The sequence below is a fragment of the Orenia marismortui DSM 5156 genome (assembly GCF_000379025.1).
GTDB lineage: Bacteria > Bacillota > Halanaerobiia > Halobacteroidales > Halobacteroidaceae > Orenia > Orenia marismortui.
Genome location: NZ_KB900622.1, coordinates 115,343 through 173,013, shown reverse-complemented (window position 1 = coordinate 173,013; position 57,671 = coordinate 115,343). Strand labels below are relative to the sequence as shown.

The 57,671-nt window shown below is 30.7% G+C and carries 59 protein-coding genes (1 of these 59 cut by a window edge); 48 read left to right on the top strand and 11 right to left on the bottom strand.

Annotated elements, in window-relative coordinates:
- Positions 1 to 682 precede the first annotated feature (682 nt).
- The 10 genes from OREMA_RS0113025 to OREMA_RS0112980 all read left to right on the top strand — a co-directional run bounded on the left by OREMA_RS0113025 (position 683) and on the right by OREMA_RS0112980 (position 9,164).
- Positions 683 to 1,999 carry a CCA tRNA nucleotidyltransferase gene (locus OREMA_RS0113025; RefSeq protein WP_018249707.1) on the top strand — a complete coding sequence of 439 codons (1,317 nt, stop codon included), beginning with the start codon at positions 683 to 685 and terminating at the stop codon, positions 1,997 to 1,999.
- A 100-nt stretch (positions 2,000 to 2,099) separates the two neighbouring features.
- Positions 2,100 to 2,432, top strand: coding sequence for a single-stranded DNA-binding protein (locus OREMA_RS0113020; RefSeq protein ID WP_018249706.1), 333 nt, complete (start codon positions 2,100 to 2,102; stop codon positions 2,430 to 2,432).
- A 224-nt stretch (positions 2,433 to 2,656) separates the two neighbouring features.
- Positions 2,657 to 3,307 carry a hypothetical protein gene (locus OREMA_RS0113015; protein ID WP_018249705.1) on the top strand — a complete coding sequence of 217 codons (651 nt, stop codon included), beginning with the start codon at positions 2,657 to 2,659 and terminating at the stop codon, positions 3,305 to 3,307.
- A gap of 163 nt (positions 3,308 to 3,470) precedes the next feature.
- Positions 3,471 to 4,763 carry an NfeD family protein gene (locus OREMA_RS0113010; RefSeq protein ID WP_018249704.1) on the top strand — a complete coding sequence of 431 codons (1,293 nt, stop codon included), beginning with the start codon at positions 3,471 to 3,473 and terminating at the stop codon, positions 4,761 to 4,763.
- 53 nt (positions 4,764 to 4,816) lie between these two features.
- Positions 4,817 to 5,824: a flotillin-like protein FloA gene (floA, locus tag OREMA_RS0113005; protein ID WP_026189009.1), complete on the top strand. Its 1,008-nt coding sequence runs from the start codon at positions 4,817 to 4,819 to the stop codon at positions 5,822 to 5,824.
- Between the two features lie 14 nt (positions 5,825 to 5,838).
- Positions 5,839 to 6,249 (top strand): hypothetical protein, encoded by a 411-nt coding sequence (locus tag OREMA_RS0113000; protein WP_018249702.1) that lies wholly within the window; start codon positions 5,839 to 5,841, stop codon positions 6,247 to 6,249.
- Between the two features lie 197 nt (positions 6,250 to 6,446).
- Positions 6,447 to 6,878 (top strand): MarR family winged helix-turn-helix transcriptional regulator, encoded by a 432-nt coding sequence (locus OREMA_RS0112995; protein WP_026189008.1) that lies wholly within the window; start codon positions 6,447 to 6,449, stop codon positions 6,876 to 6,878.
- A 26-nt stretch (positions 6,879 to 6,904) separates the two neighbouring features.
- Positions 6,905 to 7,450 carry a glutathione peroxidase gene (locus tag OREMA_RS0112990; RefSeq protein ID WP_018249700.1) on the top strand — a complete coding sequence of 182 codons (546 nt, stop codon included), beginning with the start codon at positions 6,905 to 6,907 and terminating at the stop codon, positions 7,448 to 7,450.
- A gap of 382 nt (positions 7,451 to 7,832) precedes the next feature.
- Complete coding sequence (locus OREMA_RS0112985) at positions 7,833 to 8,246, top strand: Rrf2 family transcriptional regulator (RefSeq protein WP_018249699.1); 414 nt, start codon at positions 7,833 to 7,835, stop codon at positions 8,244 to 8,246.
- Positions 8,247 to 8,561: 315 nt separating this feature from the next.
- Positions 8,562 to 9,164, top strand: coding sequence for a nitroreductase family protein (locus tag OREMA_RS0112980; RefSeq protein ID WP_018249698.1), 603 nt, complete (start codon positions 8,562 to 8,564; stop codon positions 9,162 to 9,164).
- Positions 9,165 to 9,227: 63 nt separating this feature from the next.
- On the opposite strand, the gene OREMA_RS0112975 is transcribed toward OREMA_RS0112980, so the two are convergent.
- The 3 genes from OREMA_RS0112975 to OREMA_RS0112965 form a co-directional block, all read right to left on the bottom strand.
- On the bottom strand, positions 9,228 to 9,767 hold the full coding sequence (locus tag OREMA_RS0112975) for a hypothetical protein (RefSeq protein ID WP_018249697.1): 540 nt from the start codon (positions 9,765 to 9,767) through the stop codon (positions 9,228 to 9,230).
- Between the two features lie 16 nt (positions 9,768 to 9,783).
- The gene (locus tag OREMA_RS0112970; protein ID WP_018249696.1) at positions 9,784 to 10,665 is read right to left on the bottom strand and encodes a prenyltransferase; all 882 of its coding nucleotides are present in this window, start codon (positions 10,663 to 10,665) and stop codon (positions 9,784 to 9,786) included.
- 69 nt (positions 10,666 to 10,734) lie between these two features.
- Positions 10,735 to 12,498 (bottom strand): NAD(P)/FAD-dependent oxidoreductase, encoded by a 1,764-nt coding sequence (locus tag OREMA_RS0112965; RefSeq protein WP_018249695.1) that lies wholly within the window; start codon positions 12,496 to 12,498, stop codon positions 10,735 to 10,737.
- A gap of 1,153 nt (positions 12,499 to 13,651) precedes the next feature.
- Here OREMA_RS0112965 and OREMA_RS0112960 point away from each other — a divergent pair.
- The 7 genes from OREMA_RS0112960 to OREMA_RS0112930 all read left to right on the top strand — a co-directional run bounded on the left by OREMA_RS0112960 (position 13,652) and on the right by OREMA_RS0112930 (position 22,094).
- Positions 13,652 to 14,710, top strand: coding sequence for an FAD:protein FMN transferase (locus OREMA_RS0112960; RefSeq protein ID WP_018249694.1), 1,059 nt, complete (start codon positions 13,652 to 13,654; stop codon positions 14,708 to 14,710).
- Between the two features lie 41 nt (positions 14,711 to 14,751).
- On the top strand, positions 14,752 to 15,708 hold the full coding sequence (locus OREMA_RS0112955) for a polyprenyl synthetase family protein (protein ID WP_018249693.1): 957 nt from the start codon (positions 14,752 to 14,754) through the stop codon (positions 15,706 to 15,708).
- A 505-nt stretch (positions 15,709 to 16,213) separates the two neighbouring features.
- A complete protein-coding gene (locus tag OREMA_RS0112950) occupies positions 16,214 to 17,254 on the top strand; it encodes a LacI family DNA-binding transcriptional regulator (protein WP_018249692.1) in 1,041 nt (346 codons plus the stop codon).
- Positions 17,255 to 17,292: 38 nt separating this feature from the next.
- Positions 17,293 to 19,692: a glycoside hydrolase family 31 protein gene (locus tag OREMA_RS0112945; RefSeq protein WP_018249691.1), complete on the top strand. Its 2,400-nt coding sequence runs from the start codon at positions 17,293 to 17,295 to the stop codon at positions 19,690 to 19,692.
- A gap of 218 nt (positions 19,693 to 19,910) precedes the next feature.
- Positions 19,911 to 20,078: a DUF362 domain-containing protein gene (locus OREMA_RS0112940; protein ID WP_018249690.1), complete on the top strand. Its 168-nt coding sequence runs from the start codon at positions 19,911 to 19,913 to the stop codon at positions 20,076 to 20,078.
- Between the two features lie 236 nt (positions 20,079 to 20,314).
- The gene (locus tag OREMA_RS0112935; RefSeq protein WP_018249689.1) at positions 20,315 to 21,109 is read left to right on the top strand and encodes a patatin-like phospholipase family protein; all 795 of its coding nucleotides are present in this window, start codon (positions 20,315 to 20,317) and stop codon (positions 21,107 to 21,109) included.
- The gene (locus tag OREMA_RS0112930; protein ID WP_018249688.1) at positions 21,093 to 22,094 is read left to right on the top strand and encodes a YlbL family protein; all 1,002 of its coding nucleotides are present in this window, start codon (positions 21,093 to 21,095) and stop codon (positions 22,092 to 22,094) included. Before OREMA_RS0112935 ends, OREMA_RS0112930 begins: the two co-directional genes overlap by 17 nt.
- Positions 22,095 to 22,130: 36 nt before the next feature.
- On the opposite strand, the gene OREMA_RS0112925 is transcribed toward OREMA_RS0112930, so the two are convergent.
- Positions 22,131 to 23,423 (bottom strand): nucleotidyltransferase, encoded by a 1,293-nt coding sequence (locus OREMA_RS0112925; protein WP_018249687.1) that lies wholly within the window; start codon positions 23,421 to 23,423, stop codon positions 22,131 to 22,133.
- A gap of 292 nt (positions 23,424 to 23,715) precedes the next feature.
- Here OREMA_RS0112925 and pta point away from each other — a divergent pair, with 292 nt between their 5' ends.
- The 17 genes from pta (at position 23,716) to OREMA_RS0112840 (ending at position 39,853) form a co-directional block, all read left to right on the top strand.
- Positions 23,716 to 24,714 (top strand): phosphate acetyltransferase, encoded by a 999-nt coding sequence (gene pta / locus OREMA_RS0112920; protein ID WP_018249686.1) that lies wholly within the window; start codon positions 23,716 to 23,718, stop codon positions 24,712 to 24,714.
- A 362-nt stretch (positions 24,715 to 25,076) separates the two neighbouring features.
- Positions 25,077 to 26,273 (top strand): acetate/propionate family kinase, encoded by a 1,197-nt coding sequence (locus OREMA_RS0112915; protein ID WP_018249685.1) that lies wholly within the window; start codon positions 25,077 to 25,079, stop codon positions 26,271 to 26,273.
- Positions 26,274 to 26,342: 69 nt separating this feature from the next.
- The gene (locus OREMA_RS0112910; protein WP_018249684.1) at positions 26,343 to 26,828 is read left to right on the top strand and encodes a YceD family protein; all 486 of its coding nucleotides are present in this window, start codon (positions 26,343 to 26,345) and stop codon (positions 26,826 to 26,828) included.
- 57 nt (positions 26,829 to 26,885) lie between these two features.
- A complete protein-coding gene (gene rpmF, locus OREMA_RS0112905) occupies positions 26,886 to 27,053 on the top strand; it encodes a 50S ribosomal protein L32 (RefSeq protein ID WP_018249683.1) in 168 nt (55 codons plus the stop codon).
- 489 nt (positions 27,054 to 27,542) lie between these two features.
- On the top strand, positions 27,543 to 28,121 hold the full coding sequence (gene fapR, locus OREMA_RS0112900; RefSeq protein ID WP_018249682.1) for a transcription factor FapR: 579 nt from the start codon (positions 27,543 to 27,545) through the stop codon (positions 28,119 to 28,121).
- Positions 28,122 to 28,126: 5 nt separating this feature from the next.
- Positions 28,127 to 29,128 carry a phosphate acyltransferase PlsX gene (plsX, locus tag OREMA_RS0112895; RefSeq protein ID WP_018249681.1) on the top strand — a complete coding sequence of 334 codons (1,002 nt, stop codon included), beginning with the start codon at positions 28,127 to 28,129 and terminating at the stop codon, positions 29,126 to 29,128.
- A gap of 2 nt (positions 29,129 to 29,130) precedes the next feature.
- Positions 29,131 to 30,126, top strand: a complete 996-nt coding sequence (locus tag OREMA_RS0112890) for a beta-ketoacyl-ACP synthase III (RefSeq protein WP_018249680.1) — start codon at positions 29,131 to 29,133, stop codon at positions 30,124 to 30,126.
- A 30-nt stretch (positions 30,127 to 30,156) separates the two neighbouring features.
- On the top strand, positions 30,157 to 31,107 hold the full coding sequence (gene fabK / locus OREMA_RS0112885) for an enoyl-[acyl-carrier-protein] reductase FabK (protein ID WP_018249679.1): 951 nt from the start codon (positions 30,157 to 30,159) through the stop codon (positions 31,105 to 31,107).
- 33 nt (positions 31,108 to 31,140) lie between these two features.
- A complete protein-coding gene (fabD, locus tag OREMA_RS0112880) occupies positions 31,141 to 32,070 on the top strand; it encodes an ACP S-malonyltransferase (RefSeq protein ID WP_018249678.1) in 930 nt (309 codons plus the stop codon).
- Between the two features lie 65 nt (positions 32,071 to 32,135).
- The gene (gene fabG, locus OREMA_RS0112875) at positions 32,136 to 32,885 is read left to right on the top strand and encodes a 3-oxoacyl-[acyl-carrier-protein] reductase (RefSeq protein ID WP_018249677.1); all 750 of its coding nucleotides are present in this window, start codon (positions 32,136 to 32,138) and stop codon (positions 32,883 to 32,885) included.
- A 174-nt stretch (positions 32,886 to 33,059) separates the two neighbouring features.
- The gene (locus tag OREMA_RS0112870; RefSeq protein WP_018249676.1) at positions 33,060 to 33,290 is read left to right on the top strand and encodes an acyl carrier protein; all 231 of its coding nucleotides are present in this window, start codon (positions 33,060 to 33,062) and stop codon (positions 33,288 to 33,290) included.
- Between the two features lie 147 nt (positions 33,291 to 33,437).
- Entirely contained in the window at positions 33,438 to 34,409 is a 972-nt protein-coding gene (locus OREMA_RS0112865; RefSeq protein WP_018249675.1) for an NAD(P)H-dependent flavin oxidoreductase, read from the top strand.
- On the top strand, positions 34,402 to 35,646 hold the full coding sequence (gene fabF, locus OREMA_RS0112860) for a beta-ketoacyl-ACP synthase II (RefSeq protein WP_018249674.1): 1,245 nt from the start codon (positions 34,402 to 34,404) through the stop codon (positions 35,644 to 35,646). The genes OREMA_RS0112865 and fabF overlap by 8 nt, the downstream gene beginning before the upstream one ends.
- 16 nt (positions 35,647 to 35,662) lie before the next feature.
- Positions 35,663 to 36,358 (top strand): ribonuclease III, encoded by a 696-nt coding sequence (gene rnc, locus OREMA_RS0112855; RefSeq protein ID WP_018249673.1) that lies wholly within the window; start codon positions 35,663 to 35,665, stop codon positions 36,356 to 36,358.
- 305 nt (positions 36,359 to 36,663) lie between these two features.
- Positions 36,664 to 37,902 (top strand): hypothetical protein, encoded by a 1,239-nt coding sequence (locus tag OREMA_RS0112850; RefSeq protein ID WP_018249672.1) that lies wholly within the window; start codon positions 36,664 to 36,666, stop codon positions 37,900 to 37,902.
- Between the two features lie 69 nt (positions 37,903 to 37,971).
- Positions 37,972 to 39,204, top strand: a complete 1,233-nt coding sequence (locus OREMA_RS0112845) for a BaiN/RdsA family NAD(P)/FAD-dependent oxidoreductase (protein WP_018249671.1) — start codon at positions 37,972 to 37,974, stop codon at positions 39,202 to 39,204.
- Positions 39,205 to 39,334: 130 nt separating this feature from the next.
- On the top strand, positions 39,335 to 39,853 hold the full coding sequence (locus OREMA_RS0112840) for a hypothetical protein (protein ID WP_018249670.1): 519 nt from the start codon (positions 39,335 to 39,337) through the stop codon (positions 39,851 to 39,853).
- A gap of 155 nt (positions 39,854 to 40,008) precedes the next feature.
- Here OREMA_RS0112840 and OREMA_RS0112835 read toward each other — a convergent pair whose 3' ends face one another.
- The 4 genes from OREMA_RS0112835 to iorA are packed head-to-tail and all read right to left on the bottom strand — an operon-like array spanning position 40,009 to position 44,117.
- The gene (locus OREMA_RS0112835) at positions 40,009 to 40,434 is read right to left on the bottom strand and encodes a hypothetical protein (protein ID WP_018249669.1); all 426 of its coding nucleotides are present in this window, start codon (positions 40,432 to 40,434) and stop codon (positions 40,009 to 40,011) included.
- Between the two features lie 33 nt (positions 40,435 to 40,467).
- Positions 40,468 to 41,766, bottom strand: a complete 1,299-nt coding sequence (locus OREMA_RS0112830; RefSeq protein ID WP_018249668.1) for a phenylacetate--CoA ligase family protein — start codon at positions 41,764 to 41,766, stop codon at positions 40,468 to 40,470.
- A gap of 40 nt (positions 41,767 to 41,806) precedes the next feature.
- Positions 41,807 to 42,373 (bottom strand): indolepyruvate oxidoreductase subunit beta, encoded by a 567-nt coding sequence (locus OREMA_RS0112825; protein WP_018249667.1) that lies wholly within the window; start codon positions 42,371 to 42,373, stop codon positions 41,807 to 41,809.
- A 1-nt stretch (position 42,374) separates the two neighbouring features.
- Positions 42,375 to 44,117, bottom strand: a complete 1,743-nt coding sequence (gene iorA, locus OREMA_RS0112820; protein WP_018249666.1) for an indolepyruvate ferredoxin oxidoreductase subunit alpha — start codon at positions 44,115 to 44,117, stop codon at positions 42,375 to 42,377.
- Between the two features lie 280 nt (positions 44,118 to 44,397).
- Between iorA and OREMA_RS0112815 the strand changes: the two genes are divergently transcribed.
- From OREMA_RS0112815 to OREMA_RS0112805, 3 genes are all read left to right on the top strand, one after another.
- Complete coding sequence (locus tag OREMA_RS0112815; RefSeq protein WP_018249665.1) at positions 44,398 to 44,586, top strand: hypothetical protein; 189 nt, start codon at positions 44,398 to 44,400, stop codon at positions 44,584 to 44,586.
- A gap of 141 nt (positions 44,587 to 44,727) precedes the next feature.
- Positions 44,728 to 45,669, top strand: a complete 942-nt coding sequence (locus tag OREMA_RS0112810) for an alpha/beta hydrolase (protein WP_018249664.1) — start codon at positions 44,728 to 44,730, stop codon at positions 45,667 to 45,669.
- Positions 45,662 to 45,949, top strand: a complete 288-nt coding sequence (locus OREMA_RS0112805) for a hypothetical protein (protein WP_018249663.1) — start codon at positions 45,662 to 45,664, stop codon at positions 45,947 to 45,949. The genes OREMA_RS0112810 and OREMA_RS0112805 overlap by 8 nt, the downstream gene beginning before the upstream one ends.
- A 43-nt stretch (positions 45,950 to 45,992) precedes the next feature.
- Here OREMA_RS0112805 and msrA read toward each other — a convergent pair whose 3' ends face one another.
- Positions 45,993 to 46,463 (bottom strand): peptide-methionine (S)-S-oxide reductase MsrA, encoded by a 471-nt coding sequence (gene msrA, locus OREMA_RS0112800; RefSeq protein WP_018249662.1) that lies wholly within the window; start codon positions 46,461 to 46,463, stop codon positions 45,993 to 45,995.
- 364 nt (positions 46,464 to 46,827) lie between these two features.
- On the opposite strand from msrA, the gene OREMA_RS18460 reads away from it, so the two are divergent.
- The 10 genes from OREMA_RS18460 to OREMA_RS0112750 all read left to right on the top strand — a co-directional run bounded on the left by OREMA_RS18460 (position 46,828) and on the right by OREMA_RS0112750 (position 55,020).
- Entirely contained in the window at positions 46,828 to 47,181 is a 354-nt protein-coding gene (locus OREMA_RS18460) for a putative signal transducing protein (RefSeq protein ID WP_018249661.1), read from the top strand.
- Between the two features lie 94 nt (positions 47,182 to 47,275).
- Positions 47,276 to 47,953, top strand: coding sequence for a hypothetical protein (locus OREMA_RS0112790; protein WP_018249660.1), 678 nt, complete (start codon positions 47,276 to 47,278; stop codon positions 47,951 to 47,953).
- A 294-nt stretch (positions 47,954 to 48,247) separates the two neighbouring features.
- Positions 48,248 to 49,027: a class I SAM-dependent methyltransferase gene (locus OREMA_RS0112785; protein ID WP_018249659.1), complete on the top strand. Its 780-nt coding sequence runs from the start codon at positions 48,248 to 48,250 to the stop codon at positions 49,025 to 49,027.
- A gap of 26 nt (positions 49,028 to 49,053) precedes the next feature.
- Positions 49,054 to 49,713, top strand: a complete 660-nt coding sequence (locus OREMA_RS0112780) for an HAD family hydrolase (protein ID WP_018249658.1) — start codon at positions 49,054 to 49,056, stop codon at positions 49,711 to 49,713.
- 103 nt (positions 49,714 to 49,816) lie between these two features.
- Positions 49,817 to 50,452: a PAQR family membrane homeostasis protein TrhA gene (gene trhA / locus OREMA_RS0112775; protein WP_018249657.1), complete on the top strand. Its 636-nt coding sequence runs from the start codon at positions 49,817 to 49,819 to the stop codon at positions 50,450 to 50,452.
- Between the two features lie 252 nt (positions 50,453 to 50,704).
- Positions 50,705 to 51,406, top strand: coding sequence for a YjjG family noncanonical pyrimidine nucleotidase (locus OREMA_RS0112770; RefSeq protein ID WP_018249656.1), 702 nt, complete (start codon positions 50,705 to 50,707; stop codon positions 51,404 to 51,406).
- Positions 51,407 to 51,584: 178 nt separating this feature from the next.
- Positions 51,585 to 52,631, top strand: coding sequence for a tRNA dihydrouridine(20/20a) synthase DusA (gene dusA / locus OREMA_RS0112765; protein WP_018249655.1), 1,047 nt, complete (start codon positions 51,585 to 51,587; stop codon positions 52,629 to 52,631).
- 31 nt (positions 52,632 to 52,662) lie between these two features.
- On the top strand, positions 52,663 to 53,403 hold the full coding sequence (locus tag OREMA_RS0112760) for an NADPH-dependent oxidoreductase (RefSeq protein WP_018249654.1): 741 nt from the start codon (positions 52,663 to 52,665) through the stop codon (positions 53,401 to 53,403).
- A 161-nt stretch (positions 53,404 to 53,564) separates the two neighbouring features.
- Positions 53,565 to 54,548 (top strand): polysaccharide deacetylase family protein, encoded by a 984-nt coding sequence (locus OREMA_RS0112755; protein ID WP_018249653.1) that lies wholly within the window; start codon positions 53,565 to 53,567, stop codon positions 54,546 to 54,548.
- Between the two features lie 58 nt (positions 54,549 to 54,606).
- Positions 54,607 to 55,020, top strand: coding sequence for a GNAT family N-acetyltransferase (locus OREMA_RS0112750; RefSeq protein ID WP_018249652.1), 414 nt, complete (start codon positions 54,607 to 54,609; stop codon positions 55,018 to 55,020).
- Positions 55,021 to 55,109: 89 nt separating this feature from the next.
- On the opposite strand, the gene OREMA_RS0112745 is transcribed toward OREMA_RS0112750, so the two are convergent.
- Positions 55,110 to 55,301, bottom strand: a complete 192-nt coding sequence (locus OREMA_RS0112745) for a DUF3006 domain-containing protein (RefSeq protein WP_018249651.1) — start codon at positions 55,299 to 55,301, stop codon at positions 55,110 to 55,112.
- 10 nt (positions 55,302 to 55,311) lie between these two features.
- Positions 55,312 to 56,523 carry an MBL fold metallo-hydrolase gene (locus tag OREMA_RS17805; RefSeq protein ID WP_018249650.1) on the bottom strand — a complete coding sequence of 404 codons (1,212 nt, stop codon included), beginning with the start codon at positions 56,521 to 56,523 and terminating at the stop codon, positions 55,312 to 55,314.
- Positions 56,524 to 57,099: 576 nt separating this feature from the next.
- Here OREMA_RS17805 and malQ point away from each other — a divergent pair.
- Positions 57,100 to 57,671, top strand: the 5' end (the start) of a protein-coding gene (gene malQ / locus OREMA_RS0112735; protein ID WP_018249649.1) for a 4-alpha-glucanotransferase. Its footprint extends 922 nt past the window's final position; 572 of the gene's 1,494 nt are visible here — the first part of the coding sequence; the start codon lies at positions 57,100 to 57,102; the stop codon falls past the right edge of the window.

Here is a 57,671-nt window from a genome sequence, read left to right as displayed (position 1 = left end):
CTTTTAAATTTAGGATAAATAAATAATTCTAAGCTTTGTATTGGATATTGATTATTTAATTGTTAAAAGTATAAAGGGATTAGTACTATTTTATCAGTAATTATTAGTATCTAATGTTCTTAATTAGCTGGATAATTACAGATATAAGTTGTTAATATATTAGTTAGTATGAAGAAGATTATTTGACAAAATATTTGAAAATAGCTACAATATACTCAATAATAGTTACTAATTGTAGTAAAAAAATTGTATATTTTCATAAAATGAGGTGGAAAAGTTGAAGTGGATATATTTATCAGGTGTAATCTTTAATCTTATAGTGTTTATATTTAATTTAGTTAAAAATTTTAGGAATATTAAAGTTAATATCGGTGGCACTATTACTTTTATTTTTTCAAGTTGGCTTATTTATCCGATATTATTCATACAATATAGATCTTATCATTGATGATTCTTTATTATTAGGGAGAAGGAAAGATTAGTTTAATCTTTAAATAGATATTGGCTTATATCTATTATATATAAATCTGTAGAATGATTTAAGATTATTATCAGTCTTTATAATTCTTATTTTAAAAATTATTAGTTTGGGTTTGATAATTATTATATATTGAATTTTGTATTTATAAGTTTTAGATTGTATGAGGATAATAAGTTTAAAATAAAAAGTGGTGGTTTTAAGATGTTAAAATCAATTTTTAAAGATATAAAAAGTAGTGGAGGGAAAGCTTACATTGTAGGAGGATATGTTAGGGATAAAATTTTGAATGTTGAGAGTAAGGATGTTGATATAGAGGTTTATGGTATTACTCCGCAAGAACTAAAAAATATTTTGCAAAACTATGGTAGATTCAGACTAGTTGGGAAATCTTATCCTATTTATCTGTTAGAAGATTATGAATTTTCTTTTCCTCATAAAACAGAAGTTGGTGTTAAAGGAGAGCATTATAAAGTAGATCCTAAGATGACTATAGAAGAAGCCTGTGCTAGAAGAGATTTAACAATTAACTCTATGCTATATGATCCGTTGAAGGATGAAATCATTGATATCTATGGTGGTCAAGAAGATATTAAGAAAGGTATATTAAGATATATCAGCCCAGAAAGTTTTCAAGCAGATCCCTTAAGGATATTGAGGGTTGCTCAATTTAAAGCTAGATTTGATTTTCAAGTTGATGAAGAGACTGAACAGTTATGTGAAAAATTGATTCCTACTTTAGAGAAGATAGCAAAAGAAAGAATCTTTATTGAGATAGAAAAAATAATGCTAAAGGCTAAATACCCCTCAATTGCTTTTAGGTGGATGAAAAAAATAGGAATATTATCTTCTTACTTTTCTGAAATAGATGATTTGTCTCAGATAGAACAAGGTGAAAAATATCATCCAGAAGGAGATGTATTTGAACATACAATGTTAAGTCTTAATGTCTTGTCTATATCAGAAAGAGATATTATTTTAATGTTAGCAATATTATATCATGATATTGGTAAAGCATATGTAAAAAGAATAAAAAAGGTTGATAGAGTTCATTTTTATGGTCATGAAAATGAAGGTGCTAAAAGAGTAGGGTTTTTTTTAACTAAAATTACCGATAATAAGGAGATTATTAGTCAGGTGAGAGCACTTATAAAGTATCATATGAGACCTTTAGATTTAAAAAATAATCTATCTAAAAAAGCTGTTAGAAAATTGGTTAATCAAGTGGATATTCCTCGGTTGTTAAAGTTACATAAAGCTGATACTTTAGGAAGAAAGGTAACAACTGATATAAGTTATATAGATGATATCTTAAAGGTATATAATCACGTTAAAGATGAAGTAGAGCCAATTATTAAAGGGAGGCATTTAATAGAGCTAGGAGTTAAACCAGGTAAGAAGATGGGGAAAATATTAAAAGAAATTTATGACGCTCAGTTGAATGGTGAGTTTAGTAATTTAGAAGAGGGTTTAGAATATAGTAATTATATTTTAAAAAAGATTATCTTTGATGATCTTTAGATATATAAGCTCACTCTTATAAATATTTCTTATCTTTATGTATAATCATGGGATAGATGGTTATTATAAGAAAAATATTTTATGAGAGGTGGAGGTTTAAATGTTAAATCAAGTAAGTTTAGTGGGAAGATTAGCACGAAATCCTGAAGTTAAAACGTTTTCTAGCGGGGTAAAAAAAGCTAATTTGGTAGTTGCAGTTGATCGCGAATATAAAGCTAAAGGCCAAAAGGCAGATTTTATCTATGTAGAAGCTTGGAGGAAGTTAGCAGAACATTGCGCTAAATTTCTAAAGAAAGGTAGATTAGTAGCAATTGAAGGTAGAATCCAAGTTGATAGTTGGGAGGATAAAGAAACTGGGGATATGTGTTATAAGACTGGAATCTTAGCTAAGAATGTAAAATTTTTAGATAAGAATAATGAAGCTACAGCATAATTAATTCTAATAAGTTAAGAAATAAAGGGCCGGAGATTATATCTTCGACCCTTTATTTTATGATTATTGTAAATTATAATGAAATAAATAAATATGATATTATTATAGAAGAAATATTTATTTTTTAATTAAAGATATATTGAGTTTTGCACTATAGTTATAAATTTTTAGAGATCTATCTTGATCTTGATTAAAGTAATCCAGTTGAAAGGAGGAGAAACTAGATGGAAAATCAAGAGCATAAATTATATAAGTTATTCGCCAATCTTTTTAGGTTGTTTTTATTAGGCGCTATAGTTGGTAATGTTCTCACTCAAAACTGGTTTAACCTTTTTGCTTCAGTTTTAATGTTACTTTTAACTTATCTTCCGTTATTATTAGAAGAGAAGGCATATATTTATATTCCACCAAGCTTTCAAATGATTATACTTGTTTTTATCTTTGCATCTTTATATTTAGGAGAATTAAATGAGTACTATCTTAAATTTTGGTGGTGGGATATAATGCTTCATACTTTATCAGGTATAATTCTTGGTTTTATAGGTTTTATTTTAATTTATATTTTGAATAGAGATTCTAAGGTTAATTTAGCATTAAGTGGCTTATTTATTGCGATTTTTTCTTTTGCTTTTGCAGTAACTGCAGGTGTTTTGTGGGAGATATTTGAATTTGCTATGGACTCTTTATTAGGGTCTAATATGCAAAAATCTGGTTTAGATGATACTATGGGAGATCTAATAGTGGATGCTTTAGGAGCATTATTTACATCTACTATAGGTTATATATATAGTAAAAAGAAAGGAACCTCTTATCTTAGAAATTTGATTAAGGATTTAATATCTAAAGAGGAAGAAGTAACTGAAAATGATTTATAGATGCTATTTATTCTATCCAATTTATTATATGATTTTATAAAAATAGAACTATAAAACTAGAATAAATTAGAGGATTTTTATTTTTTTCGATTAAATATGTAATAATAAGAAATAAGAGATTATATGCTATAGCTTAGAATAATTAGAGATAGGAGGTGAAGTATTGAAGAGAATAATATTATCTCTGTTGTTAATGTTAATAACAATTGCTGCTGTCAATATTTCATTAGAAGCTAGACCATCTGATTTAGTTTATCAGATACCAATTCAAGGAACTGTAAACCCAGGTATGTTAAACTTAGTAAGAAAAGGTATAGAAGAAGCAGAAAATTCAGAGGCAGATGCTATTATCTTCAAAATAGATACCTATGGAGGTCTAGTTGATTCAGGAATTAAAATTAGAGATGCTATATTTAATTCTAAGATTCAAACTATTACATATGTGTCTAATCGTGCTTGGTCTGCCGGAGCCTTGATTGCTTTAGCTGGAGAAAAGTTGATAATGGCTCCAGGTAGTAGTATGGGAGCGGCTGAAACAAGACCTAAGGAAGAAAAATATATTTCGGCTTTACGAAAGGAGTTTAAAGCTACAGCAGAAAGAAGAGATAAGAATCCAGATTTAGCAGCTGCTATGGTTGATTCAGATATAGAAATTCCTGAACTGATAGAAGCAGGAAAGTTATTGACTTTAACTGCTCAAGAGGCTCTAGAAAATCAAATGACTGATTTAGTAGTAGATGATTTTGATTCTTTATTAAGAAGTTTAAATTTAACAGATGCTAAAGTAGTAGAAATTAAAGCTACTACTGCTGAAAAACTAGCTAGATTTGTTACAAATCCTAATATTAGTGTTATTTTATTAACTGTTGCTTTTATAGCATTAGTATTTGAAGCTTTAGCACCTGGCTGGGGAGTTGGTGGTACAATAGGGCTAGTGAGTTTAGCTTTATTTTTTAGTGGTTATATTATTAATGGAGTAGCTAGTTGGGGATTAATAATTTTATTCATTGTAGGTTTAATACTTATAGTTTTAGAAGTTTTTGTAGTTCCTGGTTTTGGAATAACAGGAATTGGAGGGATCATTAGTATCTTTAGTAGCTTATATTTCCTATTTCCTAGTCCTGATATTGCTTTAAGTATTTTAGCAACAGTATTAATTTTATCTATTGCTGCAACTATAGTAATGCTCAAGATCTTTGGTACTAGCAAATTATGGAGTAAAATTTCATTATCTGAGAGTCAAACTAAAGAGGCTGGCTATATAGCTCCTTCTAAGAGAGATGAAGTATTGGATAAAGTGGGGATCACATTAACTCCATTAAGACCAGCAGGTATTATAAAGCTAGATAATGATAGGTTAGATGTTGTTAGTGAAGGTAGATTTATTGCTAAAGGAGAGCAAGTAAAGGTTGTTAAAGTTGAAGGAAGTAGAGTCGTAGTGAGATTAGTGGAGTGAGATTAATGATCTAACTCTATTAAATTTTATAGATAGAATAATTTTATAGGAGGATGATAATTTTGAGTGGACCTTTTGCAATTTTAGTTATTGTTTTTGGTTTTTTATTTTTATCTTTGTTCTTTTACTTCATTCCAGTTGGACTTTGGATTTCAGCTATTGCTGCTGGAGTAAAGATCAATTTGCTTAATTTAATTGGTATGAGATTAAGAAGGGTTATTCCTACTGCAATTATTGGACCAATGATTAAATCTCATAAGGCAGGTTTGCAGTTGAAAACAGATCAGCTTGAGGCACATTACTTAGCAGGAGGTAATGTAGATCGAGTAGTAGATGCTTTAATTGCTGCTCAGCGCGCTGAAATCGATCTTACGTTTGAGAGGGCTGCAGCTATTGATTTAGCTGGTAGAGATGTATTAGAAGCTGTACAGATGAGTGTTAATCCTAAGGTGATTCAAACTCCAGTAGTAACTGCAGTGGCTATGGATGGTATTCAGGTAATGGCTACAGCTAGAGTAACTGTAAGAGCTAATATTGAACGTTTAGTGGGTGGAGCTGGAGAAGAGACAGTTTTAGCTAGAGTTGGTGAAGGAATAGTAACTACTGTTGGTTCTGCAAAAGCCCATACTAAGGTATTAGAGAATCCAGATTCTATCTCTGAAACTGTATTAGATAAGGGACTTGATTCTGGTACAGCTTTTGAAATCTTATCTATTGATATTGCTGATGTTGATGTTGGAAAGAATATTGGTGCACAACTACAGACTGATCAAGCTGAAGCAGATAAAGAGATTGCTCAGGCGAAGGCAGAAGAACGAAGAGCTATGGCTGTAGCAGAAGAGCAGGAAATGAAAGCTAGAGTACAAGAGATGAGAGCTAAGGTTGTTGAGTCTGAAGCTGAAGTTCCTAAAGCTATGGCAGAAGCATTAAGAACAGGTAAGATGGGTGTTATGGATTATATGAATATGCAGAATATTAAAGCAGATACTCAAATGAGGGAAAATATTTCTGATCTAGGAAATGGAAATAGTCCTGCTAAATCTAATAAAAAAGATAAATAGTAGGAGATGATTAGGTGGATTTTATAGAAAATTTTCTACCATTCTTATTTTGGATAGGGTTTATAGTATTGAAATTTGTTATAAAAAAAGAAGATAATGAAGATGTTAATTCACAAGATAAAAAATATCCTCAAAATAATAGTATGGAGTATAGCAAATCTAAAAATATAGAATCCCCACAGAAGAAGTCATTAGAAAGAACTTTAGATAATAATTCTGATATACAACTACAAAATAGAAAGAAAAATAATAGTATAAATAATAATATAAATAATAATAACAAAATAAAAATCAAGAGTAACACTGAGGATGAGGAAGAAGCTTTTATTAATCGAGAGAAGATGGAAGAAGATATTTTAAGAGGGATCATATTTAAAGAAATTATTGATAAACCACGAGCTAAAAATCCATATAAGAGGTATTAACCTTAGATATAAAAAGAGGGGCTATCAAATTGATAGCCCCTCTTTTTATATTGAGTAGGTATTGGTTATTATTGAGATAATAAAAGCTGGCAAGTAATAAATAATTTGAAATAAAAATAGTAATTTGTTATAATTAGATTGCGCACAATTGAATTGCGCAAAATATAATTGTTTAAAATTAAAAGGAGGAGATAAAAATTACTGAAGAAGATTTATTGAAGCTTGAGAATCAGTTGTGTTTTCCTATATACCTTGCCTCTAAGGAAATTATTAAGATTTATAAGCCTTATCTTAAAAAATTAAATTTAACCTATACACAGTATATAGTAATGTTAGTTTTGTGGGAAGAAGACAATATTCCTGTGAAGGACATTGGAGAGAAGTTATATTTAGATTCAGGTACCTTAACACCTGTATTAAAGAAGTTGGAGAAGAAGAATTTTATTTTAAGAAGTAGAAGTAAAGAAGATGAGAGAGTTTTAATTATATCATTAACAACAGAAGGAATATCTTTAAAAGATGGGGCTTATGAAGTACCTCGAAAAGCTTTTTGCAAAAGTGGTTTAAAAGAGGAAGATGTTAGCTTATTAAAGGATAAGTTGTATAATTTGGTTGATAATTTGATATAGAAGTAAAAATTTAAGGAGATGGTCAGATGTCTATTTATGATTTTAAAGTTGAAACTGTAGCTGGTAACGAGGTTAGTATGAAAGAATACGAAGGTAAAGTACTTATTATAGCTAATACTGCTAGCAAGTGTGGATTTACTCCCCAATATGAAGATTTACAAAAACTATATTCGAAATACCAAGAAGATGGTCTTGAAATTTTAGGGTTTCCCTGCAATCAATTTGCAAATCAAGAACCTGGAAGTAGTCAAGATGCCCAGAGTTTTTGCACCATAAATTATGGAGTAGAGTTTCCTATATTTGCTAAAGTTGATGTTAGAGGCGAAAATGCTATACCATTATTTAAATATCTTACTTCTAAAGCCCCTCATGAAGGTTTTAAATTAGAAGATCCTAATGAGAAATTAGTACATTCTGTTTTAAGTAAAAGATTTCCTAGCTTTATTCATGGTAATTCAATTAAATGGAACTTTACCAAGTTTGTTGTTGGTAGAGATGGGAAGGTTCTAAAGAGGTTTGAACCTCATATACAGCCTGGAGATATGGAAGAATATATTAAGGAAGTGCTATAATTTATATGAGCTATTAATATAGATATGTTAATTTTAAATTAAATTATATATAAAGGGAAAAGGGACAGTAAAAATTGACTAGCAACAGTTGAAAAGTTGTTTTACTTGCTGCTTACTTGTTATTTGTCATTAAATTATAGGAATTTATATCTGTAAGATGTATTATATTTAAATTACACCATAGAATCACAATTTTATCTAAGGGATTTTTTAAAATAAGCTGATGCAAAATTATAAAATTTAAGCAAATTAATGATATTATTTATAAATTGTGATCTAATTTTCTTTATGCAAAAAACTTCTTGAGTTTCTTGACATATTTCTTACTAAGTTTTATACTAAGCAATGTAGAAAATAAGAATTCTAGAAGGGGTTATATTATATGATGAATAGTGATTTTGCTCTTGCTGTTCATAGCTTGATCTTACTTATTTATAGTTCTGAAAATATGGAAACAAGTAAGTCTATGGCAGAAAGTATGAAGGTTCATCCAGTAAGAGTTAGAAAAATATTGAGTTTATTAAGAAAGAATGGATATATTGAATCTAAGGAGGGGGTTAAAGGTGGTTTTAGATTAAAGTTATCTGCAGATAAGATTTCTTTAAATGATATCTATAGATTAACATCTAAAAATACATTAAAACCTAAGTGCCATAGCTGTAATTGTGAGATTGGTGCCAATATTGAGGATGTTTTAGATATTATATTTTATAAAGCAGAGGAGAAGGTGGAAGAGTTTTTAGAAGAATATACTATTCAAGATGTTTTTAACATATTAAAGGGTGAATCTAAATAGTACTTATTCTCTAATTTTTTTATGAAAATAAGTTTACCTAATCTTAATATTGAATCAGAGATTTATAAGAAGAACTTGACAAAAGGAACTGTAATAATTATAATTACATTAAGGTTATCCTGCTATGATATATTTTTTAATAATAAATAGTAGGATAATATTTTTGCAATAAATGTAATAAAAAATATTACATATATAAATAGGGGTGATTTTATGAGATTATGATAAATATTAAATAAGGAAATAATAAAATATTAAGGTATTAAACTAGATACATAATGGCTAATTATAAATAATAAATAGGAGTGATTAAAGATGAATGTTAAAGAAGCGATTAGAGAGAGAAGAAGTATTAGAGATTTTAAGTCAGATAAAGTAAAAAAAGAAGATTTAGATTTAATCTTAGAAGCTGCTAGATTGGCTCCATCAGGTACTAATTTACAACCATGGAGATTTGTTGTAGTAGAATCTGATGAGATGAGGGAAAAATTGAGAGGTTGTACTTTAGATTTTGTTGGAGATGCCCCTGTTACAATAGTCTGTTGTGTAGATTATAAAGCTTTAGAAGAAATGAATGATAGACTTAAAGAATTACAGGAAGTAGGCGCTTTAAAAGGAACAGCATTAGAAAAAATTGATCCTTCTAAGTATAAAGGTCGTAAAATGAGCGAAGAGGATATCAAGAGGTATTTACATTTAAATTTATCTATTGCTATTGAAAATATGGCTTTACAAGCAACTGAGTTAGGTTTAGGTAGTTGTTGGTTAATGATGTTTAACGAGAAGAAATTATCTCAAATACTAAATTTAGATGATAACTTGGAAGCAGTAGCATTATTACCGATAGGTTATGGATCAGATAATCCAGCTCCAAGACCTCGTTTATCTTTAGATAGAATAGTAATTGATAGGGTTTAGGTATAAAAGGACACAGGTATATACCTGTGTCCTCAGTTATTATTCTTTTTTCTATAGATAAGACTATTTTACTTTAGTAACACCAGTTACTTTACCATTGGATACTTTAAAGCTTTCTTTATACTCTGCCTTGGCAAAATAAATATTTCCTTTAACTGTAGCTTTATTTACATTAAATCCATTAGCTTGAACATAAATATCCCCAACAAAGATACCACCTTGGAATCTAGTATTAGGACTTTTGATAATCATCTTTGGTGCAGTAATGGTATATCTTTCAGTAATATTATGATCTTCATCTTGAGCGTAAGGAGCTAATTTACGATATAAGTCATTACTAGATTTACCTTTATTATGGAATTCACCTTCTATCACAATTTCTTGGTCAAAAGTTAAATCATTTAATGTAGCTACAATCCAATTACCATCTTTGCTGATAGCTTTTATAAAAGCATCTTCATCACTTACTATTGAAGCTGTTGCTACTACATCTGTTTCTTGTTTAGTTTCCTGATTAGTTGTAACATTTTTATTTCCTGCACAACCTGTTAATACTACAATTGATAATAAGAATATTAGACTTAAACTTAAATACTTCTTCATATTTATCTTCCTCCTTTTAAATAATAAGCTTTGATAATAGTTCACTGATTATCAATATAGAGCCAAAATAGAGATGGAAATAGGCCGTTTCAAAGACTAATTTTTTTCTATTGGCAACAATTAGTCTATTTAAGCGAAGCCCTATAGGACTAATTATTATAGTCAATAAACTAAGCTGAGATAATAGATTAAATTCTACTAGAATAATCTGGCTGATATAAGTGACTATAAATATTAATCTGAATATTTTGATACTCTTCTTTTCTCCTAATCTTACAGACATAGTCTTAATTCCATGTTTAGCATCATCTTTAATATCTCTTAGCTCATTACTGATTAATAGCAATGAAGTTAGTAGACAGATAGGTATAGAAGATAACCAAGGATACCATGAAAGATTAGCAGTTTGCATATAATAGCTACCAAACACCATCAGATTACCCATTAAGAAGAATACTAGCAATGGGCCTAAACCTTTTTTCTTGTAAACAAAGGGTTCACCTGTATACGCATATCCACCCCATAGTCCAATCATTCCTAAAATTAAGATAGGTAAACCACGAAGGTAGATGAAATAAAGACCTAAAGGTATTACACTAGCAAAACTGAGTATTCCAGAGATAAAGATGAATTTTTCGATAGGAGTTCTATCTTTAAATGAGATTCCTAAATTGGCTTTATCTCCAATTAAACCTTGTTTAAATTCAAAGTAATCATTGATTAGATTAGTTCCTGCTTGTAATAAGACTCCACCTGTTATGACTAGCAGGAAAAGAGCTAAACTAAATTTTCCTTCTATCCATCCCAGTAGACCTCCCAAAATAGTCGGGATTAAAGCAGTGGTAAAGGAAAATGGTCTCAATGCTTTCCACCAAGCCTTCCAATAGTTAGTTAACATCTTTCTCCCACCTATCAATTAAGATTAATTAGATTATTTTTGGGCATAGTCCTAAGATATTTATAAGTGTTATAAATATTTCGCCGGTTTTTTAGATAGATTAAATATCCAAGGTAATAGATAATAGTCTATACCAAAGGCCTTGCCAGCATTAGATAACATAGCTACTGAGATTAAGAACAACCATACCGGTTCCCAAATTCCTGCATCTGATCCTAGCCCACCTATAATAAAGTTAGCGCTTAGAGTCATGGCAACTAAAGCACCGATAATAGTTAAGCAACCAAAGATTAGGCTCAAGCCGACACCAATTTCAGTGAGTACCATTATTTTTTGGAATAGTACTTGATTTGGCTCAATAAATGTTTTGGCAAAAGTAATATATAATTCTGGTGTCCCTTCACTCCATAGCATTGATGAAGCGCCAGAAATCAAATGCTCATCAGAGCCAAATAGCCAACCTTCTTGGAGTTTATGGATTCCTTCTATTAAGAATCTAACTCCTAAGAATACTCTTAAGAAAGCTAACCAAAAAGTTCCAGATTTCTTAGAAAAGTGTCTTACTAGCATACCAATACCTCCTTTAACTTCTCCAAATTGATGTTCTATATATTCCCAAATCAAACTAAAGCCATTTACACCAAATAGATAATGCATGTTAACAAAATGTTTAGTCATCATTGCTAAGAATCCTACCAAAGGAATAGTGATTGAAGGTATAGGTTTCAATTCTGCTACAGCATAATTAGAACCTATAGATACCATAACTCCATGTAAGTTAGCATTAAATTTTTTCAACTCTTCATCTGTTATATCAGCATATATGTTGTGAGCTGCACATTGTCCAGTCTGTAAAGCCGACTCTACTAATTGAGGTAACTCTCTTCCTTCTTTCCACAAAATTGAGGCATTATCACCAATAGCATAGATGTTTTGAATAGAAGTTTGTAAATACTCATTAACAACTAGCCTATCTCTGTGATTTATTTCTAAACCTAGTTTTTTAACGAAACTATTTGCTTTAACTCCACCGGTCCAGATTAAAGTGTTACTTTTGATTTCCTTTTTTCCTTTAAAGCTAACATTATCATCATTAATAATAATTTTATTTTTTTCTACATTAGTAATTGTAGATCTAGTTAGAAGCTCAACTTCTAAAGTTTCACTAAGATATTGCTCGGCCTTAGCAACTCTTTTTTTGCTTAAAACTGCTAGGATTTCATCTCTTGCTTCTATAACTTTAATACTAGTTTCTTCTCTAGGAATTTCATATTTTTCACATAACTCCTCAACCCATTCAGCAAGTTCACCGGCCATTTCAATTCCGGTAAAGCCGCCCCCTCCAATAATGAAGGTTAACAATTCTTGCCTTTTTTCTAGATCGGCTTCAGTAGAGGCTAAGCTAAACATTCTTCTTACATGACTATTGATCTTCTTAGCATCTTCTAAAGACCATAGAGTGAAACAATTCTCTTCCATACCAGGTATTTTAAAGTAAGTTGGTTCACTACCCACTCCTAATACTAAGTAATCATAATTGTATTCATTATTATCAGAACTTAGTTGTTGGGTTTTAGGATCAATATCTATAATTTTATCTTGTACTAATTTTACTTTAGTATCATCAAATACTTTGGATAGAGATACCTTTAAACCGCTACTACTTACTCTATTACCAGCGACTTCATGAAGTTCTGTTAATAGTGTGTGATATGGGTTTTGATCAATTAGAGTAATTTGAACATCAGGATTATTTCTAAATCTCTTATTTAAATCCTTTGCAGCTTCAATTCCAGCATAACCAGCTCCTAGAATAACAATATTCTTATTCATTTCTTCCCTCCTTTATATAAAATTATAAATTTTAATAGAGTATTTTCTCTACATTTAGTATATTTCTATGATAGTTTTCTAAATCCTTTATAATCTTATAAAAGGTTATAATTTCTTGCAGGATAAAAGTTATTGAAGGTAGAAATTGTTCAATAGTATTATTAAATTGCTATGTGAATTAATTAACTAGTTTAGAAATTACTTATATTATGCTAACCTTAAAAAGGAAAGGTTTAAACGAGAGCAGAGAGATGGATATAGATTATAGTGAATCAAAATAAGGTAGGTATTATATATTTGTTTTATATCAATATCTATAATTTTGAGAGTACTTCTCTGAAGGAACAAATAACTCAGAGCGAAGTTCAAGACTACTTGCTAGATAAAGTGACTTCTTAGTTTCAATGGGAATTTTTATCTCCCATTGAAACTTAGTCCCAAGGGATAACCTAAAGAACAGGCCCTAGAACGAATCCAGGACCATAGCGTCTCTTTATCTCACACTTAATAGAAGTGGGAGTTTTAGAGTCGCTTAGGTATCGGATAAATAAAATACAACTTCTTTTACAGTGTTGTATTAGTTTGTGGCAAAAATATTTTAAATTCTTTTTAAGTGTATATATACTTGATAATTTATATAAATTGAATTAAAGAATTTCATTAAAATATAAGTACTTACTAAAATATTTTTTAGCCACGAATTAACACGAATAAATGACTGAAGAATTAATTTATATACGATTAATAAAGGATTCATATTATATACCTAAAATTTAAATTCTACTAATCTTTTAAGAACTAAAAATCAAAAGAATTTATTAGACGCAGCACCCTAAAGGGAAAAACATAAGAATTAAAATCTTGCGGAGGGTTGATCTGTTCAAATCCAGAGAAGAATTACTGAGGAAGTACTCTTGAGTGATTTACTCAGACAAAACAGGTTTAAAGAATAAAAGATTATTAAGGTTTTAAATCGGAATGTAATCAGCGTCAAAAAAAGCTTGGGTTTCAATCTGTTTCTAAGTAAATTTAGATTCTTCTTTATCTTCTATATATAATGAAGTTTTTATAATTTATTGTTAACTTGGCTTTTACTTATTAAATTAACTTATTTTGGCCTTTGTTCATCAAATTAAAAAGAGGATATGTGGTGATGAAAATGAAGTTAAATAAAGAAAAGAAATGTATAATTTTTTGTTTGTTAATAATGAGTATAGGTTTATTAGGTTGTTCAGCTAAAAATACTAAAAATTCTACTTTTAAAAGTGACTATAAGATGGGAACTATAGTCCAGTTGAAGGTTTATGGTAAAGGTGTAAATGCTATAGTTAAATCATCCTTCAATCTAATAGATGAGTTAGAGCAGGAGATGAGTTTGAATATTGAAGATAGTGAGATTAACCAAGTTAATAAGTTTGCTGGGATCAAAGGGGTTAATGTAAGTCATGATACTTACCAAGTAATTAATAAAGCTTTGAATTATGCTAAACTAAGCCAAGGTTATTTTGATCCTACCATTGGTCCAGTGGTTAAATTATGGGGTATAGGCAGTGAAAATCAGCGGGTTCCTTCTAAAGATGAATTGGCAGACAAGTTGAAATTAGTAGATTATCAGCTGGTTAAATTAAATCCTGAAACTCAAAATATTAGCCTAACAAGAGAAGGTATGATCTTAGATGTAGGTGGGATTGCCAAAGGTTATGCTGCTGATGAGGTAATTGAATTATTAAAGAGTCAGGGAATTAAGAGTGCTTATATTAGTCTTGGTGGGAATGTATCTGTCTTAGGCACTAAACCTGATGGTTCTAATTGGAAGGTAGGGATTCAAGATCCTAAAGCGAAAAATCGCGGTGAAATACTAGGGATTGTAAAGGTAAAGAACAAGACAGTCGTTACTTCTGGTAATTATGAACGTTACTTTATTGAAGATGGAGTTAGATACCATCATATTTTGAATCCGCAGACTGGTTATCCAGCTAGAAATGGAGTAATCAGTGCTACTATTATAGCTGAAAGTTCTTTTGATGCAGATGCGTTATCTACTGCTGTCTATATTCTGGGGGTAAGGAAAGGGATGGAATTGATTAGTCAATTAGATGGTGTAGAGGTAATATTGGTTACTGAAGAGAATGAAATTTATATTACAGATAACTTAAAGAAGAAGTTTGAAATTACTAAAGACGATAAATATAAATTGTCAAATCTAAAATAAAGGATTATTTATATTGAAATCATGTAAAGTAGGTGATTAGATTGTTTTGGGACAGATTCCCCATTATAAAAGAAGAAATAGTCGAATTTGAAGATTATTTACAAGGTTCTTTAGTTAGTAGGCAGCCTTTGATTCAAGAGGCAATTTCTGATTTAGCTAAATCAGGTGGAAAGAGACTTCGTCCAGCCTTATTAATGATTACAGCTAAATTTGGAGAGTATAAGAAAGAAGAGGTATGGTTATTAGCTGCTGCTTTAGAGATTCTTCATATGGCAACTTTAATCCATGATGATATTATAGATGATGCTGATTTAAGGCGTGGGTCAAAAACTGCTCAATCTAAATATGGTAAAGATGTAGCTGTTTTTGCTGGAGATTATCTCTTCACTTTAACCTTTGATATCTTAGCAGGGAAGGCTACAAATGAGCAGTTAAAGCAAGTATCTAAGGTGATTCAGCAGATTTGTGAAGGTGAGATACAGCAGCATCAAGATAGATACAATATAAGTGTAAGTTATAAAGACTATTTTAAAAGAATTAAGAGGAAGACAGCGTTATTATTTGAGGGAAGCTGTGCTTTAGGAGCAGGGAGTGCAGGTCTGTCTAAATCTGTAGTAAGAAATTTATCACATTATGGACGTTATATAGGTATGGCTTTTCAATTAGTTGATGATCTTTTTGACTTTAGCAAGAAGAGTAGTGGCATTGGTAAGCCAGAAGGAAATGACTTTACTCAAGGAATCTATACCTTACCAATCCTATATAGTCTTTATGAAAGTGATTCTGCTAATTGTTTAAAAAAGTTGTTAGATAATCCAGTAGATAATAATCAAGAAATTAAAGAGATTATAACTAATAATGGTTCTTTAGACTATACAATGTCTGTGGCCACAGATTATATTAATAAAGCTAAAACTAAGCTTAAAGGTTTAGCAGATCATTCTTATCAGGAGATATTAATAGATTTGGCTGATATGGTTGTAGATAGAGATTATTAAAGTGTTACTACTGTCAGTGTGGGAGTGAAGAAAGTTTAATATTATAAATTATGCCCACACTGATTTTAAAACAAAATTTTCTTTACAACAAAATTGTTTGGTGTTATAATTTGGTAGAGGTATGAAATATATCTAATTAACAATTATAAGTAAATGTTTAGAACTGCTCTAGCTAAGAGTATTTTATTTTTTTCTTTAATTTAAACGTTTAAATTAACTTGTTTGCTTTTTTTATATAGATCAGAAACCTTAAAATGAAATTTAATGGGTATAAAGTGATATTTTGGCCTCTAGCTATTAGTATTATTTTTATAAGCTCTAATCCAGTGGCTAGTAGCCAATAGTTAAAACTGTCCTAATATCTATAGGTATATATGTAGTTTTTATTCTAAAGTTTGATGATTATAATACAATTTATCTAAAATTCTTCAATCTAATGATTAAGAGATACAGAGTTAATGGTTATAAGCCATATATCATTTCAATTCTTAAGGGGGAGGTTCTAATGGGGGTTACAATTAAAGATGTTGCTAAAGAAGCAGGAGTCTCTATTGCTACAGTATCATATGTAATTAATAATAAAGGAAATGTAACTGTTGAAACCAAAGAAAAGGTGTTGAAGGCTGTTGAAAGCTTAGGATATCAACCTAATCTCTCTGCTCGGAATTTGGTGGGTCAAAAGAGTAATTTAATAGGGGTGCTAATTCCTGATTGGGGTAATAATGATGAAGCAGTTAAAAGCACTAAGGATAATTTCAATTTTGATAATCCCTTCTATGGTAATATACTCAATAGTATAGAGTCAACAAGTACAAAAGCAGGTTATAGTATATTACTTATTGCTTCTACTATTACAGCTGATAAGATAAAAAGTATAATTTTGCAAAGAGATTTAGATGGTTTAATTATTATTGGTGCTCTGCCTAAACTTTTAAATAGTTTAGCTAAAGTTAAAGTTCCTGTAGTTTTGATTGATAGCTATACTGATAATGATAATTTCTATAAAATAGGTATTGATGATGAATATGGTGGATATATCGCTACTAAGCATCTATTGGATTTGGGGCATAAGGAGATTGCTTTGATTAGTGGCGAATTAATAGAAGATGGCGTTGATATGGAACGATTTAAAGGTTATCAAAAGGCATTGTTTGAAAGAGATATTCCTATTAAAGAAGAGAATATATGTAATGTAGGTGTTTCTATGGAGGGGGGCTACCAAGGGGTAGAGGAGTTATTAAATCAGAATCATGATATAACAGGAATTTTTTCAACTGCGGATATCATGAGTATTGGAATCTATAAGAAGTTAAATGAACTTAAACTTAATATTCCTGAGGATATTTCAGTTGTCAGCTTTGATAATTTCCCTTATACTGAATTTTTACATCCTTCTCTTAGTACAATAAGTCAACCAGTATTTTTAAAGGGAAGGCGTGCTACAGAGCTGTTGATTAGTCTAATTGCTGGTAAGAGAACTGATGATCATTCATTAACACTTTCTATAGAATTAATTGAACGCGATTCAGTTAAAAATTTAAAATAAGTGGGTTCTACACTAGATATAAATAGGAGTTGATAAGAATGAATAGTTCTGAGATTATAGATAGAGGAAGTTTTGATCAAAACAATAATTATTTTATTTTAAGTGAATATTTAGGTCATCACAAAGAAGAAAACAAATTAGTTCTAAGATTAGTAGAGGGGAGAATAATCTTAGAGTTTTTAAGTAGTGATATAGTTAGAGTAGTTATGGCTAAGCGTGATAATCAAGTGGATTTGAGTAATACTCCAGCTGTAATTAAGCATGATCTATCTTATAACAATTTTACTATTGAAGATAAAGCAGAGAAGTTAGAGGTAAGAACAGACTCTTTAAAAATTGTAATTAATAAGACGAAGTTCTTTTTAAGTTTTTATGATTTAGAGGGTAATTTGATTCATCAAGATTATAGCGAGCATTCTCTAGGTTGGAGTGGTGATGAGGTCAGAGCTTGGAAAGAGTTAGGGCCAAATGAAAGGTTCTATGGACTAGGGGAGAAGACTGGATATTTAGATAAACGAGGACGTAAATATACTATGTGGAATACCGATACTTTCAACCCTCATGTACCAAGCACAGATCCTTTATATCAATCAATTCCTTTTTTGATTGGATTTAGTCAAGGAAGAAACTATGGAATTTATTTTGATAATAGCTATAAGACCCATTTTGATTTAGGTCTCAACTCTGAAAAATATTATTCTTTTTGGTCTGAAGGTGGTAAGTTAGATTATTACTTTATTAATGGTACTGGTATCAAAGATATAATTAAAAATTATACAGATTTGACAGGAAGGATGCCTTTGCCACCAAAATGGTCTTTAGGATATCATCAATCTCGTTATAGCTATCATCCTGAGGAAGAGGTTAAAGAGATAGCCAAGCAATTTCGTAGAAAGGATATTCCCTGTGATGTAATCCATCTTGATATTCATTATATGGATGAATATAAGGTCTTTACTTGGGATGAACAGAAGTTCCCTCAACCTAAACATATGTTAAATGATTTAGCTGAGGATGGTTTTAAAGTAGTAACGATTATTGATCCTGGGGTAAAGAAAGACCCTCGCTATAATCTATATCAAGAAGGTATTAAAGGTGATTACTTCTGTAAGTATTTAGATGGAGAATATTATATCGGTAAGGTATGGCCTGGTGAGTGTCTGTTACCAGACTTTACAAAAGCAGAGGTTAGAAGATGGTGGGGAGATAAGCATCAGTTATTATTAGATAAAGGAGTTAAAGGTATTTGGAATGATATGAATGAACCTGCTATCTTCAATGGTAGTAGTACTATGGATATAGAAGTTGTCCATGACAATGATGGTGATTTAGGCACTCATCGCCGTTTTCACAATTTGTATGGATTATTAGAAGGGCAAGCTACTTATGAAGGCTTAAAGAGATATAAACCTAATGAACGTCCTTTTGTCTTAACTAGAGCAGGTTTTTCAGGAATTCAACGTTATTCAGCTGTCTGGACAGGAGATAATCGTAGTTTTTGGATTCATTTAGAGATGGCGATACCGATGTTGATGAATATGGGACTTTCGGGGATTAGTTTTTGTGGAACAGATGTAGGAGGATTTTCCGATAATAGTGATGGGGAGTTATTGACCCGTTGGACACAGCTAGGTATGTTCATGCCATTTTTTAGAAATCATTGTGCTATTAATAATATTAATCAAGAGCCTTGGGCTTTTGGTGAAGACTATGAAAAGATAATTAGAAAGTATATTAAGTTGCGTTATAGATTCTTGCTTCATCTCTATAATCTTTTTTATGAATCCTATCAAAGTGGATTACCTGTAATGAGGCCTTTGATTTTAGAGTATCCAGATGATGAACAGACCTATAACCTATCAGATCAATTTATGGTTGGTGATAGTATCTTAGTAGCACCGGTATATCAACCAGATAGAAGCGAGCGAATGGTATATTTACCAGAGGGAGAATGGTATGACTTCTGGACTGGAAATAGTTATGATGGTGGAAAGAATATTATAGCTAAGGCACCTTTAGAGACAATGCCAATCTTTATTAAAGCAGGTAGTATTCTGCCTTTAGCTCCGTCTATGAATTATGTTGGTGAAGAGCAGATAGAAGAATTGGAGTTAAATGTATATTTGAGTACTGATGTGAGAGAAGATAATTATCGTCTTTATGAAGATGATGGGATTAGTTTTGCTTATCAGCAAGGAAAATATAATGTCAGAGATTTTAGTTATCTTTATGAAGGTGGGAAATTAGAGTTTAGAATATATAATTTGATAGAGAATTATCAATTAGATTATAGTAATTATTTAATTAGATTTAAAAATTTATCTTTAGAGCCTAATATGGTAATGATAGATGGAATAAAGAGTGACGATTGGGAATATAATAATGGTGATTTAAAAATTAATGTAGGTATTAATGTAAGCAAGATAGAAATTAGATAGAGTTATATAGTTTTTATCTTATCTGCTTAGTTTGTATAAATTGATTGTGATTATCATTTATGTTTTTCTCCTTTTATTGACAAGATAATATACATATGCTATTCTATTAGCGTAAGATAATTACTTACATAATCAATTTAATTTAAGTTTTTTAGTTATATTTAAAATTAATCAATATTTTTGGAATTATCATCTTATTTAAGCTGGAGGTGAATGTAATGGCTTATACAATTAATGATTCTTGTATTTCTTGTGGTGTATGTGAAAGTACTTGCCCAGTAGAGGCTATTTCTGAAGGTGCTACTCAATTTGAAATTGATGCTGATCTTTGTATCGATTGTGGTGCTTGTGCTGGATCTTGCCCAGTAGAGGCTATTGAGGAGTAATAAAATACATAAAAGCTCAGGGGGGGATCCCCCTGAGCTTTTTTTGTTTTCAGTAGTAGTTTTAAATGATAAAGTTTTAAATGAGACAATAACATTTTACATATATTACTATCTAATGGAGTAAGATATTAGAAAGATATCATAATCTTTTTGGATAAATAGAAGTTTTGTTTTATAATTATATAAAGGATAAATTATTAAATGGCTATCAGAACTTTAAATTATGGGGTGATTAAATGAAGCCAACTCTTGGTTTAGCTTTAGGAGCTGGATCAGCAAGGGGATTAGCACATATAGGCGTTTTAAAGGCTTTTGAAGAAGAAGAAATTAAGATTGATTATATAGGTGGAACAAGTATGGGAAGCATAATTGGTGGTTTTTATTCTGCTGGTCAAGAGTTAGATAAATTAGAGAAATTAGCGACTCACTTGAAATGGGAGCATCTAACTGATATTACTGTTCCTAGAAAAGGTTTAATAGCAGGGAATAAAATTAGAGACTTTTTTGATTTGTTAACTCAAAATAAAGATTTCAGTGATTTGCAGATACCTTTTGTAGCTTTGGCAGCTGATATAGAAACTGGAGAAGAAGTAATTATAGATAAAGGTTTAGTAGCAGATGCTATGAGAGCTAGTATGTCTGTACCAGGTATTTATATACCTTATGAATTAGAAGGGAAAAAGTTAGTAGATGGTGCTGTTATTAATCGTGTTCCTGTTAGTCCTGTTAGGGAATTAGGAGCTGATCTAGTTATTGGGGTAGAGGTTAGCCATAATCTAATACATGGTAGTAAAGTGAATAATATTTTTGATGTGATTATGAATTCAATAGATATTATGCAACAAGAGCTTGCTAAACATAAAAATACTGGGGCTGATCTATTGATTATTCCAGAGGTTGGTAATATACCTTCTACTGGTTTAGATCATGCTGAAAGATCTATTGATTTGGGTTATAAAGCTGCCAAAGAGCTTATTCCCAAGATTAGAAAGTTAATAGAGGAGTGGGATAATAATGAGAAGGATAAATAAAGAAGATAAGCTTCTGATTTTTGGATTAATTCTTATTTTAATAGTAGGGTTTCTAGTATTCTATCCTGTGGGATATTATAGAATTTCACCAGGAGTAGCTAAGACTTTAGCACCAATGGTGAAAGTAAAAGCTAACAAATATCCTATAGAAGGTGAAGTGATGTTGACAGCCGTTTCCATGAGAGAGGCTAGGTTATTTGACTATATATATATTAAGTTGTTTAAACCTAAATTCATTGAATTAAGGCCTAAGCCACAAGGAATTGATATGAATGAGTATGCAGAATTAATGTTAGAGATGATGAAAGAAAGCCAATTAAAAGCTACAGCTGTTGCTTTAAAAGAAGCAGGTTATAACCCTGAAATAACTGGTGAGGGGGTAAAGATAGTTAAGGTTTTAGAAGAGGGAGATGCTTATGGTAAGTTAAAAGATGGAGATATTATAGTTGCAGTAGATGATAAACCTGTACAATTATTGACTGATACAATTAAGAAGATACAAGATAGAGAAGTGGGTCAAGAAGTTAAGATAACTGTTATAAGGAATGGAAAGAAAGAAAATTATCAGCTTAGAACTTTAGCATTACAAGAAAATTCAGATAATCCTTCAATAGGTGTATTTGTTGCTCCTTATAAGAGAGAGTATAAATTCCCAATTAATATTAGTATTAATGCTGGCAAGATTGGGGGGCCTTCGGCTGGTAGTATGTTTACATTAGAGATATTTAACCGTTTAACTAAAGAAGATATTACTCATGGGTTGAAAGTTGCAGGAACGGGTACTATTGATTTGGATGGAAGTATAGGTAGGATAGATGGTATTCAACAGAAAATAGTTGCTGCTAAAAAGAAAGGAGCAAAGATATTTTTTGCCCCTATAGGAAATTCAGATAAGGCTAAACAAATGAAAGACTATGGAATTGATATTGTTATAGTAGATAATGTTGAAGATATTATCTCTTATTTAGAAAATTTAAAAGGTTAATAAATTTATTATAATAGAATATAGAGTTTTTGATTTCTACTCTATATTTATTATTGGATTATTAAAAAAGTCGATATTTCCCTGCCTTTTTTGTTTGTTAGGATAAGCTAAAGCATAAATATTATTAGCCTTAATATCAATATTTAACATTTCTTGCAATAGATTATTAGGGTTTTGATTTGTTCTGAAGTGATTTGCTACTTTAGTAATTAAGGGCAGGGTAGAATTTTGTTTGATTAGTTTAAGTAAATCCCTTCCTTTGTTATTAAAGCCTAATATACGTAGATATTGTGGACCACCATTTTGGTCAAAGTTATTTAGAGTTTTTTGATCTAAACCTAATAGAATATGTGTTAATATTCTTTGGATTCTTGTTTTGGTAAAGCGTTTAGTATTAATTAGATCGATCAATTCTTGTATAGAAGTAGCTTTATTAGCTGCTTCTTTAATTCTATTTTCTAGGCCACCTATAATATTTTCATATTTTTTTAACTCTTCACTACTTGTTCTTCTAATTAAAGTTAATATTTGAGTGGAAAAATTATCATAGAATATTGGTCCTAGATTATTTTTAAATTGATCTATTAATATTTGAGATGTAATAGTAGGTATTACTTCTCTAATTTTATCATTAATTAATATAGAGTTATTGATTTGATTGATTCTGATTTCTTCTCTAATAGCAGAGGCACTAGCTAATTGATTTAATTTTTTAGAATGATATTGGCTACCTTTCCTTTGAATAGTTAGAGGAGTAATTGGACTCTTTAATTTTATTAATGCTTTCATATATTCTAAGCCAAGTATATTATTTGGGTTATTTAATATATTCATAGCTTGAGATGCTGAAACTTTAAATTTACTGGAATTGATTTTTATATATTCTGATATTGCTTTACTTCTAGCTGCAGGATAAGAGATTCCTTGATCCATATTTTTTTTAATTTTAAGGTCTAATTCTTTAGGTTTATCAGATATAAGTTTAGCTATATCTCTCAATATCTTACTTATTCCTAATTCACTACCAAAACATAAAGAATCAACTATACCTGTTGAATTTAGTAACTTAACAGCTCCTAAAGCAAAATGTTCTGCACTTCGTACTGAATAAGTAACAGGTAATTGTATAAGTAAGTCAACTCCAGAATTTAAAGCCATTTTAGTTCTAGCCCATTGGTTAACTATTGCAGGTTCACCTCGTTGTAAAAAAGGTCCACTCATAATACATATACAAGCATTAGCATTACTTTTTTCTAATGATTTATTAATATGAAATTGATGTCCTTGATGAAAAGGATTATATTCTGTAATGATCCCTAAAATCTTCATAATAATTCCTCCTTATTTATTATTATAGATAGATTAGTTAGAAATATCAATTTATTGGTATAAATATAACTGTTTTATAAGAAAATAAGTGTGTGAATTTGGACATAATACGATAATTATCAGACAATTGTTAAAATTGTGATTAAACTGATTTTTGCCATTATTTAAACTTTGAATATATCTGTAGATATTTTATCTTAAAACAAGGAATTTATATACTGAGTCTAGTAATATAGAGTTGGACAAAAATAATTAATAATATTATGGTCGTTACATAAAGGAGGACAAAAATATGAGTTTTATAGGAATGATTCATGAACAAGCAAGAAAAGCTAAAAAGAAGATAGTTCTTCCAGAAGGAACTGAAGCAAGAATGGTAAAAGCTGTTCCAGTTATTTTAGAAAAAGAAATCGCTGATATTGTTTTGATTGGTGATGAGCAGGAAGTCAAAGATGTTGCTTTAGAGCATGGAGTTGATTTAACAGGAGCAGAAATTATTAACCCAGTAAATTTTGAAAGATTAGATGAGTATGCTCAAACTTATTATGAATTGAGAAAGCATAAAGGTATTAGTTTAGAAGATGCTAAAGAACAAATAAAAGATCCTTTGTACTTTGGAGCGATGATGGTTAAAAAAGGAGATGCTGATGGTAAAGTAGCAGGAGCTGCCAATGCTACTGGTAATGTATTGCGTGCTGCTATTAAAGTAGTAGGTACTGCAGAAGGGATTTCTGTTATTTCAGGTGCTTTTATTATGATTGTACAGGATAAAGATTTTGGTCAAGATGGTTTAATGGTATTTGGAGATTGTGCTGTAAATCCAAATCCAGATGCAAATCAATTGGCTGAGATAGCAATTTCTTCTGCTAAAACTGCACAAGATTTAGCAGAGATTGATCCTAGAGTAGCAATGTTATCTTTCTCAACAAATGGTAGTGCTAAGCATGAGTATGTTGATAAGGTACAGTCAGCTGCTAAGAAGGCTAAAGAAATTAAACCAGAATTGAAGATAGATGGAGAAATGCAATCTGATGCAGCAATAGTACCAGTAGTTGCTCAGAAGAAGTATCCAGAGAGTGATATTGCTGGAACAGCAAACGTATTGATTTTCCCAGATTTAGAGGCAGGAAATATCTGTTATAAATTAGTACAAAGGTTAGCACATGCTGAGGCTATTGGACCTATTTTACAAGGTGTAGCTAAACCTGTAAATGATCTATCTCGTGGATGTAATGTACAAGATATAGTTAATGTGACAGCTATTACTGCTGTACAAGCACAGAATTGCTAGGGAAGATAAATTCTAATGTTTTTTAAGAATTTATCGACCACGAAAGGTTCAAAGAACCTGAAGGGGAAATAAAGTAATATTGTTTTTCTAGAATTTATGAAAGTAGAGATAGTAACTTTGTCAAGATAGAATAGAAAATTCTAAGGTTTTTTAAGAATTTATCGACCACGAAAGGTTCAAAGAACCTGAAGGGGAAATAAAGTAATATTGTTTTTCTAGAATTTATGAAAGTAGAGATGATAAATTTGTCAAGATAGAATAGAAAATTCTAATGTTTTTTAAGAATTTATCGATCGCAATAGAGAATGAAAGTTATAGAAAGTTAGATAATAGTTATAACCAAATTTAAGGAGGAAGTTAAGATGAAGATTTTAGTAATTAATAGTGGTAGTTCTTCAATTAAATATCAATTAATAAATATGGAAGATGAAAGTGTGTTAGCTAAAGGTTTAGTTGAAAGGATTGGGATTGAAGGTTCAAGATTAGAACAAGAGTTATCTGCAGGAGAAGAGTTTGAAATAAAGCAAGATATCCCTGATCATGGAGTAGGAATGGAGCTAGTTATTGATACATTGACTGATGAAGATAAGGGTGTTATTTCAAATGTTAGTGAGATTAATGCAGTAGGGCATAGAGTTGTGCAAGGTGGAGACTCTTTTGATAAATCAGTTATTGTGGATGAAAAGGTTAAGAAAGAAATTGATAGATGGGCTTCTTTAGCACCATTACATAACCCTGCTAACTTAATGGGGATTGAAGTTTGTGAGAAGTTAATGCCTGAAGCAACACAAGTAGCTACTTTTGATTCAGCTTTCCATCAAAGCATGCCAGAAGATGTATACATGTATGCTTTACCATATGAGTTATATGAGAAACATTCTATCAGACGTTATGGGGCTCATGGTACATCACACAAGTTTGTTGCGGAACAGGCAGCTAAAGAAATGGGTAAAGATATAGAAGATTTAAAGATTATTACTTGCCATTTAGGTAATGGAGCAAGTGTTACTGCAGTTAAAAATGGTAAGTCTTATGATACAAGTATGGGACTTACACCATTAGAAGGTTTAGTAATGGGAACTCGTTGTGGTGATATAGACCCAGCAATTGTACCATTTGTAATGGAGAAAGAAGGTTTATCTCCTCAAGAGATGGATCATTTAATGAATAAAGAAAGTGGTTTCTTGGGTGTATCTGGTATAAGTAGTGATTCTCGTGATATAGGAGAAGCAGCAAGTAATGGAAATAAACGTGCTCAACTAGCAACAAATATGTTTGTTTATAGAGTTAAAAAATACATTGGTTCTTATATTGCGGCTATGAATGGTGTAGATGCAATAGTATTTACAGCAGGAATTGGTGAGAATGCTATAGACTTAAGAGAGATGATTTGTAATGATTTAGATTATTTGGGAATCAAAGTTGATAGTGAAAGAAATAATGTAAGAGCTAAGATAACTGAGATTAATGCTGATGATTCTAAAGTTAAAGTATTTATAATACCAACAAATGAAGAGTTAGTTATTGCTCGAGATACAAAATTATTGATGGATAATTAAAACAAACTTCTTGACAAAAGGTTAATTTTTATATTATAATAAGTGATGTTGTTTTAGAGGTGATTATAAATGAATGCTAAAGTTAATATTGAAAGTATAAAAGAGGATCTTGGAACTCAACTTACAGCTCAATTAGATATATCTTTGGATGAAATGTCTATTCATGGTAGACAGATTTCCTTTGATAATCCTGCTAAGCTAGACTTAACAGTGATTAATTCAAATGATCAATATATAATCACCGGGAAAGTGGAGTTGTTAGTAGAGTTGCCTTGTAGCCGTTGTTTAGAGGATTTCTCTATGCCTTTAGAATTTGATTTTGATTTTCAAGTAGATAAGTCAGCAGTAGATAATGATCATATCGACCTGAGTCAAGAAATTTTAGATGGTATTAGATTACACTTACCTATGAAAGCAGCTTGTAGAGAAGACTGTAAAGGTTTGTGCCCAAGCTGTGGTATTAATCTGAATGAAGAAGAATGTGATTGTATAATGCACAAGGTCGATCCAAGATTGGCGAAGTTAAGTAAGCTGTTAGATAAAAAATCTAAATAAAACAAGTTATAGAAATAATATATAACTATGATGTAGTAAGATAAGGAGGTGTTTTTGATGGCGGTACCTAAGCGAAGAACGTCAAAAACTCGTAAGAGAAAAAGAAGAACTCATTGGAAGCTAAGTGCACCAAATTTAATTGAGTGTCCTCAATGTCATGAACCAAAGTTATCTCATCGTGTATGTCCAGAATGTGGATATTACAAAGGAAGAAAAGTAAAGTAATTATATAGATAAAGAGTAAAGTAGGTTTTATTTCTGCTTTACTCTTTTTTTATATATTTGCTAATATTAGTGATCTAAATTCAAAGTGAAACTTAATGGATATAAAGCGACACTTTTAGGTGCTAGGTGCTAGGTGATAGGTCATAGGAGTTAGTAAGATCTTTCTATGTCCTAGCTCCTAACGCCTAACTCCGAAACTGTCGCAATATCTTTCTATAGAGATATATTTAGATTATGTTTCAATCTTATAGTTGGATTAGACAGCATAAATAAGTATTAGTATTATTGATTAGATATACTATATATTAAAGTAACATAAATTAATTTGAGAGTAAAATAGAATATTATTGATTTTGTTGAAATTACTCATGATTTAATGTTTATTACTTAAATAAATGCTTGCAATAAGTGAAAAAGTTATATATAATAACTACTGAAGTGAAATTAGTAGCAGGTCTTAAAATGAGATTTTAATAGGTGGTAAAAAAGATGAAAAAGTTAACCAAAGCTGAACGTCAAAAAGAATTAGAAGATCGACTAGATGAGGACCCTTTTTTGATTGATCGAGAGTTAGCTGATTTATTTAATGTAAGTATTCAAACTATTCGATTGGATAGAATGGAACTAGGGATTCCTGAAGTCAGAGAAAGGATTAAGGCTGTTGCTAAGCAGGCTAATTCTAAGGTTAAGTCAGTGCAAAGAGAAGAGATTATTGGTGAATTGGTTGATATTCAACTTAATGAGACTGGAATATCTATTTTAGAAGCTAGTGATGACCTTGTTTTAGAAAAGACTAAGATTGTTAGAGGACATCATATTTTTGCCCAGGCTAACTCTTTGGCTGTGGCTATTATTGATGCTGATGTTGCTTTGACAGGTTCGGCTGAGGTTAGATACAATAGACCAGTATACATAAACGAAAGATTAGTAGCAAAAGCAAAAGTTAATAAAATAATAGAGAATAGATTTTATGTAAAGGTAGAAACTAAGATTAATGGGGAAACTGTCTTTAATGGAGAATTCATAATCTTTTCTGTTGGAGATAACCTGATGAATAAGGAGGGTTAAGTCCGTTGAAGATTATTGTTGATGCCATGGGGGGAGATAATGCTCCTTATGAGATTGTAAAAGGGGCTATTGAAGCCAGCAATGAGTTTGATGTAAATCTTGTGTTGGTAGGGATTGAAGAAAAAATTAAAAGTGAACTTTCTAAGTATGAATATTCTCAAGATATGATAGAGGTTATTCATGCATCTGAAGTGATTGGAATGAATGAATCCCCGGCAAGAGCATTAAGAAAAAAGAAAGACTCTTCTATTGTGGTAGGAAGTAAAATGGTGAAAGAAGGTATGGGAGATGCCTTTGTATCAGCTGGAAGTACAGGAGCGGTAATGGCAAGCAGTTTGCTGAAAATTGGTAGGATCAAAGGAATTAAAAGGCCTGCAATTGCTACAGTATTTCCAACTTTAAAAGAGGAAACTTTAGTTTTGGATGTAGGTGCTAATGTTGATAGTAAGCCAGAACATCTAATTCAACATGCTTTAATGGCTAAGATTTATGCTGAAAATCTTTTGGATAAGTCTAATCCGAAACTAGGGTTATTAAGTATAGGTGAAGAAGAGAAAAAAGGAAATGAGCTAACCCAAGAAGTACATAAGATATTGAAAAAGATGGAGAATATAAATTTCATAGGAAATATTGAAGGTCGTGATATATTTACTGGTGAATGTGATATTGTTTTAACTGATGGTTTTGTAGGGAATGTAGTTTTAAAAACTACTGAAGGATTAGCTTCTGCTCTATTTAAGATTATCAAAAGGGAGATTAAAGCTAGTTTATTAGGTAAAATTGGAGGTTTTTTATTAAAACCAGCTTTTAAAAGAGTAGCTAAAAAGATGGATTATACTGAATATGGAGGAGCTCCACTGCTAGGAGTAGATGGCGTAAGTATAATTAGTCATGGAAGTTCAAATGCTAAGGCTATAAGAAATGCTATAAAAAATGCTAAAAAGTCAGTAGATGCAGACTTAATAAATTTAATTAAAGCTAATATCGACGGAGGGACTGGTCAGTAACTATGAAACAAGAACTGAGAAGGGCTAAGATAGCAGGAGTTGGTTCCTTTGCTCCTGAAAATACTTTGACAAATTATGATTTAGAAGAGATGGTAGATACTAGTGATGAATGGATTACAACTAGAACAGGAATTAAAGAGAGAAGAGTTGCTAAAGAGGATGTAACTACTTCAGATTTAGCTTATGAGGCTAGTAAAAGAGCTTTAAAGCATGCAGGTTTAAAAGCAGAAGACTTAGATTTAATTTTGGTTGCAACAGCAACACCAGACCATATAGCTTTTCCTTCAACAGCTTGTATATTACAAGATAAATTGGGGGTAAAAGGGATTCCAGCTTTTGATTTGGCTGCTGCTTGTTCAGGCTTTGTATATGGTATTTCAGTAGCTACACAGTATATTGAAACTGGTGCTTATGATAATATTTTAGTGGTAGGAGCAGAAACATTATCTAAGATTATTAATTGGGAGGATAGAGGTACCTGTGTTTTATTTGGTGATGGCGCTGGTGCTGCTGTATTGTCTCCTACTCAGTCTGGAGGAATTTTATCTAATACTATTGGAGCGGATGGTTCACAAAATGACGTTCTAATAGTTAGAGGAGGAGGATCTAAACAACCATTCTCTCAACAGATTATTGATGAAGGATTACATTATGTTGAAATGGAAGGTAGTCCAGTATTTAAATTTGCAGTTAGAATCTTAGGTAAAGCAGCAAAAGAAGCATTAAAATTAGCTGGTCTAGAAAGAGATGATATTGATTACTTGATTCCTCACCAAGCTAATATTAGAATTGTTGATGCTGCTGCTAAGAGGTTGAAATTAAATAAAGATCAAATATATGTTAATTTAGATAAGTACGGAAATACTTCTGCTGCTTCTATACCATTAGCTTTGGATGAAGCTGTTAGATCAGGCAAGATAACAAGTGGTGATATTGTCGTTTTAGTCGGATTTGGAGCTGGATTAACTTGGGGGGCAAGTGTTATAGAGTGGAGTTAATGTTGAGTGGTTTTAAAGGGAGGAATTAAGATGCTAAAGACTGAATTATGTGAATTGCTTAATATAGATCATCCTATTATTCAAGGGGGAATGGCTTGGATTGCTACAGGAGAATTAGCTGCAGCAGTTTCACAAGCTGGAGGATTAGGAATTATTGGAGCAGGTAATGCTCCTGCAGATATTGTAAGAGAAGAGATACATAAGGTTAAGAAGACTACTGATAAACCTTTTGGGGTCAATGTGATGTTGTTATCACCTTATGTAGATGAAGTTATGGAAGTTGTTATTGAGGAAAAAGTTCCTGTAGTTACTACTGGAGCAGGTAATCCTGGAAAGTACATAGAAGGATTAAAAGAAGTTGGAACTAAAATAATTCCAGTTGTACCTTCTGTTGCGTTGGCTAAAAGGATGGCTAGGCTGGGTGTAGATGCTATAATTGCAGAAGGAACTGAAGCTGGAGGACATATTGGAGAGTTAACAACTATGCCTTTAATTCCTCAAATTTCAAATGCTGTTGATATTCCTGTTATTGCAGCTGGTGGAATAGCTGATGGTTATGGTTTAGCGGCTGTCTTATCTTTAGGTGCTGTTGGAGCTCAAGTAGGTACTAGATTCATCTGTGCTAAGGAGTGCACTGTTCATGATAATTATAAAGAAGCAATTATTAATGCCAAAGATAGAGATGCAATTGTAACCGCTCGTTCAACTGGTCATCCAGTTAGAAATTTAAAGAATAAGTTAACTCGTCAGATCTTAAAGATGGAACGGAAAGGTATGCCTAAAGAAGAGATTGAAGAGTTAGGAATTGGTAGCTTAAGAAAGGCAGTTGTTGATGGAGATGTTAAAGAAGGTACTGTTATGGCTGGTCAAGTAGCTGCAATGGTATCTAAGATAGAACCTGCTGAAGATATAATTCTGGATCTTATCAATGGTGCAGAAGAAGTATTTAGATCTAATTGTGAATTAATGGTTACAAATTAATTAATATTATAAGTAGACTAAGGAGGAAGTAAAATGGGTAAAGTAGCATTTATCTTTCCAGGTCAAGGATCCCAGAAAGTAGGAATGGGGTTTGATTTAGCAGAAGAATTTTCTGCTGTAAAAGAAATTTTTGAAGAGGCTGATAATTCAATTGATATAGATGTTTCTAAGTTATGTTTTGAAGGTCCAGAAGAAGATTTAAAGAAAACTGCTAACACACAACCAGCAATTCTAGCAACTAGTATAGCAATTTATAGATTATTGCTTGAAAAAGGAATTGAACCTGATGTAGTTGCTGGACATAGTTTGGGAGAGTATTCTGCACTAGTAGCTGGAGGAGTATTGGATTTTCCGGATGCTATTAAATTAGTTAGAAAGCGTGGGCAATTGATGACAGAAGCTGATCCTTCTGGTAAAGGTACTATGGCAGCTATTATTGGATTAACTGCTGATGAGGTAGAAAAAGTATGTGAAGAAGGTGGCCAATATGGTGTAGTAGAACCAGCTAACTTTAATTGTCCAGGTCAAGTTGTTATCTCTGGTGAAAAGGAGGCTGTAACTAAAGCAGCAGACTTAGCCAAAGATGCTGGAGCTAAAAAAGCTATAGTGTTAAATGTAAGTGGTCCTTTCCATTCGAGTTTAATGAAATCTGCTGGTGATAAATTGGCTAAAGAATTAGAAGAAGTTAATTTCAATGATGCTAAAATACCAGTTGTAACAAATATAAATGCTAAATTCACTACTCAAGCAGAAGAATTTAGCAATGCTTTAATTAAACAAATTAGTGGTTCTGTTCGTTGGGAAGAATCAATTAAAGCCATGATTGAAGATGGTGTAGATACTTTTATTGAAGTTGGTCCAGGTAGAGTATTAAAAGGTTTTATGAGAAGAATTGATCGTAGTGTAACTGCTTTAAACATTGAAGATTTGCGTTCGTTAAATAAGATATTAAAAAAATTATAATTTAGGTTTATAAAATATAATTACTTTGGAAAAATATCATTGAAGTTAATATGAGGGGTGAAATAATGAGATTAGAAGGTAAAGTTGCTCTTGTGACAGGTAGTTCTCGAGGTATTGGTAAAGCTATTGCACTTAAATTGGCTCAAGAGGGTGCTAAGATAGTTATTAATTATCCTTTTGAAGGGGAAGCTCAAAATGCTGAAAAAGTGGTAAAAGAAATTGAATCAATTGGAAGTAAAGCAATTGCTATTGAAGCTGATGTTACAGATATGAAGCAGGTTAAAGCTATGGTAAAAGAGACTAAAGCTGAATTTGATAGTATTGATATTTTGGTTAATAATGCAGGTATTACTCGTGATACACTATTAATGAGAATGAAAGAAAGTGATTGGGATTCTGTATTGACAGTTAATCTAAAAGGTGCATTTAATGCAACTAAAGCTGTAACTAGAACAATGATGAAGCAAAGAAGTGGTAGAATAATTAATATTTCATCAGTTGTTGGTCTAATGGGTAATCCTGGCCAAGCTAATTATTCAGCTTCTAAAGCAGGGTTAATAGGATTTACTAAATCTGTAGCTAAAGAATTAGCTACGAGAGGAATAACTGTTAATGCTATTGCTCCAGGATTTATTGAAACAGCTATGACTGATGAGTTGGCTGATAAGGTAGTAGAGGAGATGATTGCTGCCATTCCAATGAAAGCTTTTGGTCAACCAGAAGATATTGCAAATACAGCAATCTTCTTAGCTAGTGATGAAGCTAGATATATTACTGGTGAAGTTATTAGAGTTGATGGTGGGATGGTAATGTAAGTTCAATTTAGAATTGATAATGTACAATTTACAGTTAAGTAATTATAGTCAAAGTTAATAGATGATAAATAAACTTGAGGATAGATCTATTTAACTTTATGATTTTGAACTTGTTTTTAATTGTTAACTATCAATTGTACATTGTAAATTATTACTTGAAGGGAGGTGAAAGATATGGACGTTTTTGAAACAGTAAAAGAGATTGTTGTTGCAGAATTAGGTGTAGATGCTGATGAGGTGACTCTTGAGGCTTCATTTATTGATGATTTAGGAGCTGATTCTTTAGATATTGTAGAGGTTGTTATGGCATTTGAAGAGGAATTTGATATTGAAATTCCTGATGAAGATGCTGAAGATATTGAAACAGTACAAGATGCTGTAGATTATATTGAGAACGCTCTATAATCATTGTTTCACCCAATTTTATGTCCCCGTTTATATTATTATTAATATGGACGGGGCTTTAATCAAGTCAATTAATTTTGTAAATTGCTAAAGATTTAGCTAGTTATAAAATTAATAGGGCTAATATTTAAAGATGGGGGAATAAATTTGAAATTAAACAAGTTAAAAATAGGAAAATTAATTGCTAAAGTTCCAATTATACAAGGTGGTATGGCTGTTAGAGTATCTACTGCCCCTTTAGCTGCGGCCGTAGCAAATGAAGGCGCTATTGGATTAATAGCTGGTTCAGGTCTTAAAGTTGAAGAATTAAAGGCTGAAATTAGAAAAGCAAGAGAATTATCCAAAGGTATTATTGGAGTAAATATAATGGTTGCTGTACAAGAATTCAAAGAATTGGTTAATGCTGCTATAAGTGAAGGGATTGATCTGATTGTAGCTGGAGCTGGATTTTCTCGGGACTTATTTACATTAGGTAAAGAGAGTGGTACAGAAGTAGTTCCTATTGTATCTTCAGTAAAGTTAGCTAAAATTTCTGAAAAGATGGGAGCTTCTGCTATTATTGTTGAAGGTAAAGAAGCAGGCGGACATCTAGGAACTGATAAAGCAATGAAACCTTTAGTTGAGAAAATTGTTAAAGCTGTAAAAATACCTGTTATTGCAGCTGGTGGAATTATTAATGGTAAGGATATAGCAGAAATTATAAAATTGGGTGCTGATGGAGTACAGATGGGATCAAGATTTGTTGCTAGTGAAGAGTGTGAAGTAGATGATAGCTTTAAGCAACTTTACATAAATGCTAAACAAGAAGATAGTGTATTAATTAATAGTCCAGTTGGATTACCAGGTAGAGCTTTAAAAAATGATTTTTATAATAGATTAGAAAATGAAGAAGTTACAACAGGTAAAAGTTGTGATTATTTATGTTTAAAGAAATGCTCACATAGTTTTTGTATTATGAAATCTCTAATAAAAGCTCAAGAAGGAAATATGGAAGAAGGGCTTGTTTTTGCAGGTGAGAAAGCTCATTTGATTGAAAAAGTACTACCTGTCAAGGATATAATTACTAATTTAGTAAGTGAAGCTAGAAAGTATCTGGGAGGGGAAAGTGAAGATGAGTAATCGTGTTGTAGTAACTGGAATGGGAGTTGTATCTCCTGTAGGTATAGGTTTAGATGATTATTGGAAATCTTTATTAGAAGGAAAGTCAGGTATTGATACTATTACTCATTTTGATGCTAGTGAGTATAAGACTCAAATAGCTGGTGAAGTTAAAGATTTTAAAGCTAAAGATTTTGATATCGATCGTAAAGAGGCAAAAAGAATGGATCGCTATTCTCAATTTGCTGTGGTTGGAGCTAAGATGGCAGTTGAAGATGCAGGATTAGATATTAATGAAGAAAATGCTGATAGAATAGGAACTATAATTGGTTCTGGTATTGGTGGGATTGAGACTTTAGAGCAGCAACATAAAAGACTGTTAAAAAGAGGACCAAATAGAGTAACTCCTTTTTTAATTCCGATGATGATTGCTAATATGGCTGCAGGTCAGGTTTCTATTTATACAGGAGCTAAAGGACCAAATACATCAGTAGTAACAGCATGTGCTAGTGGAACTCATGCTATAGGTGATGCTTTTGAAATTATTAAGCGTGGAGATGCAGATGTGATGATTGCAGGAGGTTCTGAAGCGGCAATTACTCCAGTATCCTTTGCAGGATTCTGTTCAATGAAAGCAATGAGTACAAATAATGACAATCCTCAAGGAGCTAGTCGACCTTTTGATGCTGAACGTGATGGCTTTGTTATGGGGGAAGGTTCAGGAGTGTTAATTTTAGAATCATTAGAAAGTGCCAAAGCTAGAGGAGCTAAGATTTATGCAGAATTAGTAGGTTATGGATCATCTGCTGATGCTCATCATATTACTGCCCCAGCTCCAGGAGGTATAGGAGCAGCTCGAGCAATTAAAATGGCTATTGATAAAGCAGATCTAGCACCTGATGAAATGGACTATATTAATGCCCATGGAACTTCTACACCTGCTAATGATAAATTAGAGACTGCAGCTATAAAGAATGTATTTGGAGAACATGCTAAGAATATAGCAATTAGTTCTACAAAATCAATGACTGGACATTTATTAGGAGCTGCAGGAGGAGTTGAGGCAATTGCTTCGATATTAGCTATAAAAAATAATATAGTACCTCCAACAATGAATTATCAGAATGAAGATCCAGAATGTGATCTTGATTATGTACCAAATGAAGCTAGAGAGAGAGAAGTGAAGGTGGCATTATCTAACTCTTTAGGATTTGGTGGACATAATGCTACTGTGGTATTTAAAGAATATAATGCTTAATTAGGATGTGGGTAATGTGATAGCTGATATAAAAAGCTTAGAAGAATTGCAACAACAAATTCAAATTTTCTTTAATGATATCGATCTATTAGAGAGAGCTATTACTCATAAGTCTTTTGCTAATGAAAATAGACATTTGGGATTGAAAGATAATGAAAGATTAGAATTCTTAGGAGATTCAGTGCAGGATTTAGTGGTTAGTGAATATATGATTTTAGAATATCCTGATCATCCAGAGGGTGAATTAGCTAAGATAAGGTCTGTTGTTGTTAGTGCTCCTGTATTAGCTGAAAAAGCTAAAGAGATTAATTTGGGTAAATATTTGTTATTAGGTAAAGGTGAAGAGATGACAGGTGGTAGAAAAAGAGATTCTATTTTGGCTGATGCTTTTGAAGCACTTGTTGGAAGTATCTATTTAGATCAAGGTCTAGAAGTTATTAAGGACTTTATTTTGAAATTATTAATTCCTGATATTAAAAAGGTTGAAAAAGGCGAACATATTCAAGATTATAAGACATTATTACAAGAAATAATTCAGAAGAACTCTAATGCAAGGCCAGAATATGAAGTTATTAAAGAAGAAGGCCCTGATCATAATAAACAATTTACTATTCAGGTTAATTTTGAAGAAGAAGTTTTAGGAGTAGGTACAGGAAGTAGTAAGAAAGAAGCACAACAAAAAGCGGCTAGAAATGCTATTGATAAAGTATAGATAGTAGCTCGTATTACGAGCTACTTTTTATTTTATATGCTATATTTCAAGTTGGTGTATTTAATTGTTTTGTTATATAATTAACTAGAAAATTAATGTTTTAAGTATATAGTTTTTAGACTATACTCAAAGTTAAGTAACTATCTTATAATATTCTCTAATTTTTTGATTAATTTATTTAAGTTATTATTAGGATAGGTAAGGCGATAGTTTAATAATAAGTGATATATGACTAGCCATCAAATTACTTATTACTTACGACTAATGTCTATAGTTTAAGATTTATTCTTATTGGAGGTGTGAGAATGCATTTTATTTTTGATTATTGGAAACGGATTATAATAACAGCAGTAATCAGTTTATTAATTGCTTTTGCACTAATTATTGTTCCTGACAACTGGCTTTATGATATGAGTGGTGTTAGTTATGGAGAAGAGGAAAGAGTAGAAAGATTCTATTCTGGAACAGTAACAGAAGATTTGTCTATTATTATGGCTGGTTCTATTGAAGATAATAAAGCTTATATTCTAAAGGCTAATTCTAAAGGAAAAAAAGAATGGGATAGATCTTTTAGCAGTGCAGGAAAAATTAAATTCAACTCAGTTATAGGTTCTTCAGATGGTGGATTTGTATTAGTAGGGGAAAAATCTAATAGCAAAAATGATAAAGGTGATGCATACATATTAAAAGTAGATTTTCAAGGAAAGAAAGAATGGGCAAAGAAATTTGGTGAAAAATATAAAGACTCTTTTTATTCAGTTAAAGAAGTATCAACAGGTGGGTTTATCTTAGCGGGAGGTATTAGAGTTCCTGCAGACGATGATAATTTTAATCAGCAGGCTTATGTAGTAAGAGTAGATTCTAAAGGAAATGTTAAGTGGTCTAAAATCTTTGGGGGAGAATATTATGACCAATTTAATAATGTTAAGGAAACTCCAGATGGAGGGTTTATTTTAGTTGGGCATTATGAGGAGGCATATCTTGAAAAAAGTGGCTATCTAGTAAAGCTTGATTCAGAAGGTAAACAGGAGTGGACTAAGAAAATTAAAGAAAAAGATTATAATATTAAGTTTAATTCTGTATTAGTAAAGAATAATAATGAATTTATTATTGTTGGGGAAGCTAAGTCTAGTGATAATAAGCCTTATGCTGGCTATATACTAAACATCAATCAAGTTGGTACTAAGCAATGGAGCAGATATTATCATAGTGAAGAGGATTTATATACTTTTACTGATATAGTTTCAATTGATAATCAAAATGCTTTAATGATATCGGGATATGAATCAATTCCTGTTGGTATGGAAGCAAAAGAATATAGGCATACAGCTTTTGTACTAAAAGTCGAGAATGATGGAAAAGAGTTATGGTCAAAGACCTTCAGAGGTTCATATAGAGATGGAAGATTTAATTCTATCAATAAGACTAGAGATGGTGATTTTATATTAGTAGGTTGGATTCAAGATTATAGCGAAATAGATGGATACTTATTAAAGGTTGATTCTGAGGGTAAAGAGATAAAACTTAAAAGAGATCAGAAATAAGTATCTTTTCTTATTTTAAATAGATAAAAGTTAAATCAATAACAGTAAATTATTTAGGAGTGGATAAATTTGACATATGACTTAATTGTAGTAGGAGGTGGACCTGCTGGAATGATGGCAGCAGGTACTGCAGCAAATAGAGGTAAAAAGGTGTTATTAATAGAGAAGAATGCTCAAGTAGGTAAGAAAATATTAATCACTGGTAAAGGAAGATGCAATTTAACTAATGATTGTCAAGTAGAAGATATAATTGATAATTTCCCTAACACTGGAAAGTTTCTATATAGTTCTTTATATTCTTTTTCAAATTGGCAATTAAGAGATTTTTTTAAACAGTTAGGTGTTGAGACTAAGGTAGAGCGTGGTAATAGAGTCTTTCCTGTGAGTGATTCAGCTCGAGATATAGTTGAAGCATTAAAGAATTTTATGGAGAGTGCAGGAGTAGAAATTAAATTAAATACTGCAATACAAGAGATTATTACTGAGGATAAAAAAGTAGTAGGGGTTAGATCTAGAGATGGTGAAGTATATTCAGCCAATAATGTATTAGTAGCAGTAGGAGGAAAAGCTTATCCTACGACAGGTTCTTCTGGTGATGGTTATGGGATGGCTAAAAGTTTAGGACATAATCTTATTAAAGCAAAGCCATCATTGGTTCCATTGAAGGTTAAAGAAGAGTGGTTTAAGGAATTGCAAGGATTAAATTTAAAGAATATCACAGTTTCTTTAGTAATAGATGGTAAAAAGAAGAAGGAAGAATTTGGGGAGATGTTGTTTACTCATTTTGGAGTAAGTGGTCCTATTATTTTAACATTGAGTCGAGATGTATTAGATTATTTAGGTAAACATCAGATAAAACTTGCTATTAATTTAAAACCAGCCTTATCTTATGAGCAACTTGATAATAGGTTACAACGTGACTTTGAAAAATATTCTAGAAAGCAGTTTAAAAATAGTTTAATAGATTTATTGCCAAGTAAAATTATTCCGGTAATTGTTAATTTGTTATCTATTCCTGAAGATAAATTTGTTCATCAAATTACTACAGAAGAAAGAGAAGAGATAATTTCCTTATTGACTAATTTGGAAATGACTATCATAGGAACAATGGGCTTTAGACAGGCTATTGTTACTTCTGGTGGAATAGATACCGATGAAATAAATCCAAGTACCATGGAATCTAAGATTATTGATAGCCTTTATTTTGCTGGTGAAGTTATTGATGTTGATGCTTATACTGGTGGTTATAATTTACAAGGTGCTTTTTCTATGGGATATGTAGTAGGAAATAATATTTATTAAATATTATTTCTAGGATTGTAAATAATTTAAAATGATAGCTATTAGATATAAAAATCATATAATTTAGGTTATATCCCCTCTTTTTAAACATATTATTATACTAGAAAGATGAAGTTTAGGAGGGGGTAATATGTCTAGGCGATTCTCTATTATTTTAAGAAATTGTGTAGAGTTTATTGAAAGATTGATTTTGATAATAATTGTTGGTGGCTTTGTTATGTTAGTTGCTGCCCAATTAATTTTAAGCAATCCAAAGTTAAAGGATAGTTTAATTGCTAGAATTCCAAAAGTAAATAGTATATTGACTTTTGGACAAAGTAAAGATTTTCAAGAACCAGCTAAGGCAGTATTTTCAACTAAGCAAGACCGAGATTATTTAGTAATAGCACTACAAAATAAATCTGTAGAGAATAACGCAAAATTAATGATGAATGGTCAAATAATATCGGATTTTAGCCGTGGTTATGTCAAGGTTGATATAGATGAAGGAGATTACTTAGCAATAGATACTCGTGGGGTGGAAGAAGGGTTGTGGTTTGAGATAACTGGTATGTCTACATCTATCTCTAGTTTTAGAATGGGACAACAATTTTGGGTTAGAAATGGTCTTAAGTCATTGGGGAAGGTAGAGGGTATAAATAAATTTTAAGAGGAATAATTAATTTTGACAAGATTTTTATCTTGTCTTTTGTTTTTATATGATAGATTTATATAGTTTAGTTATACGAAATAGTGATAAAGTAATTAGTAACAAGTGACAAGTAACTAATAAAAAACTAAAAACTTGTCACTCGCTATTTATTATTAAGAATTATATAATTCACAGGCTTTTAATATTGCCATTTTATTTTTTTCCAAAATGGTAATAGTTCCATTTAAATTTTCAGTTCTAAGTACCACAAAGGCTTCTTCTCCTATAGAGAAAGCATACATATATTCAATACTAATTCCTGCTGTAGATAATATTTTTAGTGCTTTGGCTAAAGAACCAGCTTTATTGGGAGTACAGAGGCAGATGACATCAGTTAAATTAACAGAGAAATTATGTTCTTTTAAAATTTCTAATCCTTTTTGAGGATCAGAGACTACCATTCTAATTATTCCGAATTCAGAAGTTTCAGCAATACTTAAAGCTGAGAGGTTGATTTCGGCATTGCCTAGAATTTCAGTTAATTCTGTTAATCTTCCTGATCGATTCTCTAAAAATACCGATAGCTGTTTAATAATCACTGTTATACTCCTTTCAAATATAAGATTTTTTATTTATAATGATCTTTTATCAATAACTCGTTTGGCTTTACCTTCACTTCTTTTTATAGTTTTAGGTTCAACTAATTTTACTTTAGCATTAATATTTAAAGTGCTATATAAGTTATGTTCTATTTTCTTAGTTAAAATCTCTAATTTTCTAATCTCATCAGAGAAGAATTGATCTTGAACTTCTACTAAGACTTCAAGTACATCAAGATTATTTATTCTATCAATGATTAGTTGATAATGTGGTGTTGTTTCACTCATCTCTAGTAATACACTTTCAATCTGTGATGGGAAGACATTAACTCCTCTAATAATTAACATATCATCACTTCGTCCTGTACATTTATTCATTCTAACTAAAGTTCTACCACATTCACATTTTTCATAATTAATTTCAGTCAAATCTCTTGTTCTATAGCGAAGTAGGGGTAATCCTTCTTTTGTAACTGTAGTAAAGACTAACTCGCCTTTTTCTCCAGCAGGAAGTGTTTTGAGAGTTGCTGGATTGATGATTTCTGGAATGAAATGATCTTCATTAATATGTAGACCTGTTTGATATTCACATTCACAAGCAACTCCTGGTCCAATAACTTCACTTAGACCATAAATATCAACTGTTCTTAGATTTAATTTTTCTTCGATCTCTTCTCTCATCTTTTCTGTCCAAGGCTCAGCTCCAAGTATAGCTATTTTTAAATTTAGTTCTTTTGGACTTAAACCTATTTCTTCTATTGCCTCAGATAAGTAGAGGGAATAAGAAGGGGTACAGGCGATGACAGTACTCCCAAAGTCTTGCATTATTTGGATTTGTTTTTTAGTGTTTCCACCAGAGATTGGAATTACAGTAGCTCCAATCTTTTCGCTACCATAATGTAATCCAAGGCCTCCAGTAAAGAGTCCATAGCCATAAGCAACCTGAATAAAATCATTCTTCTTAACTCCTGCTGAATAGAGAGTTCTAGCAACAACTTCTGACCAAGTAGATAGATCTCTTCTAGTATATCCAACAACTGTGGGTTTACCAGTTGTTCCAGAAGAAGCATGGACTCTGACAATTTCACTCAGTGGTACAGTAAATAATCCATAGGGATAATTATCTCTCAAGTCCTGTTTAGTTGTGAAGGGAAGTTTATTTAGATCACTTATTCCATTAATATCATTAGGCATTAGGTTTAAGTTTTGCATCTTCTTTCTATAAAAAGGAACATTATGATAAACCCGTTCTACTGTCTCTATCAACTTTTTTCCCTGCCACTTTCTCATTTCTGCTCTAGACATACATTCAAATTTTTCATTCCATATCATTAGAGAAATTAGCTCCTTTCGTTGTAATCTAATTTTAAATCTAAGCTAGGTTATATCCTAATTCAAAGGCCCTTAAATTTACTGTTAAGAATTTTTGGGGAACAATTTCAGTGATAGCTTCAAGCCATTCTTTTTTAGAGATTTTAGTTTGTTGTGCCATAATTCCAATTAGAACTACATTAACAGTTTTAATGTTATTTACAGATATCGCCATATTTAAGGCATCAACTGAAATAAGATTGATATTTGATGATTCTAATTTGGTGATTAGATCTTTGGGGTAGTCTTTTTGACCAGTAATAACTGGCATTGGATCTATCTTCTGAGTATTAACTATTAATGTTCCACCTGCTTTTAAGTAGGAAGCATATCGTGCTCCTTCTAACATTTCAAAGGCTAGAACTATATCAGCAGTACCTTTTTCTACAATAGGAGAGTATACTTTATCATCAAATTTAACATATGAGACAACACTACCACCCCGTTGTGACATACCATGTATTTCTGATACTTTAACATCTTTTCCAGTATTTTGGGCTAATCTCCCGATAATCTTGGAGGCAAGCAATGCTCCTTGACCACCAACTGCTGCGATAACTATATTCATTCTAGATCTCTCCTTTCTTAATAGCATTGAAGTGGCACATTTTACTGCAAAGTCCACAGCCTACACAAAGGGCTGGATTAATTTTAATCTGTTCATTATCTAAGAAAATAGCAGGGCAGCCAATATCTAAGCAGGCTTTACAGGCTTTACATAAATCTTGGTCTATAGTTAAGGGAGTTTTAATTGTTTTTATCCTTTTGTGTAAAACACAAGGCCTTTTAGTTATAATTAAAGATACTTCTTCAGCAGCTGTTTCTTCTAGAACGATCTCTTCTAATTTATTAATATTATGGGCATCTACAGTTTGGATGCGGTTAATTCCTATTGATTTACCTAACTCTTCAAAGTTGATCTGTGGTGCAATATTTCCTTTAATATTATAGCCGGTAGAAGGATTATCTTGGTGACCAGTCATTGCTGTTATTGAATTATCTAATATTATAACTGTAGTATTACCTTGGTTGTAGACAAGATCGACTAAGCCAGTAATACCAGAATGCCAGAAGGTTGAATCTCCAATAACTGCTAGCGATTTTTTAGCAAAGTCCTTTCCTTGGGCTTTTTCAAATCCAAAAGCCATGCCTATACTAGCTCCCATACATATGGAAGTATCCATTGCATTTAATGGAGGAAAGGCTCCTAAAGTATAGCATCCTATATCTCCTGAAACATGAAGCTTTAGTTTCTTTAATACATAAAATACTCCACGATGATGACAGCCTGGGCATAAAACTGGTGGCCTTTTAGGTAGGGTGTTTTCTAGGTCTAAGTTGATCACTTCTTTATTAGTATTAAAAATAGCTTTTCTAATCTTTTCTGTACTTAATTCTCCAATGCTTGGAATAACTTCCTTACCTATTACCTCTAATCCCCAAGATTTAATCTTTTCTTCAAAAATAGGTTCCAATTCTTCTATTACATAGACTTGTTTACAGTTGTTAATAAATTCCTTGATTTTCTTTTTGGGTAAAGGGTGAGTTATCCCTAGTTTTAAGAAGGAAGCTTCTGGGGAGATTTCTTTGTTATATTGATAAGCGATACCATTGGTGATAATTCCAAGCTTTGAATCTTTATATTCAATTTGATTAAGTTCACTTTCCTCAGCGAATTCTTTAAGCTTACTAAGTCGGTCTTCAGCTACAAATCTCCTTTTTCTAGCTACAGCTGGAGCTACTATATATTTATTAGGATTTTGATCATAATCTTTTACTTTGATGTCCATTCTCTCTTCTAACTCTACAATACTTTGAGAATGGGCAATTCGAGTAGTTATTCTAACAATAACAGGTGTATCAAACTTTTCACTAATTTCAAAGGCTTCTTTAACAAAGTTTTTACATTCTTGACTATCTGATGGTTCCAAAACAGGAACTTTAGCAAAAATTCCATAATATCTTGTGTCCTGTTCATTTTGTGAACTGTGCTGTCCAGGATCATCTGCTACAGCTATAACAAGTCCAGCATTAACCCCAGGATAAGATACAGACATAAGTGCGTCAGCAGCTACATTTAAACCGACATGTTTCATTGAAACTAATGTTCTTGCTCCTGCAATAGAAGATCCTATTCCTATTTCCAAAGATACTTTTTCATTGACAGACCATTCTGTATTGATTTCATCGTATTTGGCTACATGCTCAGTGATTTCAGTACTTGGAGTTCCAGGATAAGCTGTGGCAACTGTTGCCCCTGCTTCATAGGCACCTCTTGCAATTGCTTCATTTCCAAGCATAAGTTTTTTCATAATCTACTCTACTCCTCTCTACAATTTAATATTTAATATAACTGATAGTAGTTCAATATCTAGTTTGAAGTTAGTTATATTAAAACAAAGAATGTATATCTAATTATATTATTGCTATTATAACATATTTTTAATCTTTTTCCAAAGTTATATATATGATTGTTATTTATGAAACCAAAGGAAATAATATCTAAATAAACGAATATCACAAATTGAAATCCATATAATATAATAAATTGGGCTGTATTGGATAGAATTAGATATGGGGAAGGTGAAAAATGTGAATATAGAAGATAAAAAAGATGCAATTAAGATGCTGATGACTACTGCTAATGAAGACTTAAATATTTCTTTTTTGGAATTCATTGATTTGGCTAAAGAATTAGCTGAAGAGTATATAGCAAAAGAGAAGGTAGAGATTTATCAAGAGGTTAGTCCTGGTTTGTATAGAAAAACTTTAAGACTATAGATTTGTTACTTGATTATATAATCTTTATATATTAATATTTACATAGAGGAAGTAGAATTGTAATTAGGTCTAGTTTTAGGAAATATTTAGATTTTTTACAGTAGGATTAAGTTTAATTTTTCGATAGTGCTGGAGGAGAGTATGAAGAATAAATTTAAATTTACGGAAAAAGATAATCAAAAAATTTTTGTTTATAATTGGTTAGCAAAAGAAGTAGATATAAGAGGTATAGTTCAAATAGCACATGGTATGGCTGAACATGCAGCAAGATATGAAGAATTTGCTTCTACTCTAGTTAATAATGGGTATATAGTTTATGCCAATGATCATCGAGGTCATGGGAAAACAGTAAGTAAGAGAGAGAATTTAGGTTATTTTGCAGAAGAAGAGGGCTGGAAATTAGTAGTTGAAGATTTTCACCAGCTAACTAATATAATAAAAAAGAAGTATCCGAACTATCCAATTTTTATCTTGGGACATAGTATAGGATCATTAATTGTTAGAAATTACATAAGTAAATATGGTAGAGAGGTTAATGGAGTTATATTATCGGGGACCTTAAGTAAGCAAGGCTTATTAGGAGAATTAGGAATTTTAATTGCTCTGTTAGAGAAGTGGCTTAGAGGAGCTAAGAATAAAAAGTCAATATTAAATAAATTAGTTTTTATGGGATATAACAAGGCCTTTAATAATCCCAGAACTCCTTATGATTGGTTAAGCAGAGATAATAATCAAGTAGACCAATATATTAATGACCCTCTTTGTGGACAAGATTGTACATCTGCTTTCTTTCACGACTTGTTAAGTCTTAGTAAGGAGGTTAATCAGTTCAAAAATGTTCAAAAAATCCCCAAAGATCTACCTATTTATTTGATATCAGGTAGTAAAGACCCAGTAGGAGATAATAAAAAAGGGATACTAGAGATATATAATTCTTATCTAAAAGCTGGAATAGAGGATATAGAATATAAGTTTTATCCTGGTGGGAGGCATGAAATTTTAAATGAAATTAATAAAGAAGAGGTATTTGAGGATATTATTAATTGGTTAGATAATCATAACAGAGGTGTAAAAGATGAATGAAGAAGAGAAAAGAAAATGGGAGCAAATAAAAGCTAGAGGTAAACTACATTATATTTTAATTCATGGTATTTTGGGATGGGGACTTATTACAGCACTAGCATATCTCTTCTTTACTTTCATAATGAAATATGGATTTGATTTATCACTTTTAATTTCAAATGACTTTTTGCAGGAGCTAGCAATTTCATTAATTGTATTTCCCATAGTAGGAGTTTTACAGAGTTTATTTGCTTGGAATAAGAAAGAAAGAATATATTTAGAAGAGAGAAAAAAAGAATAGTTATAATGTTGGGGTATAAAAAGGGGAGTTAAAACTCCTCTTTTTATATCCTACAACTACTTTTTCCTCTTTTTGCTAAGTATTTTTGGTGATATTCTTCGGCAGGATAGAAGTTAGTAGCACTTATTATTTCTGTAACTATAGGGTCTTTATATTTGTTGCTATTTTCTAAAACTTCTTTTGATTTAATAGCGCTTTCTTTTTGTATTTGATTATGATAAAAGATAGCTGACCTATATTGTGTTCCTAGATCTGCCCCTTGACGATTTAAAGTAGTAGGATTATGATTCTGCCAAAAAATATCTAATAATTTGTCATAAGATACTTTACTTGGATTAAAATTTATTTCTATTGCTTCAGCATGTCCTGTTGTATCTGTACATACCTCTTTATAAGTGGGATTTTCTGTTTCTCCACCAATATAGCCTACAGTAGTAGAGATAACACCATCTATTTTATCGAATAAAGCTTGTACTCCCCAGAAACAACCAGCTGCAAAAGTTGCTTTTTCCATTTGATCAACCCCTTTTTGATATTAATAATTCTTTTCAACTATTATATAATCTTCTTTTCTTGAAAGCAATACTATTCTTAAATAAAGAGACAATTATTAGTTTATAGATATTATTATTAATATCTTATATAATATTTATGTGAATAGTAAAGTTGAATAGTGACAAGTAACAAGTTAACCTGTTACTTAGTACTGTTTGCTAAAGATTTATATTCACTAACGATTATTATATATTAAAGGTTAATTAACACAAAATATTACAATAATAAACCTTAGAAGATAATTAAAAAGTAGCTTAAGAATTAAACATTAGTTGGATTAGCCAAAAATCAATTCTTTAATCTATCAAAAAGGAGTGAACAATATGCCGTGGTGTCCAAATTGTGGTTTAGAATATAGAGAGGGATTTGAAGTATGTAGTGATTGTGACCTTAAGTTAGTTGATAAATTAACTAAAAAGAAATTAGAGGAGAATAAAGAAGAGCAAGAAGGACCTTTTACTTTTTTAGGTACCTTCAATGAAACAGATGCTTATTTTATAGAATCACTTTTAAAATCCTATGGAATAGCAGTATTAAAGAAGTATAAAGAAATGGGAGGTTATTTAGTTGTTTATATGGGAAGTACTGCATTTGGAATTGAGTTACATGTGCCGGAAAGTCAATTAGAAAAAGCTCAAGAACTTATAAATAGTATTCCTGTTAATGAGGATGAGTAGTCTATTTAACATAGTTATACTGATGTAAGCTTAAAACTAAATTAAAAGATATAATTAATCAAAACTATTAATTAGAAAGGATAGGCAATTTGTTATGATAATAAAGAAAGTTAAATATGTACTATCTATACTTATTTCTTTAATTTTAATTTTAATATTAACTTTACTAGGCTGTAGTAAGAAAATTGATAATTCTAAGATTAAAAATAAAGTGGATAAAACAAATGAAAAAATAACAAGTAATTATCTCCAAAGCTTTTTTCCAAGTAAAGAAGGTATGGTATTTAATTTTAAGGGGACAGGGCTTGAGTTTGCTAGTTTTATTAGACAAATTGTGCATAAAGAGGATAATTTTGTGCAAATTCATGACAATAATGGAGGTACAATAGTAGCAAGTGTTTATAAAATCAAAGAAAATAAGATTATTAAGGTACTTGAAAGGCCTGAGTTCTATAGTCATAGCAGTTTGATTTCAGAGGCTAGAAATATAGATAATAAAGAAGTAATTTTGAAAGGATCTTTGCAGGAAGGAGAAGTTTGGGAATCTGCTGGTCAAAAGAGAGAGATAGTAGAAATTATAGATAATTTAAAGGTCCCAGCAGGAAATTTCTATGATGTAATTAAGATTAAGATTACTCCTTTAGAAAAGAGTCGAAGCTATGAGTTCTATGAATACTATGCAAAAAATATAGGGTTGATTATGAAAGAGAATAGAGGAGAAGGATATAAGGTTATATCTAAGTTGTCAAGTTATGGTTTAGATTTAAATTAAGGTTTACTAGCAGGATAAGATGTATAATATACCTTTAAAATTAAATTTAAATATGTTGTTATAGATGTAACACCTTAGAGATTAGGCTTTAGGTGATTTAGAGCCTATTAGATAGAACCTAATTCCTAGCTTCTAAAAGTATCTTAGCGCAATTTAATAAATTATTAGATAGAATTTAGTATAAGGTATAAATATTATCTATGGAGGATAATAACTAAATGAAGAAGAACTTGAATTATATGAGTTTAATGGGGCTGATTAAAAGTTATAAATGGAAGGGAGATAGTAAGACTTATGCAGGAAGAAAAGAGAAAGTGGTGGGCAGAAGCTTATGATCAAATGCAGAAAGTGGGCTATGATTATCATTATATAGATTTTGAATCTGCTATAGGTGAAGTCGATTTTATGGAAGAAGTATTGGATCTAAGCTCTGAAGATAAGATATTGGATCTAGGATGTGGTAATGGCAGACATTCTATTTTATTAGCTGAATCTGGTTATGAAGTAGTTGGAATCGATTATTCAACTAAGATGCTAGAATTGGCTAAAGAAGAAGCTAAGCAGAGAGCAATTAAAGTTGATTTTCACCATCAAGATATGTTGAAACTAGATCAAAAAGAAGAATATAATGCTATAATCATTATGGATGGATCTTTTGGTATATTTAGTGATCAGGAGAATGAAGAGGTTATAGGTAGAGTTTCTAAGGCTTTGAAAAGAGGGGGAAGGTTATTATTACAAGCTCATAGTCCATATTATATTGCTATGAATCAAGGGATAAGTCATGAAATTGATGGGGACAAACGATTTATTCGAGAAACGAGTTTTGATGTCTATAAGGGTGCTGTGGTTGATAAGATAATCTGTATTAATGAGGTTACGGGAGAAGAACAGAGAATTCCTACAAGATATTATCGTGCTTATACTGTTCCAGAATTAAAAAGTATATTTGAGAAATATGGACTAAAGGAAATAGATATTTTTGGCCATAATCAAGAATTCTGTCCAACAACAAGTAAAAGTTTTAATCTAGAAGAAGATATGGTGATGTATATTACTGCTAAGAAGAAATAATTAAATTTTAAAGGTGGGTGATTCAGATGGATGAACTAAAGGGTATTATTTTTGATATGGATGGTGTAATTGTTGATAGTGAACCTATACATTATAAAGTAAATCAAATTATTTTAAAAGATATGAATATAGAGATTTCTGAAGAAGAGTATAATTCCTTTATTGGGGTTTCTAATCCAGATATGTGGTCTATAATTAAAGACAGATATGGTCTTAAAGAAAGTTTAGAGGATTTAGTAAATAAACAGAATAAGATCACATTAGAGTATTTAAGAGATAGTAATATAAATCCTATTAATGGGATAGTAAAATTATTAGAAGAATTAAAGAATAATGGTTTAAAAGTTGCTTTAGCCTCGTCATCATCAGAAAAGTTAATAGAGCTTATATTAAATAAGTTTCATATTCAGCAATATTTTATAGAAACTATTAGTGGTGAAAATTTTGCGAAAAGTAAGCCTAATCCACAAATTTTCTTTCATGCTGCTAAGAAATTAAAACTTAAAGCAGAAGAATGTGTAGTAATTGAAGATTCTAAACATGGTATAGAGGCAGCTAAAAGAGCTGATATGAAAGCTATTGGCTATAAGAATATCAATTCAGGAAATCAAGATTTATCTAAAGCTGACCTTATTGTAGAGTCAATTAGAGAAATAAACGTGGAATTAATAAAAAATTTATTCTAGTAATTGTAATCTTAGATTTCAATTTAAATATATTTTGGTCTTCTTTGAATTGAAGAGATATAATTAAATAAATTATTAAATATGAGATCATAAGGAGAAAGTAATGGATAATATAGAGAATTTCACAAAAGGTGAAGAGATAACAAATGCAATTTTGCATGGTATCGGATTGGGATTAGCTATTGCGGCTTTAGTTATTTTAGTTGTTTTTGCCAGCATTTCTGGTGATATATGGGATATTGTTAGTTTTAGTATTTATGGTGTGACTCTGGTAATTCTTTACCTATCATCAACACTATATCATAGTTTTCCACAAGGTAAAGCAAAAGATATCTTTGAAATATTTGATCATTCTGCTATTTATCTTTTAATTGCGGGGACATATACTCCATTAACTTTGATTTCTTTAAGAGGTGCATTGGGATGGAGTATTTTTGGAATTGTATGGGGAATTGCTGTAATTGGAATTATATTTAAAGTTTTCTGGGTTAAAAGATTTGTGATTTTTTCAACAATTTTATATATTCTAATGGGATGGATAATAATCTTTGCAATTAAACCTTTATTGTCTAATATGCCTAAGTCTAGTCTGATATTTCTAGTAGTTGGTGGAGGATTTTATACAGTGGGGACTATATTTTATGTTTGGCGTAAATTGAAGTATCATCATGCTATTTGGCATCTATTTGTTTTAGCAGGTAGCATATGCCATTTCTTTACTGTATTATTTTTACTATAATTGATAGCTTAATATCTAAAGTTAATATTGATCTTTAATCTTAGAATGAAATTTAAATGTGACCTTATAGAATGATAAAGCGACAGTTTCGGAGTTAGGCGTTAGGAGCTAGGACATAGAAAGATCTTACTAACTCCTATTACCTATCACCTAGCACCTAAAAGTGTCTCTTTATACCTATTAAGTTGTACTTTAGATTTGGATATATAATATAACACTATAATTAAATAATATCAATTAGGGGGATATAAAATGAAATATGATTTGGTTATCTTTGATATAGATAGAACTTTATTGGATTTTGATAAAGCTGAAGAATATGCTATAGAAGAAACAATAGGGTTCTTTAATATCAATTATAAAAAAAGTTATCATTTAGAAAATTATAAGGCGATTAATAAGAAGCTGTGGGAAGATTTTGAACAAGGACTTATTTCAGCCGAAAAATTAAAGAGTGAGAGGTTTAGGAGATTATCGGAGAAGTTAAATCTGGGTCTTGATGCTAAGCAGCTTAGTGATAAATATTTAGAGTTTTTAGCTGAAGGAGCTTTTTTTGTAGCTGGAGCATTGGAGATATTAAAAGATTTATATCCAGAACATAAATTGCTAGTTATCACTAATGGTTTATCAAAGGTGCAGCACGGAAGGATTAATAAATTAGCAATTAATGATTATTTTGAAGAGGTTATTATTTCTGAAGAGGTTGGTATTGCTAAACCAAATCCTGAACTATTTGAGTATGCTTTTACAAAGGTAGGGCATAAGGATAAAGATACAGCTATTATTATAGGAGATAGTCTTAGTTCAGATATTCAAGGTGGAGTTAATTTTGGTATTGATACTTGTTGGTTTAATCCTGATGGAAAAAGCAATAACACAGAATTAAATCCTACTTATGAAATTTCTCAATTGCATCAATTAAAAGATATATTACAGGTTAAGAAGGTTTCATAACTCAAAACTAATCTTATCATTTAGAAATTATAAAAAATAGCCCTGGAGTTCAATTCTGCTCTTATGATTTTTTATAGCAAGAAAATTAAGATTTTTAAATAAGGATGGAGCAATAAGTATATTTTTAATCTTATTAGGCAAAGAATAAAGAAGAGATTATATAGGAGGAGAATAACAAATGCCTAAATATATTTCTAAGATAGAAACTCCTAAAGTTAGTATTGCTCCAATGATTGATAGAACTGTAAGAGGTTTTAGATATTTTATTCGTTTAATTACTAAAAGGTCATTATTATATACAGAGATGATTACAACTCATGCTATCCTTCATGGTGATAGAAATAAAATATTAGACTTTGATTTGAGTGAAAGGCCAATTGCTTTACAGATAGCAGGATCTGATCCTAAAGAGATTTATGAAGCAGTAAAAGTAGCTGAAAAGTGGGATTATGATGAGATTAATTTAAATGTAGGATGCCCTTCAAATAGAGTATCAGGACATATGATGGGGGCTGTATTAATGGCATATCCAGAATTGGTAGCTAAGATGGTTAAAGCAATGAGAAGAGCTACTGATAAAGCAGTTACAGTCAAACATAGAATTGGAATTGATGGTACAGGTATTTTACCTAAGGATTTTAAGAAAGTACATTTTGATCAATATAAGGATATGCAAGAATTTATAAAAATAGTAGAAGGTTCAAAAGTTGATCGCTTTACAGTCCATGCCAGAATAGCTATTTTAGCTGGACTTAGTGCTAAAGAGAATAGGAAAATACCACCTTTGCGCTATAATGAGGTCTATAGGTTAAAGAAAGAGTTTCCTCATCTAAAGATTGAGATTAATGGTGGGATTAATACAATTAGAGAAATAGAAGATCACCTGAAATATGTGGATGGGGTAATGTTAGGTCGAGTAGCCTATGATAATCCTTTTATTTTAGCAAAGGTTGACCAATTTTTTGAAAAGGGTAAGATTAATAATATAAGTAGAAGAGAGATAATAGAAGAGATGATTTCTTATGTAGAACAAGTAGAGGCAGAAGATAGGAGTGAATATGAAACATTAAGACATACTTTAGGGCTATTTTATGGAAAAGCAGGAAGTAAGCAATGGAGGCAATTGATCACACCACCGTGGCCCACAGGTTATAGTGGTAAAGATATTTTGGAATATGCATTGGAAGTATTACCAGAGGAATCTTTAGATGAAAGATCTATTTAATATTACTTTTATTTGAGGAAGGAGAATGTAGATGAATAAAATTATAGAGATAATGAAACAACATAGAAGTATCAGAAGTTATTTAGATAAAGATATATCAGATGAGGTTATTGATAATTTGATTGAAGTTGCTCAATCAGCTCCGACATCTATTAATGGGCAACACCCAACTGTAATTGTAGTAAAAGATAAAGAAAAGAAGGAACAATTAGCAGAGTTAGCAGGTGGGCAGCCTTGGATTTCACAAGCCCCAGTATTCTTATTATTTGTTGGTGATTTTTATAAAGCTAAACTTGCAGCTGATAAGGTTGATAAAGAGCTAGTTATCACCGATAGTGTAGAGGCTTCTCTAGTAGCTGCTGTTGATATAGGTTTAGCAATGCAAAATGTAATTACAGCTGCAGAATCTTTAGGTTTAGGTATTGTTCCTATTGGTGGTATTAGACGCAGTCCAGAAGAGATAATCGAACTATTTAACTTGCCAGAATATACTTATCCAATGGTAGGACTAGTAATAGGTCATCCAGCAGACCGATCTAAGCAGAAGCCACGCATGCCTAAAGATGCTTTTAGACATGATGAAGAGTATAATAAAGATAAACTTCCTGCTTTAATAGATCAGTATGATGAAAGAATGTCAACTTATTTAGAGGGGATTGGAAGAGAAGAAGAGAAGAATTGGACATCTTATTTAATGAATTTTTATCAACAAGTATATTTCCCTAAAGTTTATCCAACGATGAAAAAACAAGGATTTAAGAATGAAAGATAGAATACAGAGCAAAATTAAATAATTTTTTAGGAAGACATATTCTAAAGAGAGTATGTCTTTTTTTTGTATAAAAATGATTTTTTGATGCTTCTTGTAGGGAAATAATAAAATATATAGAAAACTAATATGATAGATAATTTTTAAAAATGGAGGAATAAATAATGTTAAAAAAATTCAAAGCACAAATAATATTAGTTTTCTTATTACTCATTTCAGCAAGTAATATTAGTTATGCAGACGGTAATATCTTAGTCTTTCATAGGTTTGATGATCAAAGATATCCATCAACAAGTATTAGTAATAAGAGGCTTAGAGAAATTTTTAATTATTTAAAAGAAAATAATTATGAAGTTGTTGGACTAGAGAAGTTAGTTGATTATATAGAAAAGAAAGATCCTATTCCAGAGAAGACTGTTGCTATAACTATAGATGATGGTTATGAGAGTTTCTATGAAAACGCTTTAGAAATGTTTAAAAATTATAATTATCCTTTTACTATTTTTATCAATACTAAGGCAATTAACTTGGGATATGGTGACTTTTTAACTTGGGAGCAACTTAGGGAAATATCAAAGTATGGAACTATTGCAACACATAGTTATGAACATAAACACTTAACAATGATAAGTATAGAAGATTTAAAGAAAGATATTAAACGAAGTATTTCTGATATAGAAGATAATCTTGGAATAAGACCGATATTTTTTTCTTATCCTTATGGAGAGTATAATACTAAGATAAAAAATACAATAAAGAATATAGGGTTTAAAGCTATTTTTAATCAAAATTTAGGAGCGATTTCAGCAAATAGTGATCTTTATGATATAGATAGAATTGCCATTACTAATGATTCTAATTTAAGTAGAAAGTTAGCTTATAAGTATTTAGATGCTAAATGGTTGAATGTTGATACTATGGTTAAGAATAATAAATTAGGAAAAATTAAAATAAAGCTAGACAGTAATATTCATAAAGCAGAGTTTTATATTTCAGGCTATGGGTGGCAAAAAGTTGATATAACTGATGGATTACTCAGTTTAGATTTTAATAAAAAGTTAAAATATTTTAGAAATAGGTTGTTTTTAAAGACTTATGATAATAAAATTACTTCTAAAATAATCATAGTTGAAGATAATTTTAGATAAAATATTAAATCATTCAAAGCATCAGTCAATCATCTTAAAAATAATAAGAGGTGAATTTATGGAGATCAGAAAAATTCCTGCCAATAAGACTTGGAGTTTGAGACATGAAGTAATGTGGCCCCATAAAGATATAGAGTATGTAAAGTTAGAGAATGATAATGATGGTATTCATTATGGATTATTTATCAAAAATAAATTAATATCTGTAATTTCTTTATTTATAAAAGACAATCAAGCACAATTTAGAAAATTTGCAACTAGAACTGCTAAACAAGGTAGAGGTTATGGAAGTAAATTATTAAACTATATAATAGAAGAAAGTAAGAGTTTAGGATTAGAAAAAATTTGGTGTAATGCAAGAGAAGATAAAGTAGATTTTTATAAAAAATTTGGCTTAATAGAAAGTACTAATAGTTTTAACAGAGGTAAAATAAAGTATATAATTATGGAGAAAACGTTAGTAATTGAGTAGATAACTATAAATTTAAGTTTTTATATAGTATTGTTTTGCAAAATAAAATTCTATTTTTACAGAATAAAAGATAGGGATATCCCTATCTTTTATTTAAAGAGACTATCAGCTAATTCATTTATATCTTCTTTTAATTGGGCAGTGGTTTCTTTATCAATTATGATTTTAATTACATCTCCTTCTTTGGCAGTTGAAGGAAGAGAGTTTTTTGGGATTGAGAAGCTTTGCTCTTGTACTTCAATTATAGCCATATCCCCTTCAAAACGATCAATGATTAACATATTTTACCTCCTAATAGTATTCACTTACTAATTGATTTTTAGAATTATAGAGTTGAGCAAAGTCGCCTTGATTATTCCAAATATACTTTTTAGTCCAAACAATTTGCTCTTTAGCCTTTTTTGCCCTTCTACCACTAACTATTGTTAAATTTTTACCAGGTCTAATTACTGTTCCTTTTGGAAAGATGAATTCTTGTTTACCTCTTAAACTAATTAATTTCCAATTAGATATATCTAATCTTTTATTACTACTATTTTTAATGACAAGTAACTCTTTTTTTAGATCCAGTCTAGTGATTTTCAGTGGTGAATCTATTAATTTAGACTCTTTAGTACTAAGCTCTTTTTTATTAAAGGAGATACTTTTACCATTGCTAATAGCAACAATTGTTCCTTGTTTATCTGTTCTAAATACTTTAATATCCTCTTGTTGAAGCTTTCTCAGAGTAGATTTATTTGGATGACCATATTTGTTATTCTTTCCAACAGATATTACAGCATATTTAGGATTAACTCTTTTTAGAAAGGAACTAGTAGTAGATGAATTGCTCCCATGATGTGCTACTTTTAGTAGATCTGCTTCTAAGTTGTAGTTAGTGTCTAATAGTTCTTTTTCTACTTCAGATTCTGCATCTCCTGTAAATAATATAGATATTTTATCGAAAGTAATTTTAGCAATAACAGAATAATTATTTAGTTCATCATAGTAATTTTTTATGGGGGCAATTATTTTAATATGAAGCTTATTATCATCTAGTAAGCTGATTCCTGTTTTAGCAGCATTAATTTTTAGACCTTTATTTGAAATACTAAGTAATAAATCTTTAAAACTTTGAGAAGTGTGTGATACTTCTGGCATATATATTTTATTTATTTTGAAGTTATTTATTATATTATCCAAGCCTCCAATATGGTCTTCATGGGGGTGAGTAGCAATTAAATAATCAATCTTTTTAATATGTAAATTATTAAGATATCTAATTATTAGAGAAGCATCACTGTTATTTCCACCATCTATAAGTATATTTTGATTATTAGGTAGCTGAATTAAAGTACTATCTGCTTGTCCTACATCAATAAAATGGGCTTTTAATAATTTTTTCTTAATAGTACTTTGATTAAGTAAGTTAGTGTATCTAATATCTTCTTCTGCATAGATATAGTTTAATTGACTGATGAGAAGTAATATTATGAATGAAATTATAAGTTTTTTATTTGTCATATTGTCACCTCTTGTATAATTTAATTTTTATTTAATCTTGAAATTGTTGCTATAAACTTATATAGTAATATCAGGCAAAATTATAATCGTCATTTTACTAGAATTAAGATTATACTCTATATTAATATATAATCTTAATTTTAGTAATTATAAATTATTATAGCAAAATAATTGTATATAATAAATATTTTCGGTAAATTTAATAAATATTTAATAAAAAGATAATAGATTTTTGGGAATAGGCTTTTGTTTTTGAATATACATCTATTTTTCGCAGGAAATTATTCTTTTTTGTCCAATATAAATAAATAACCTTAAAATATTATATGCTTTAAATTTAATCTTAGATAGAATTCTATTGATTAAAATTAGAAAAAATATTTTTTGGTAATTTTGTTAATATAATCAACATATATTAGTTATAGATATAGCCAATTTAATTTAGCTATGAAGTAAGTTTCATAATTAAATATCTTCAAATCAATAGATTATTTTGATATGAGTGCATTATGGAATTTGCTATTATAAAAGATAAACTATTATAATTAGAATTTTTATAGTAATGGAGGGGTTAAAGTGGAATTTAAAAGAAGCAGTGGTATACTATTACATCCTACTTCTTTACCAGGGAAATATGGAATAGGTTCTTTAGGAAAAGAGGTATATGAGTTTATTGATTTTTTAAATGATTCTAAGCAAAGGTTATGGCAGATTTGCCCTTTAGGTCCAACTGGATTTGGAGATTCTCCATACCAATGTTTTTCAGCTTTTGCAGGAAATCCATTGTTAATAGATTTAGAAACTTTAAAAGATGAAGGTTTATTAGTAGAAGAAGAGTTGAATTTAGAAGAAGGTTTTGACCATGATTATGTTGATTATGGTAGAGTAATTAATTTTAAATTTGATCTTTATAGAAGCGCTTTTCAAAGGTTTAACTCTATTGCCTCTGAAGCAGAAAAGAGTAAATTTGAAGCTTATTGTCAAAATAATATAGAATGGCTAGAAGATTACACATTATTTATGGCTTTGAAAGATAATTTTAATGGTAGGCCATGGACTGAATGGGATGAAGAGATTAAATTTAGAGAAGATTCTGCTATGGATAAGTATAAGGAAGAATTAGAAGATACTATAGAATTTCATAAATT

Coding starts and splice junctions, on each gene's coding strand:
- OREMA_RS0113025 (WP_018249707.1), top strand. CDS start 683: ATGTTAAAATCAATTTTTAAAGATATAAAAAGTAGTGGAGGGAAAGCT.
- OREMA_RS0113020 (WP_018249706.1), top strand. CDS start 2,100: ATGTTAAATCAAGTAAGTTTAGTGGGAAGATTAGCACGAAATCCTGAA.
- OREMA_RS0113015 (WP_018249705.1), top strand. CDS start 2,657: ATGGAAAATCAAGAGCATAAATTATATAAGTTATTCGCCAATCTTTTT.
- floA (WP_026189009.1), top strand. CDS start 4,817: ATGATAATTTTGAGTGGACCTTTTGCAATTTTAGTTATTGTTTTTGGT.
- OREMA_RS0112990 (WP_018249700.1), top strand. CDS start 6,905: ATGTCTATTTATGATTTTAAAGTTGAAACTGTAGCTGGTAACGAGGTT.
- OREMA_RS0112985 (WP_018249699.1), top strand. CDS start 7,833: ATGATGAATAGTGATTTTGCTCTTGCTGTTCATAGCTTGATCTTACTT.
- OREMA_RS0112980 (WP_018249698.1), top strand. CDS start 8,562: ATGAATGTTAAAGAAGCGATTAGAGAGAGAAGAAGTATTAGAGATTTT.
- OREMA_RS0112975 (WP_018249697.1), bottom strand. CDS start 9,767: ATGAAGAAGTATTTAAGTTTAAGTCTAATATTCTTATTATCAATTGTA.
- OREMA_RS0112970 (WP_018249696.1), bottom strand. CDS start 10,665: ATGTTAACTAACTATTGGAAGGCTTGGTGGAAAGCATTGAGACCATTT.
- OREMA_RS0112965 (WP_018249695.1), bottom strand. CDS start 12,498: ATGAATAAGAATATTGTTATTCTAGGAGCTGGTTATGCTGGAATTGAA.
- OREMA_RS0112960 (WP_018249694.1), top strand. CDS start 13,652: ATGAAAATGAAGTTAAATAAAGAAAAGAAATGTATAATTTTTTGTTTG.
- OREMA_RS0112950 (WP_018249692.1), top strand. CDS start 16,214: ATGGGGGTTACAATTAAAGATGTTGCTAAAGAAGCAGGAGTCTCTATT.
- OREMA_RS0112945 (WP_018249691.1), top strand. CDS start 17,293: ATGAATAGTTCTGAGATTATAGATAGAGGAAGTTTTGATCAAAACAAT.
- OREMA_RS0112940 (WP_018249690.1), top strand. CDS start 19,911: ATGGCTTATACAATTAATGATTCTTGTATTTCTTGTGGTGTATGTGAA.
- OREMA_RS0112935 (WP_018249689.1), top strand. CDS start 20,315: ATGAAGCCAACTCTTGGTTTAGCTTTAGGAGCTGGATCAGCAAGGGGA.
- OREMA_RS0112930 (WP_018249688.1), top strand. CDS start 21,093: ATGAGAAGGATAAATAAAGAAGATAAGCTTCTGATTTTTGGATTAATT.
- OREMA_RS0112925 (WP_018249687.1), bottom strand. CDS start 23,423: ATGAAGATTTTAGGGATCATTACAGAATATAATCCTTTTCATCAAGGA.
- pta (WP_018249686.1), top strand. CDS start 23,716: ATGAGTTTTATAGGAATGATTCATGAACAAGCAAGAAAAGCTAAAAAG.
- OREMA_RS0112915 (WP_018249685.1), top strand. CDS start 25,077: ATGAAGATTTTAGTAATTAATAGTGGTAGTTCTTCAATTAAATATCAA.
- OREMA_RS0112910 (WP_018249684.1), top strand. CDS start 26,343: ATGAATGCTAAAGTTAATATTGAAAGTATAAAAGAGGATCTTGGAACT.
- rpmF (WP_018249683.1), top strand. CDS start 26,886: ATGGCGGTACCTAAGCGAAGAACGTCAAAAACTCGTAAGAGAAAAAGA.
- fapR (WP_018249682.1), top strand. CDS start 27,543: ATGAAAAAGTTAACCAAAGCTGAACGTCAAAAAGAATTAGAAGATCGA.
- OREMA_RS0112890 (WP_018249680.1), top strand. CDS start 29,131: ATGAAACAAGAACTGAGAAGGGCTAAGATAGCAGGAGTTGGTTCCTTT.
- fabK (WP_018249679.1), top strand. CDS start 30,157: ATGCTAAAGACTGAATTATGTGAATTGCTTAATATAGATCATCCTATT.
- fabD (WP_018249678.1), top strand. CDS start 31,141: ATGGGTAAAGTAGCATTTATCTTTCCAGGTCAAGGATCCCAGAAAGTA.
- fabG (WP_018249677.1), top strand. CDS start 32,136: ATGAGATTAGAAGGTAAAGTTGCTCTTGTGACAGGTAGTTCTCGAGGT.
- OREMA_RS0112870 (WP_018249676.1), top strand. CDS start 33,060: ATGGACGTTTTTGAAACAGTAAAAGAGATTGTTGTTGCAGAATTAGGT.
- fabF (WP_018249674.1), top strand. CDS start 34,402: ATGAGTAATCGTGTTGTAGTAACTGGAATGGGAGTTGTATCTCCTGTA.
- OREMA_RS0112850 (WP_018249672.1), top strand. CDS start 36,664: ATGCATTTTATTTTTGATTATTGGAAACGGATTATAATAACAGCAGTA.
- OREMA_RS0112840 (WP_018249670.1), top strand. CDS start 39,335: ATGTCTAGGCGATTCTCTATTATTTTAAGAAATTGTGTAGAGTTTATT.
- OREMA_RS0112830 (WP_018249668.1), bottom strand. CDS start 41,766: ATGATATGGAATGAAAAATTTGAATGTATGTCTAGAGCAGAAATGAGA.
- OREMA_RS0112825 (WP_018249667.1), bottom strand. CDS start 42,373: ATGAATATAGTTATCGCAGCAGTTGGTGGTCAAGGAGCATTGCTTGCC.
- iorA (WP_018249666.1), bottom strand. CDS start 44,117: ATGAAAAAACTTATGCTTGGAAATGAAGCAATTGCAAGAGGTGCCTAT.
- OREMA_RS0112810 (WP_018249664.1), top strand. CDS start 44,728: ATGAAGAATAAATTTAAATTTACGGAAAAAGATAATCAAAAAATTTTT.
- OREMA_RS0112805 (WP_018249663.1), top strand. CDS start 45,662: ATGAATGAAGAAGAGAAAAGAAAATGGGAGCAAATAAAAGCTAGAGGT.
- msrA (WP_018249662.1), bottom strand. CDS start 46,463: ATGGAAAAAGCAACTTTTGCAGCTGGTTGTTTCTGGGGAGTACAAGCT.
- OREMA_RS18460 (WP_018249661.1), top strand. CDS start 46,828: ATGCCGTGGTGTCCAAATTGTGGTTTAGAATATAGAGAGGGATTTGAA.
- OREMA_RS0112790 (WP_018249660.1), top strand. CDS start 47,276: ATGATAATAAAGAAAGTTAAATATGTACTATCTATACTTATTTCTTTA.
- OREMA_RS0112785 (WP_018249659.1), top strand. CDS start 48,248: ATGCAGGAAGAAAAGAGAAAGTGGTGGGCAGAAGCTTATGATCAAATG.
- OREMA_RS0112780 (WP_018249658.1), top strand. CDS start 49,054: ATGGATGAACTAAAGGGTATTATTTTTGATATGGATGGTGTAATTGTT.
- trhA (WP_018249657.1), top strand. CDS start 49,817: ATGGATAATATAGAGAATTTCACAAAAGGTGAAGAGATAACAAATGCA.
- OREMA_RS0112770 (WP_018249656.1), top strand. CDS start 50,705: ATGAAATATGATTTGGTTATCTTTGATATAGATAGAACTTTATTGGAT.
- dusA (WP_018249655.1), top strand. CDS start 51,585: ATGCCTAAATATATTTCTAAGATAGAAACTCCTAAAGTTAGTATTGCT.
- OREMA_RS0112760 (WP_018249654.1), top strand. CDS start 52,663: ATGAATAAAATTATAGAGATAATGAAACAACATAGAAGTATCAGAAGT.
- OREMA_RS0112755 (WP_018249653.1), top strand. CDS start 53,565: ATGTTAAAAAAATTCAAAGCACAAATAATATTAGTTTTCTTATTACTC.
- OREMA_RS0112750 (WP_018249652.1), top strand. CDS start 54,607: ATGGAGATCAGAAAAATTCCTGCCAATAAGACTTGGAGTTTGAGACAT.
- OREMA_RS0112745 (WP_018249651.1), bottom strand. CDS start 55,301: ATGTTAATCATTGATCGTTTTGAAGGGGATATGGCTATAATTGAAGTA.
- OREMA_RS17805 (WP_018249650.1), bottom strand. CDS start 56,523: ATGACAAATAAAAAACTTATAATTTCATTCATAATATTACTTCTCATC.